The sequence below is a fragment of the Pseudomonas cedrina subsp. cedrina genome (assembly GCF_001983175.1).
Lineage (GTDB): Bacteria > Pseudomonadota > Gammaproteobacteria > Pseudomonadales > Pseudomonadaceae > Aquipseudomonas > Aquipseudomonas cedrina.
Window position 1 is genome coordinate 1 of the sequence record NZ_MNPW01000008.1, and the last position, 56,098, is coordinate 56,098.

Sequence of the window (56,098 nt, forward strand, 5' to 3'; positions counted from 1 at the left end):
TTCTTGACGACCATAGAGCATTGGAACCACCTGATCCCATCCCGAACTCAGTAGTGAAACGATGCATCGCCGATGGTAGTGTGGGGTTTCCCCATGTGAGAGTAGGTCATCGTCAAGATTAAATTCCAGAACCCCATTTGCGAAAGCAGATGGGGTTTTGTTTTGGGCGATCGGAAAACATGAGTGAATTCATCGCAGTCGTCTTGAGGTTAACCTTCGGCCTTTCTATGCAATGCCCCTGCGCATGGCTATCATGCGTGCCTCATTGTGAGGCGATACTTGCATGCTGACGTTGTTAAAGCTTTTGAAAGATGGCCGATTCCATTCCGGAGAAGCACTTGGCGCCGCCTTGGGCGTCAGTCGCAGTGCTGTCTGGAAGCAGCTCCAGCATCTCGAGGCTGAATTGAATTTGCCCATCCATAAAGTTCGTGGCAAGGGGTATCAATTGGCATCGCCGCTGGTGTTTTTGAATGCCGAGAACATAGCGCTGAATGCGCCCTCCTTGGAATGGCCTATACATATCTCTGACTCGATTGACTCCACGAATACCGAAGGCTTGCGCCTGGCGGATTCAGGATGTCCAGCGCCATTTCTAGTACTTGCGGAGCAGCAAACAGCAGGGCGAGGCAGGAGAGGACGGAAGTGGGTTAGTCCTTACGCACAGAATGTCTACTACAGCCTCGTCTTGCGTATCGAATCGGGTCTTAGCCAGTTGGAAGGCCTGAGCCTTGTCGTGGGCTTGGCCGTCATGCGGGCATTGCGCGAATCGGGCGTGCAGGGAGCAGCACTGAAGTGGCCAAATGATGTGTTGGTGGGGCAGAAAAAAATTGCCGGTATTTTGCTGGAATTGGTAGGAGACCCTGCTGACATCTGTCACGTTGTCCTCGGAATAGGTATTAACGTGAATATGCGCAGGGCTGACGAGGTGGACCAGCAATGGACCTCGGTACAGCTTGAAACGGGCTCTCCCGTTGACCGGAATGCTTTAGTGGCACAACTGAGCATGCAGCTGCAGGCCTATCTAGAACGCCATAAGACGGATGGTTTTGTCTCGCTCCAGGAAGAGTGGGAGCAAAACCACGCATGGCAGGGACGATCGGTATCCCTCATTGCGGGTGTCAACCAGATTGATGGAGATGTGCTGGGCGTAGATCATCAGGGTGCACTGCGGTTGAGCGTGAATGGTGTTGAGAAAATATACAGTGGTGGTGAGTTAAGCCTGAGGTTGCGTGATGATTCTTGAGCTCGACTGTGGGAATAGCTTTATCAAATGGCGTGTACTGGATTCGGAAAAGGCTACTGCCTCGGCAGAGGGCATCGTAGGTTCCGATCTGGCATTGATTGAAAGCCTGGTCGCGCTTCCCGGATTGCTGCTGACACGCTGCCGGTTGGTAAGCGTTCGTGCGCTGGAAGAAACAAGCAAACTGGTGGCGGCGCTGCATGAGGCATTCGGCGTGACCGTCTCCTGCGCGGCTCCGGCGCGACAGGTGGCTGGAGTGCGTAACGGCTACGAAGACTTCGAGCGCTTGGGTCTTGATCGCTGGTTAGCGATGCTGGGTGGATTCAAGCTGGCGCAAGGTGCTTGTCTGGTGCTCGATTTTGGTACGGCGGCAACTGCAGACTTTATTGCGGCAGATGGTGAGCACTTGGGCGGCTTCATTTGTCCGGGTATGCCTCTCATGCGCAACCAGCTGCGAACGCACACGCGTAAGATACGCTACGACGACGCGTCTGCGGAAAGAGCCCTGGAGCGCCTCTCTCCGGGTCGCACGACGGTAGAGGCGGTAGAGCGGGGCTGTACGCTGATGCTCAGGGGGTTTGTGCTGACGCAGTTGGAGTTGGCCCGAGGTTACTGGGGTGATGACTTCACCGTATTCCTTACCGGCGGAGATGCTGAATTGGTGTCGGATGCAGTGCCCCAGGCACGACTCGTTCCTGACCTGGTGTTCGTCGGTTTGGCGATGGCGTGCCCTTTATCCTGAGGTGATTATGCGTTGGCTGTTTCTGCTTTTACTGGTCCTTAACGCCTTCTATTACATTTGGCATCAGCAAGAAGCACCACTGCGCGCCAAGGATGTCACGCCTTTGAGCCTTTACAAGGGTTCCCAGCAAGATATTCGCCTGCTGAGCGAGTCATCTGATGCTGTGGTGCGTCGAGATCGCGCGCGCGGGGCTGATGCGCAAAATACCTGCCTGTACATCGGCGGCTTTGCAGATGAGCGTCAAGCGCAGGTCCTTGAGCAACGGCTCACCAGCCTGGATATAAAGGTCAAGGTTCAGTTGCTGAATACTGCTGACGCTTCCGGCTATTGGCTTCGCATAGCCCCTGAAAGCAGGCGCCTGGCTGACGATCTGTCCTTTGAAAACCTTGCTAAGGAATTCAATGAGTTAAAACACAAAATAATGTTGTGCGAAGGCGTTGCAACTCTCGGATAGTTTGCATAGAATGGCGCCCGCTTCGCAGTGAAGACCTTTAAGGTCTAAGGTGCAAAGCGTAGGTCAACGCAGCTAACCTCATATTTTTTATGAGAAAATGCTTGACAGAAGGTCGGCGTGATGTAGAATGCCGGCTCGCTTAGGAGGGGTTCCCGAGCGGCCAAAGGGATCAGACTGTAAATCTGACGTCTACGACTTCGAAGGTTCGAATCCTTCCCCCTCCACCATTTTAGCGTGAGCTGCAAGCTCCGCGGGTATAGTTTAGTGGTAGAACCTCAGCCTTCCAAGCTGATGATGCGGGTTCGATTCCCGCTACCCGCTCCAAGTTTGCAGGTTGTGCAGTGTGTTTTGCTCTTGTAGCTCAGTTGGTAGAGCACACCCTTGGTAAGGGTGAGGTCAGCGGTTCAAATCCGCTCAAGAGCTCCATATAACAAGGCAGATATGAAAATATCTGCCTTTGTTTTAACGGTCGCCTTGGCTTGATTGTGTTGTGCCTGATATTGCTGGGCGATCAAGTCTCTTGGGGTTGGCTGTTGTAAAGTCTTTTTCAGGCCTGCATAATGGTCGGCCTGATTTTGTTTTAGGTCAGTAGCTCAATTGGCAGAGCGACGGTCTCCAAAACCGTAGGTTGGGGGTTCGATTCCCTCCTGACCTGCCAGATTCACGTGGTGTGTCTGGCTTTCTTTTCACAGGATCTTCATAGATGACTCCTAAGGCTGAAGCTCAAAGCTCTCGTTTCGATCTGGTCAAGTGGCTCGCAGTAGTCGCCTTGGTGGTCGTAGGCGTTGTCGGCAATCAGTACTATTCTGCTTCGCCGATCCTGTACCGTGTCCTCGCTTTGCTCGCCCTCGCTGCTGTAGCTGCCTTTATTGGCCTGCAGACTGCCAAAGGCAAGTCTTTTGCGGTCCTGGTGAAGGAAGCTCGCACCGAAATACGTAAAGTCGTTTGGCCGACTCGCCAAGAAACCACGCAGACCACGTTGATCGTTGTGGCTGTTGTTCTGGTTATGGCGTTGCTGTTGTGGGGGCTTGATTCCCTGCTCGGCTGGCTTGTTTCCTTGATTGTTGGCTAAGGGTGTCCCGTGGCTAAGCGTTGGTACGTTGTGCATGCTTACTCGGGTTACGAGAAGCATGTTATGCGCTCTTTGCTGGAGCGCGTAAAGCTCGCAGGCATGGAAGATGGCTTCGGCGAAATTCTGGTTCCCACTGAAGAAGTGGTTGAAATGCGCAATGGCCAGAAGCGCAAAAGCGAACGCAAGTTCTTTCCTGGCTACGTGCTGGTACAGATGGACATGAACGAAGGTACTTGGCACTTGGTCAAGGACACTCCTCGTGTCATGGGTTTCATTGGCGGTACCGCTGATAAGCCTGCTCCTATCACCGACAAAGAGGCGGAAGCGATTCTGCGTCGTGTTGCTGATGGTAGCGACAAGCCTAAGCCGAAGACGCTTTTCGAGCCGGGTGAGGTTGTTCGTGTCACAGATGGTCCGTTTGCTGATTTCAACGGCACTGTCGAAGAAGTTAACTACGAAAAGAGCCGGATCCAAGTGGCGGTGCTCATTTTCGGTCGCTCTACTCCGGTAGAGTTGGAGTTCAGCCAGGTCGAGAAGGTCTAGCTGAGAAAGCATCCCAACCCCGCAGCCCTAGGCTGTGGGGTTTTGTCGTCACTGGGATAAATGCGCAAGTAACCGGGGAGCCTTTCGAGGCGTTCGAACCCGTAATTGGAGTGCCTCATGGCCAAGAAGATTACCGCTTACATCAAACTGCAAGTGAAGGCCGCACAGGCCAACCCTAGCCCACCCGTCGGCCCAGCTCTGGGTCAGCACGGCGTGAACATCATGGAATTCTGCAAGGCCTTCAACGCCCGCACCCAGGGTATTGAGCCAGGTCTGCCGACGCCAGTGATCATCACTGTATACAGCGACCGTAGCTTCACTTTCGAAACCAAGTCGACTCCGGCCTCGGTTTTGCTGAAGAAAGCTGCCGGTCTGACCAGCGGTTCAGCTCGTCCGAACACCGTTAAGGTTGGCACCGTAACCCGTGCTCAGCTGGAAGAAATCGCGAAAACCAAAAACGCGGATCTGACTGCAGCTGATATGGATGCAGCCGTGCGTACCATCGCCGGTTCTGCTCGTAGCATGGGCCTTAACGTGGAGGGTGTGTAATGGCTAAGCTGACCAAGCGCCAAAAGGCTATCGCCGGCAAAATCGAAGCAGGCAAGGCCTACAACTTTGTAGACGCTGCTGCCCTGCTGACCGAGCTGTCGACTGTAAAGTTCAGCGAGTCCGTTGACGTTGCTGTAAACCTGGGTGTAGACCCACGTAAATCCGACCAGGTCGTTCGTAGCGCAACTGTGCTGCCACACGGTACTGGCAAGACTGTACGTGTAGCTGTCTTCACCCAAGGCCCTGCAGCTGAAGCTGCTCTGGCCGCTGGCGCCGATCGCGTTGGCATGGATGATCTGGCTGCCGAAATGAAAGGCGGCGACCTGAACTATGACGTCGTTATTGCTTCCCCGGATGCAATGCGCGTTGTAGGTCAATTGGGTCAGATCCTCGGTCCTCGTGGCCTGATGCCTAACCCTAAAGTCGGCACCGTAACGCCAGACGTAGCCACCGCGGTTAAAAACGCCAAGGCTGGTCAGGTTCGTTATCGCACCGACAAAAACGGCATCATTCACACCTCCGTTGGCAAAGTCGGTTTTGATGCCGTCAAGCTGAAGGAAAACGTTGAAGCCCTGATCGCTGATCTCAAGCGTATCAAGCCTGCTTCCTCGAAAGGTATCTACGTCAAGCGCGTTACCCTGAGCACCACTATGGGCCCAGGTCTGGTCATCGACCAAGGCTCGCTGGACGTATAAGACACAGATTGGCGCAAGAGATTGCGCCAATCAAAAAATTGGGGTCCCTGCCTGGCGGGGGCTATCCAAGACCGTAGGCGACGCAAGTCTTAAACCACAAGCCTACGCAGATGGTGCTCCCGGTTCCTTACCGAATCAGACACCAAAACGACATCAGGCCTAGGCCAGATGAAACGGTAACAAGCAGGAGTTAAACCCGTGGCAATTAATCTCGAAGACAAGAAGGCCATCGTCGCTGAAGTCAACGAGGCTGCCAAAGCTGCTCTGTCCGCTGTCGTGGCTGATGCCCGTGGTGTGACAGTAAGCGCTATGACCGGACTCCGTAAAGAGGCTCGTGAAGCTGGCGTATACGTACGTGTTGTACGTAACACCCTGCTCAAGCGCGCTGTTGCTGACACTGAATACAGTGTCCTCAATGACGTGTTCACCGGCCCGACCCTGATTGCCTTCTCCACCGACCATCCAGGCGCTGCTGCCCGTTTGTTCAAAGAGTTCGCAAAGGGTCAGGACAAGTTCGAGATCAAGGCAGCTGCGTTCGAGGGCAAGTTCCTCGCAGCTAACCAAATCGACGTACTGGCAACACTGCCGACCCGTAACGAAGCTATTTCGCAGCTGATGAGCGTGATTCAAGGCGCTACCAGCAAGCTGGCTCGTACTCTGGCTGCAGTTCGTGAGCAAAAAGAAGCTGCCGCAGCCTAAGGCTGAGCAAATTCTCTCGCGTATTTTTGTTTATTTCGATGGCCGCGTAGGCCGTCCCCCAATTCAGGAAATACAGCAATGTCTATCTCCCAAGACGATATCCTCAACGCCGTAGCTGAAATGTCGGTTCTGCAGGTTGTTGAGCTGATCAAAGCTTTCGAAGAAAAATTCGGCGTTTCCGCTGCCGCTGCTTCCGCTGGCCCAGCCGCTGTTGCTGCTGTTGCTGAAGAGCAAACCGAATTCAACGTCATGCTGCTGGAAGCTGGCGAGAAGAAAGTAAACGTGATCAAGGCAGTACGTGAACTGACCGGTCTGGGCCTGAAAGAAGCCAAGGCTGTAGTTGACGGCGCTCCTGCCCAGGTTCTGGAAGCTGTGTCGAAAGACGCCGCTGACAAAGCCAAAGCTACTCTGGAAGAAGCAGGCGCTAAAGTCGAGCTGAAGTAAGCATCGACCTTGCGTCTCCAGCCCAAGCTTTAAGCTGAAGGCTGATGGCTGGTGGCTCTTGCCACCGGCCTTTTTCCGTTCTTGGCTGTCGACTCGGTCGCCGCCATTAACGCGCTGTAGCCACCCGATGCGGTGGTGCAAACCATGGGGTTTGCAAGATTTTCTGGCTGCTCCCGTCGGGAGGGCCAAACAAGCAGGTGACCAAGCTGGGGAACGCTGATGGCTTACTCATATACTGAGAAAAAACGTATCCGCAAGGACTTTAGCAAGTTGCCGGACGTCATGGATGTCCCGTACCTTCTGGCTATCCAGCTGGATTCGTATCGTGAATTCTTGCAGGCGGGAGCGACCAAAGATCAGTTCCGCGACGTGGGCCTGCATGCGGCCTTCAAATCCGTTTTCCCGATCATCAGCTACTCCGGCAATGCTGCGCTGGAGTACGTCGGTTATCGCCTGGGCGAACCGGCATTTGATGTCAAAGAATGCGTGTTGCGCGGTGTTACGTACGCCGTACCTTTGCGGGTAAAAGTCCGCCTGATCATTTTCGACAAAGAATCGTCGAACAAAGCGATCAAGGACATCAAAGAGCAAGAAGTCTACATGGGCGAAATCCCACTGATGACTGAAAACGGTACCTTCGTTATCAACGGTACCGAGCGTGTAATCGTTTCCCAGCTGCACCGTTCCCCGGGCGTGTTCTTCGACCACGACCGCGGCAAGACGCACAGCTCCGGTAAGCTCCTGTACTCCGCGCGGATCATTCCGTACCGCGGTTCGTGGTTGGACTTCGAGTTCGATCCGAAAGACTGCGTGTTCGTGCGTATCGACCGTCGTCGCAAGCTGCCGGCCTCGGTACTGCTGCGCGCGCTCGGCTATACCACCGAGCAAGTGCTGGATGCGTTCTACACCACCAACGTATTCAGCCTGAAGGATGAAACCCTCAAGCTGGAGCTGATCGCTTCGCGTCTGCGTGGTGAAATTGCCGTCCTGGACATCCAGGATGAGAAGGGCAAGGTCATTGTTGAAGCCGGCCGCCGTATCACCGCGCGCCATATCAACCAGATCGAAAAAGCCGGTCTCAAAGAGCTGGAAGTGCCGCTGGACTACGTCCTGGGTCGCACTACCGCCAAGGTCATCGTTCACCCGGCGACAGGCGAAATCCTGGCCGAGTGCAACACCGAGCTGAACACCGAGATCCTGGCCAAGATCGCCAAGGCTCAGGTCGTTCGCATCGAGACCCTGTACACCAACGACATCGACTGCGGCCCGTTCATCTCCGACACATTGAAGATCGACTCCACCAGCAACCAATTGGAAGCGCTGGTCGAGATCTATCGCATGATGCGTCCTGGTGAGCCACCAACCAAAGACGCTGCCGAGACCCTGTTCAACAACCTGTTCTTCAGCCCTGAACGCTATGACCTGTCTGCGGTCGGCCGGATGAAGTTCAACCGTCGTATCGGTCGTACCGAGATCGAAGGTTCGGGCGTGCTGTGCAAGGAAGATATCGTTGCCGTCCTGAAGACTCTGGTCGACATCCGTAACGGCAAGGGCATTGTCGATGACATTGACCACCTGGGTAACCGTCGTGTTCGCTGCGTAGGCGAAATGGCCGAGAACCAGTTCCGCGTTGGCCTGGTACGTGTTGAGCGTGCGGTCAAAGAGCGTCTGTCGATGGCTGAAAGCGAAGGCCTGATGCCGCAAGACCTGATCAACGCCAAGCCAGTGGCTGCCGCGGTGAAAGAGTTCTTCGGTTCCAGCCAGCTCTCGCAGTTCATGGACCAGAACAACCCGCTCTCCGAGATCACCCACAAGCGCCGTGTTTCCGCGCTGGGCCCGGGCGGTCTGACCCGTGAGCGTGCAGGCTTTGAAGTTCGTGACGTACACCCGACGCACTACGGTCGTGTTTGCCCGATCGAAACGCCGGAAGGTCCGAACATCGGCCTGATCAACTCCCTGGCCGCTTATGCGCGCACCAACCAGTACGGTTTCCTTGAGAGCCCGTACCGTGTGGTGAAGGAAGGTCTGGTTACCGACGAGATCGTGTTCCTGTCCGCCATCGAAGAAGCTGATCACGTGATCGCCCAGGCTTCGGCCACGATGAACGACAAGAAAGTCCTGATCGACGAACTGGTAGCGGTTCGTCACTTGAACGAGTTCACCGTCAAGGCGCCGGAAGACGTCACCCTGATGGATGTATCGCCCAAGCAGGTAGTTTCGGTTGCAGCATCGCTGATCCCGTTCCTGGAACACGATGACGCCAACCGTGCGTTGATGGGTTCCAACATGCAGCGTCAAGCTGTACCAACCCTGCGCGCTGACAAGCCGCTGGTAGGTACCGGCATGGAGCGTAACGTAGCCCGTGACTCCGGCGTTTGCGTCGTGGCTCGTCGTGGCGGCGTGATCGACTCCGTTGATGCAAGCCGTATCGTGGTTCGTGTTGCCGATGACGAAGTCGAAACCGGCGAAGCCGGCGTCGACATCTACAACCTGACCAAATACACCCGTTCGAACCAGAACACCTGCATCAACCAGCGTCCGCTGGTGCGTAAGGGTGACCGCGTTCAGCGTAGCGATATCATGGCCGACGGCCCGTCCACCGACATGGGTGAACTGGCACTGGGTCAGAACATGCGCATCGCGTTCATGGCCTGGAACGGTTACAACTTCGAAGACTCCATCTGCCTGTCGGAACGCGTTGTTCAAGAAGATCGCTTTACCACGATCCACATCCAGGAACTGACCTGTGTGGCACGTGACACCAAGCTTGGGCCAGAGGAAATCACTGCAGACATCCCGAACGTGGGTGAAGCTGCACTGAACAAGCTGGACGAAGCCGGTATCGTTTACGTAGGTGCTGAAGTTGGCGCAGGCGACATCCTGGTCGGTAAGGTCACTCCGAAAGGCGAGACCCAACTGACTCCGGAAGAAAAACTGCTGCGTGCCATCTTTGGTGAAAAAGCCAGCGACGTTAAAGACACCTCCCTGCGTGTACCAACCGGTACCAAGGGTACTGTCATCGACGTACAGGTCTTCACCCGTGACGGCGTTGAGCGTGATGCTCGTGCACTGTCCATCGAGAAGACCCAGCTCGACGAGATCCGCAAGGACCTGAACGAAGAGTTCCGCATCGTTGAAGGCGCGACCTTCGAACGTCTGCGTTCCGCTCTGGTAGGCCACAAGGCTGAAGGCGGCGCAGGTCTGAAGAAAGGTCAGGACATCACCGACGAAGTCCTCGACGGTCTTGAGCACGGCCAGTGGTTCAAGCTGCGCATGGCTGAGGATGCTCTGAACGAGCAGCTCGAGAAGGCCCAGGCCTACATCGTTGATCGCCGCCGTCTGCTGGACGACAAGTTCGAAGACAAGAAGCGCAAACTGCAGCAGGGCGATGACCTGGCTCCAGGCGTGCTGAAAATCGTCAAGGTTTACCTGGCAATCCGTCGTCGCATCCAGCCGGGCGACAAGATGGCCGGTCGTCACGGTAACAAGGGTGTGGTCTCCGTGATCATGCCGGTTGAAGACATGCCGCACGATGCCAATGGCACCCCGGTCGACGTTGTCCTCAACCCGTTGGGCGTACCTTCGCGTATGAACGTTGGTCAGATCCTCGAAACCCACCTGGGCCTCGCGGCCAAAGGCCTGGGCGAGAAGATCAACCGTATGATCGAAGAGCAGCGCAAGGTCGCAGACCTGCGTAAGTTCCTGCACGAGATCTACAATGAGATCGGCGGTCGCAACGAAGAGCTCGATACCTTCACCGACCAGGAAATCCTGGATCTGGCGAAGAACCTGCGCGGCGGCGTTCCAATGGCTACCCCGGTGTTCGACGGTGCCAAGGAAAGCGAAATCAAGGCCATGCTGAAACTGGCAGACCTGCCGGAAAGCGGCCAGATGCAGCTGTTCGACGGCCGTACCGGCAACAAGTTCGAGCGCCCGGTTACCGTTGGCTACATGTACATGCTGAAGCTGAACCACTTGGTAGACGACAAGATGCACGCTCGTTCTACCGGTTCGTACAGCCTGGTTACCCAGCAGCCGCTGGGTGGTAAGGCTCAGTTCGGTGGTCAGCGTTTCGGGGAGATGGAGGTCTGGGCACTGGAAGCATACGGTGCTGCTTACACTCTGCAAGAAATGCTCACAGTGAAGTCGGACGATGTGAACGGTCGGACCAAGATGTACAAAAACATCGTGGACGGCGATCACCGTATGGAGCCGGGCATGCCCGAGTCTTTCAACGTGTTGATCAAAGAAATTCGTTCCCTCGGCATCGATATCGATCTGGAAACCGAATAACACGTGACGCGAATCGAGAGCGGGGCCGTTTGGCCCGCTCTCTGCTCCGCCAGGAGGAAAGGCCTTGAAAGACCTACTGAATTTGCTGAAAAACCAGGGTCAAGTCGAAGAGTTCGACGCCATCCGTATTGGATTGGCATCGCCTGAGATGATCCGTTCGTGGTCGTTCGGTGAAGTTAAAAAGCCGGAAACCATCAACTACCGTACGTTCAAACCCGAGCGTGACGGCCTGTTCTGCGCCAAGATCTTTGGCCCGGTCAAGGATTACGAGTGCCTGTGCGGTAAGTACAAGCGCTTGAAGCACCGTGGTGTGATCTGCGAGAAGTGCGGCGTTGAAGTTGCACTGGCCAAGGTTCGTCGTGAGCGCATGGCGCACATCGAGCTGGCTTCGCCGGTTGCCCACATCTGGTTTCTGAAATCGCTGCCGTCCCGTATCGGCTTGCTGATGGACATGACCCTGCGTGATATCGAACGCGTTCTCTATTTCGAGAGCTATGTCGTTATCGATCCAGGCATGACCACCCTTGAAAAAGGTCAGCTGCTCAATGACGAGCAGTACTTCGAAGCGCTGGAAGAGTTTGGCGACGATTTCGATGCCCGCATGGGTGCCGAGGCTGTCCGCGAGCTGCTGCACGCTATCGACCTGGAGCACGAGATTGGCCGTCTGCGTGAAGAAATTCCGCAAACCAACTCCGAAACCAAAATCAAGAAGCTGTCCAAGCGTCTGAAGTTGATGGAAGCCTTCCAGGGTTCCGGCAACTTGCCAGAGTGGATGGTGCTGACCGTTCTGCCGGTTCTGCCGCCAGACCTGCGTCCGCTGGTACCGTTGGATGGTGGTCGTTTCGCGACGTCCGACCTCAACGACCTATACCGCCGCGTGATCAACCGTAACAACCGCTTGAAGCGCCTGCTCGATCTGTCCGCTCCGGACATCATCGTGCGCAACGAAAAGCGTATGTTGCAGGAAGCGGTCGATGCCTTGCTCGACAACGGCCGTCGCGGCCGCGCGATCACAGGTTCCAACAAGCGCCCTCTGAAATCCCTGGCTGACATGATCAAGGGTAAGCAGGGTCGTTTCCGTCAGAACTTGCTCGGTAAGCGTGTTGACTACTCCGGTCGTTCGGTAATTACCGTAGGCCCGACCCTGCGTCTGCACCAGTGCGGTCTGCCCAAGAAGATGGCACTTGAGCTGTTCAAGCCCTTCATCTTCGGCAAGCTGGAAATGCGCGGTCTCGCGACCACCATCAAAGCGGCCAAGAAAATGGTCGAGCGCGAACTGCCAGAGGTTTGGGACGTTCTCGCTGAAGTGATCCGTGAACACCCGGTTCTCCTCAACCGTGCACCGACCCTTCACCGTCTGGGTATCCAGGCGTTTGAACCGGTACTGATCGAAGGCAAGGCTATCCAGCTGCACCCTCTGGTCTGTGCTGCGTACAACGCCGACTTCGACGGCGACCAAATGGCCGTGCACGTACCGCTCACACTGGAAGCCCAGTTGGAAGCGCGTGCGTTGATGATGTCGACCAACAACATTCTGTCGCCAGCCAACGGTGAGCCAATCATCGTTCCGTCGCAGGACGTTGTATTGGGTCTGTACTACATGACCCGTGAAGCGATCAACGCCAAAGGCGAAGGTCGTGTGTTCGCTGACCTGCAGGAAGTTGACCGTGTGTTCCGTGCCGGTGAAGCCGCCTTGCACGCCAAGGTCAAAGTGCGGATCCACGAAACCGTGAACGACCGTGATGGCGGCAGCGTGAGCAACGTTCGTATCGTCGACACTACTGTTGGCCGTGCGCTGTTGTATCAAGTTGTGCCGAAAGGTCTGTCGTACGATGTCGTCAACCTGCCGATGAAGAAAAAGGCTATCTCCAAGCTGATCAACCAATGCTACCGCGTGGTTGGTCTGAAAGAGACCGTGATCTTCGCTGACCAGTTGATGTACACAGGTTTTGCCTATTCGACCATTTCCGGCGTTTCCATCGGTGTTAACGACTTCGTTATCCCGGATGAAAAAGCCCAGATCATCGCCGCCGCTACCGATGAAGTGAAAGAGATCGAAAGCCAGTATGCCTCCGGCCTGGTAACCCAGGGCGAGAAGTACAACAAGGTGATCGACCTTTGGTCCAAGGCCAACGACGAAGTGTCGAAGGCGATGATGGCTAACCTCTCGAAAGAGAAGGTTATCGACCGTCATGGCGTGGAAGTCGATCAAGAATCGTTCAACTCGATGTACATGATGGCCGACTCGGGCGCACGGGGTTCTGCTGCGCAGATCCGTCAGCTCGCCGGTATGCGTGGCCTGATGGCCAAGCCGGACGGTTCCATCATCGAAACGCCGATTACCGCGAACTTCCGTGAAGGTTTGAGCGTACTCCAGTACTTCATCTCCACTCACGGTGCTCGTAAGGGTCTGGCGGATACCGCGTTGAAGACCGCCAACTCCGGTTACCTGACGCGTCGTCTGGTAGACGTTGCGCAAGACTTGGTTGTGACTGAAGTCGACTGCGGTACCGAACACGGTCTGCTGATGACTCCGCACATCGAAGGCGGCGACGTTGTAGAGCCGTTGGGTGAGCGCGTACTGGGTCGAGTGATCGCCCGTGACGTATTCAAGCCAGGTACCGAGGAAATCATCGTTCCTGCCGGCACTCTGGTAGATGAGAAGTGGGTCGAGTTCATCGAACTCAACAGCATCGACGAAGTGATCGTTCGCTCGCCGATCAGCTGCGAAACCCGCTACGGCATCTGCGCCAAGTGCTATGGCCGTGACTTGGCTCGCGGTCACCAGGTGAACATCGGTGAAGCGGTCGGCGTTATCGCTGCCCAGTCCATCGGTGAGCCGGGTACCCAGCTGACCATGCGTACGTTCCACATCGGTGGTGCGGCAAGCCGGACCTCCGCAGCCGACAGCGTTCAGGTGAAGAATGGCGGTACCGTCCGTCTGCACAACCTGAAACACGTTGAGCGAGTGGATGGTCACCTGGTTGCCGTGTCCCGTTCCGGTGAGCTGGCAATCGCTGATGACTACGGTCGTGAGCGTGAGCGTTACAAGCTGCCGTACGGTGCTGTGATTTCGGTCAAGGAAGGTGACAAGGTCGACGCTGGCGCAATCGTGGCCAAGTGGGATCCGCACACTCACCCAATCGTTACCGAAATGAAAGGTACCGTGACCTACGTGGGCATGGAAGAAGGCATTACGATCAAGCGTCAGACTGACGAATTGACCGGTATGACCAACATTGAAGTACTCGACGCGAAAGATCGTCCAGCTGCCGGTAAAGACATCCGTCCTGCCGTGAAGATGGTCGACGACAACGGCAAGGACTTGTTGCTGCCAGGCACTGACGTAATCGCTCAGTACTTCCTGCCAGCCAACGCCCTGGTCGGTGTAGCGGATGGTGCGAAGATCGCGATCGGTGATGTTATCGCGCGTATCCCGCAAGAAACTTCGAAGACACGTGACATCACCGGTGGTCTGCCGCGTGTTGCCGACTTGTTCGAAGCGCGTCGTCCGAAAGAAGCGTCGATTCTGGCTGAAGTCAGCGGCACCATCGCGTTCGGTAAAGAAACCAAAGGCAAGCGCCGCCTGGTGATCACCCCGAACGACGGTACCGATCCGTACGAAGAGCTGATTCCGAAGTGGCGTCACCTGAACGTCTTCGAAGGCGAACAGGTAAACCGCGGCGAAGTTATCTCCGACGGTCCGAGCGATCCACACGACATCCTGCGTCTGCTGGGTGTGAGTGCGCTGGCCAAGTACATCGTTAACGAGATCCAGGACGTTTACCGCCTGCAAGGCGTGAAGATCAACGATAAGCACATCGAGACCATCCTGCGTCAGATGCTGCGTAAAGTTGAAATCGCTGAATCCGGCGATTCCAGTTTCATCAAGGGCGACCAGATGGAACTGACTCACGTACTGGTAGAGAACGAGCGTCTGGGCGCGGAAGACAAGTTTGTCTCCAAGTTCACTCGCGTGCTGCTGGGTATCACCAAGGCGTCGTTGTCCACTGAGTCGTTCATCTCGGCGGCCTCCTTCCAGGAGACCACCCGCGTACTGACCGAAGCAGCGGTAACCGGCAAGCGCGATTACCTGCGCGGCCTGAAAGAAAACGTAGTCGTGGGTCGTCTGATCCCGGCGGGTACCGGTTTGGCTTACCACAGCGAGCGCAAGCGCCGCCGTGATGCTGACAAGCCGCTGCGCGTAAGCGCCAGTGAAGTGGAAGCTGCACTGACCGAAGCACTGAACTCAAGCGGTAACTGAGTTCTGCAGTAGATGAGTCCGGGCCCTGGCAGCCCCATTCGTCGGATCGAGGCAAATTTGCCCCGATTCGATGAGTGGGGATGTCGGGGCCTTGCCTTGACTGGGGACAAGATCCTCTTTAGACTCTTGTACCCCTAAATTTGGCGGGAATTCGTTCCTGCCATTTTGCTTTTCTTGTAAGACAATAGCGTCGCAAGACAACAGTGGAGCTAGTAGATGGCAACTATCAACCAGCTGGTACGTCAGCCGCGTAAGCGTATCGTCGAGAAATCCGACGTGCCTGCGCTGCAGAACTGCCCGCAACGTCGTGGCGTATGCACCCGTGTGTATACCACCACGCCGAAAAAACCTAACTCGGCACTGCGTAAAGTATGCCGTGTGCGCCTGACCAACGGTTTCGAGGTTTCCTCGTACATCGGTGGTGAAGGTCACAACCTGCAAGAGCACAGCGTGGTACTGATCCGCGGCGGTCGTGTAAAAGACTTGCCAGGTGTTCGTTACCACACCGTACGCGGCTCCTTGGACACTTCCGGCGTTAAAGGTCGTAACCAGGGTCGTTCGAAGTACGGTACCAAGAAGCCTAAGTAGTAGCGGCTTTTTGTAAAAACTGAATCATCTTATTTTCTGAGTCGATAAGAGTAAGGTCGGAGCCGTCCCGCAAGGGCGCTAATTCCGAACGAACCTGAAGACCGTTTGAGGGCTTATCCATGCCAAGAAGACGCGTAGCAGCCAAGCGCGAAGTGCTTGACGATCCAAAATACGGAAGCCAAATCCTGGCCAAGTTCATGAACCACGTGATGGAAAGCGGCAAGAAAGCCGTTGCCGAGCGTATCGTTTATGGCGCGCTGGAAAAGGTTAAAGAACGCAAGAACAGCGACCCCCTGGAAATCTTCGAGAAAGCTCTCGACGCCATCGCTCCGCTGGTCGAAGTGAAGTCGCGCCGTGTAGGCGGTGCTACTTACCAGGTTCCGGTCGAAGTTCGTCCGTCCCGTCGTAACGCTCTGGCAATGCGCTGGTTGGTAGACTTCGCCCGTAAGCGCGGCGAGAAGTCTATGGCCCTGCGTTTGGCTGGCGAACTGTTGGACGCTGCTGAAGGTAAAGGTGCTGCTGTTAAGAAGCGTGAAGACGTGCACCGTATGGCTGAAGCTAACAAAGCTTTCTCGCACTACCGCTTCTAATCTTAGCTTCACTAATTTTGCGAGGGCTTTATGGCTCGTACTACTCCGATTAGCCGCTACCGTAACATCGGTATCGTTGCTCACGTGGATGCTGGTAAAACCACCACCACCGAGCGCGTACTGTTTTACACCGGCAAAAGTCACAAGATGGGCGAGGTGCATGACGGCGCCGCGACCACAGACTGGATGGTTCAGGAGCAGGAGCGTGGTATTACCATTACTTCTGCTGCTATTACCGCCTTCTGGAAAGGTTCCGAGAAGCAGTACAAAGATGAGCATCGCTTCAACGTAATCGATACCCCGGGTCACGTAGACTTCACCATTGAAGTTGAGCGTTCCCTGCGCGTACTCGACGGCGCTGTCGTTGTGTTCTGTGGTACCTCGGGTGTTGAGCCTCAGTCGGAAACCGTATGGCGTCAAGCCAACAAATACGGCGTTCCACGTCTTGTTTACGTCAACAAGATGGACCGTGCCGGTGCGAACTTCCTGCGCGTGATCGCTCAGATCAAGCAGCGCTTGGGTCACACTCCGGTGCCAATCCAGTTGGCTATCGGTTCCGAAGATAATTTCCAGGGTCAGATCGATCTGCTGACCATGGAAGCTGTCTACTGGAACGATGCCGACAAGGGTATGGTTCCTGTTCGCAAGCCTATCCCTGCTGAACTGCAGGAACTGGCTGACGAGTGGCGCAACAACATGGTTGAAGCCGCGGCCGAAGCCAACGAAGAACTGATGAACAAGTACCTCGAAGGTGAAGAGCTCACCAACGTGGAAATCAAGGCCGCTCTGCGTCAGCGTACTATCGCTGGTGAAATCGTCCTGGCTGTTTGTGGTTCCTCGTTCAAGAACAAGGGCGTTCCCCTGGTTCTCGATGCTGTGATCGACTACCTGCCGGCACCGGTTGATATTCCAGCCATCAAGGGTACCGACCCGGATGACGAGACTATCGAGCTGGAGCGTCATGCAGACGACGCAGAACCGTTCTCCGCTCTGGCATTTAAAATTGCCACTGACCCATTCGTGGGTACCTTGACCTTCGTCCGCGTTTACTCGGGCGTGTTGAACTCCGGCGACGGCGTGATCAACTCGGTTAAAGGCAAGAAAGAGCGCGTGGGCCGTATGGTGCAAATGCACGCAAACGCCCGCGAAGAGATCAAGGAAGTACGCGCTGGTGACATCGCGGCCTTGATCGGCATGAAGGACGTCACCACCGGTGAAACCTTGTGCAACGCTGACAAGCCAATCATCCTGGTTCGCATGGACTTCCCGGAGCCGGTTATTTCGGTTGCCGTAGAGCCTAAGACCAAGGATGACCAGGAAAAAATGGGTATCGCTCTGGGCAAGCTTGCTCAGGAAGATCCATCTTTCCGCGTCAAGACTGATGAAGAGACTGGTCAAACGATCATCTCCGGCATGGGCGAGCTTCACCTGGACATCCTGGTTGACCGGATGCGCCGTGAGTTCAACGTCGAAGCCAACATCGGTAAGCCTCAGGTTTCCTATCGTGAGCGCATCACGAAGAACTGTGAAATCGAAGGCAAGTTCGTTCGTCAGTCCGGCGGTCGTGGTCAGTTCGGTCACTGCTGGATCCGTTTTGCTCCTGCTGACGAAGGTCAGGAAGGTCTGCAATTCGTGAACGAAGTAGTAGGTGGTGTGGTTCCTAAGGAATACATCCCTGCTATCCAGAAGGGTATCGAAGAGCAGATGAAGAACGGTGTTGTTGCCGGCTATCCGCTGATCGGCCTGAAAGCAACCGTTTTTGACGGTTCTTACCACGACGTCGACTCCAACGAGATGGCGTTTAAGGTGGCTGCCTCCATGGCAACCAAGCAACTGGCCCAGAAGGGCGGTGGTGAGTTGCTTGAGCCAATCATGGCGGTAGAAGTTGTTACACCTGAAGACTATATGGGTGATGTCATGGGCGACCTTAACCGTCGTCGCGGCATGATTCTGGGTATGGAAGACACGGTTTCCGGCAAAGTGATTCGCGCCGAGGTTCCGTTGGGTGAGATGTTCGGTTATGCGACCGACGTTCGTTCCATGTCTCAGGGTCGCGCAAGCTACTCTATGGAATTCAAAAAATACAACACAGCTCCGGCGCACATCGCTGAAACTGTATCCAAAAAACAAGGCTGATTCAGTCCTTTAGGCAAGGAGTTAATTGTCGTGGCTAAAGAAAAATTTGATCGTTCCCTACCGCACGTCAACGTTGGCACCATCGGTCACGTTGACCACGGTAAAACCACTCTGACTGCTGCTCTGACTCGCGTTTGCTCCGAAGTTTTCGGTTCCGCAATCGTTGATTTCGATAAAATCGACAGCGCACCAGAAGAAAAAGCTCGTGGTATCACCATCAACACCGCGCACGTTGAATACAACTCGCTGATCCGTCACTACGCTCACGTTGACTGCCCAGGTCACGCTGACTATGTGAAGAACATGATCACCGGTGCTGCCCAGATGGACGGCGCAATCCTGGTTTGCTCGGCCGCTGATGGTCCGATGCCACAAACCCGTGAGCACATCCTGCTGTCCCGTCAGGTTGGCGTTCCGTACATCGTGGTTTACCTGAACAAGGCCGACCTGGTAGACGACGCTGAGCTGCTGGAACTGGTTGAGATGGAAGTGCGCGATCTGCTGAGCACTTACGACTTCCCAGGCGACGACACTCCGATCATCATCGGTTCTGCTCGTATGGCTCTGGAAGGCAAAGACGATAACGAAATGGGCACCACGTCCGTTCGTAAACTGGTTGAGACTCTGGACAGCTACATCCCAGATCCAGTCCGTGTTATCGACAAGCCATTCCTGATGCCAATCGAAGACGTATTCTCGATCTCCGGTCGCGGTACTGTTGTGACTGGCCGTATCGAGCGCGGTATCGTCAAGGTTCAAGATCCACTGGAAATCGTTGGTCTGCGTGACACTACCGTCACCACCTGCACCGGTGTTGAAATGTTCCGTAAACTGCTCGACGAAGGTCGTGCTGGCGAGAACTGCGGCGTTCTGCTGCGTGGTACCAAGCGTGACGACGTTGAGCGTGGCCAGGTTCTGGTTAAGCCAGGTTCGGTTAAGCCGCACACCAAGTTCGAAGCTGAAGTGTACGTGCTGAGCAAAGAAGAAGGCGGTCGTCACACTCCGTTCTTCAAAGGCTACCGTCCACAGTTCTACTTCCGTACTACTGACGTGACTGGTAACTGCGAACTGCCGGAAGGCGTTGAGATGGTAATGCCGGGCGACAACATCAAAATGGTTGTTACCCTGATCAAAACCATCGCAATGGAAGACGGTCTGCGTTTCGCAATTCGCGAAGGCGGCCGTACTGTTGGTGCTGGCGTTGTAGCTAAAATCATCGAGTAATTATCTCTTCTGAGATAGTTCTGATGTTTTGAAAAGGCCCCCGCTCAGCGGGGGCCTTTTTTATTGGGTTGACACCTATCAGGGCCGTCTATAGAATTGCGCCTCCTTTTAACGGGCGTATTGCGCTCGCTGGGAATAGCAGCCGGAGTCTGAAATCCAATGCAAAATCAGCAAATCCGTATCAGGTTGAAGGCTTTTGACCATCGCCTGATCGACCAATCCACCCAGGAAATCGTGGAAACCGCGAAACGTACTGGTGCTCAAGTGCGTGGTCCAATTCCACTGCCTACCCGTAAAGAGCGGTTCACCGTTCTGGTCTCCCCGCACGTCAACAAAGACGCGCGTGACCAGTACGAGATCCGTACTCATAAGCGCGTACTGGACATCGTCCAGCCAACGGATAAAACCGTTGATGCACTTATGAAGCTCGATCTGGCGGCCGGTGTGGAAGTACAGATCAGCCTCGGCTAAGACTTGGGTCTTAGTCGTGTAACGCTCTGAAATGGGCGGCCATAGCGGGTGAAAGCCCCGTACACTCATGAGGTTTACAACATGACTATTGGTGTAGTCGGTCGTAAATGCGGTATGACCCGTATTTTCACCGAAGAAGGTGTCTCCATTCCGGTCACGGTCATTGAGATCGAGCCGAATCGCGTCACCCAGTTCAAAACTGAAGAAACCGATGGCTATCGTGCAGTGCAAGTCACTGTCGGCGAGCGTCGTGCTTCGCGCGTGACTGCTGCTCAAGCAGGTCACTTCGCTAAAGCAAACGTTGCAGCTGGTCGCACCGTCATGGAGTTCCGTCTTGAAGACGGTGACTACCAGGCTGGCGATCTGATCAACGCTGAAATCTTCGCCGCTGGTCAACTGGTTGATGTAACCGGTCAGTCCAAGGGTAAAGGCTTCCAGGGTACGATCAAGCGTTGGAATTTCCGTGGCCAAGACAACACTCACGGTAACTCCGTTTCCCACCGCGTCCCGGGCTCTATTGGCCAGTGCCAGACTCCTGGTCGTGTATTCAAGGGCAAAAAAATGTCCGGTCATATGGGCGCTGAGCGCGTGACCGTGCAGTCCCTCGAAGTAGTGCGCGTCGACGCTGAACGCAATCTGTTGTTGGTCAAGGGTGCTGTTCCTGGCGCTACTGGCGGCAACCTGGTTGTACGTCCAGCGGCCAAGGCTCGCGGTTAAGGGGAAGCTGACATGCAATTAAATGTAAATGACGCTCAAGCGATCGAAGTTTCCGAACTGACATTTGGCGGCGAATTCAACGAGACGCTGGTTCACCAAGCAGTCGTGGCCTACATGGCCGGCGGCCGTCAAGGTAGCAAGCAGCAAAAGACCCGTTCCGACGTACGTGGTGGCGGTAAGCGCCCTTGGCGTCAGAAAGGCACTGGCCGTGCTCGTGCCGGTACTATCCGTAGCCCAATCTGGCGTGGCGGCGGTACCACTTTCGCAGCTCGTCCACAGGATCACTCGCAGAAACTCAACAAGAAGATGTACCGCGCAGCTCTGCGCTCCATCCTTGCTGAACTCGTGCGTACTGATCGTCTGGTCGTGGTTCAGGACTTCGCTGTTGAAAGTCCAAAAACCAAAGAACTGCTGGGCAAACTGACCAACATGAGCCTGACCGACGTTTTGATCGTGTCCGAAGCTGTTGATCAGAACCTGTACCTGGCTGCTCGCAACCTGCCACACGTTGATGTACGTGACGTGCAAGGTTCCGATCCAGTTAGTCTGATCGCATACGACAAGGTGTTGATCACCGTGTCGGCCGTGAAGAAATTCGAGGAGCTGCTGGGATGAACCAGGAACGCGTATTTAAAGTTCTGCTTGGCCCGCACGTTTCCGAAAAGGCTACGGTTCTGGCTGACAAGAAAGGCCAGTTCGTTTTCAAGGTTGCAACTGACGCAACCAAGCTGGAAATCAAGAAGGCCGTCGAAAGCCTGTTCAGCGTGAAAGTAGAGCGTGTTACTACCCTGAATGTTCTGGGTAAGAGCAAGCGCACTGCTCGCGGTCTGGGCAAGCGTAATGACTGGAAGAAGGCAGTTATCTCCCTTCAGCCAGGCCAAGATCTCGATTTCAGCAGCAGTGCTGAGTAAGGAAGGGGTGCATCATGGCAATCGTTAAATGCAAACCGACTTCCCCTGGCCGCCGTTTTGTGGTCAAGGTGGTCAACCAGGAGCTGCATAAAGGCGCTCCTCACGCACCGCTGCTCGAGAAAAAATCGAAGACTGGTGGTCGTAACAACAATGGTCGTATTACCACTCGTCACATCGGTGGTGGCCATAAGCAGCATTATCGTCTGGTCGATTTCCGTCGCAACGACAAAGATGGCATCTCTGCCACTGTCGAGCGTATTGAATACGATCCAAACCGTACTGCTCACATCGCTCTGCTGCTGTACGCAGATGGCGAGCGTCGCTACATCATCGCCCCTAAAGGCGTGAGTGCTGGCGACCAGCTGATCGCAGGTGCCTTGGCGCCGATCAAGCCGGGCAACGCTCTGCAACTGCGCAACATTCCAGTTGGTAGCACCGTACACGGCATCGAATTGAAGCCAGGTAAAGGCGCGCAAATCGCTCGTTCCGCTGGTGCTTCGGCTCAGCTGATCGCTCGTGAAGGTGTCTACGTGACCCTGCGTCTGCGTTCTGGTGAGATGCGTAAAGTGCTGGCTGAATGCCGCGCGACCCTGGGCGAAGTCTCGAACTCCGAGCACAGCCTGCGTTCGCTGGGTAAAGCTGGTGCCAAACGCTGGCGTGGCGTTCGCCCAACCGTTCGTGGTGTTGCCATGAACCCGGTTGACCACCCACACGGTGGTGGTGAAGGTCGTACCTCTGGTGGTCGTCATCCGGTATCGCCATGGGGCTTCCCGACTAAGGGCGCGAAGACTCGTGGTAATAAGCGTACCGACAAAATGATCGTCCGTCGTCGCAAGTAAATAGAGGGATACGACAGTGCCACGTTCTCTGAAAAAAGGTCCTTTTATTGATCTTCACCTACTGAAGAAGATCGAAGTGGCGGCGGAAAAGAACGATCGCAAACCAGTTAAGACCTGGTCGCGTCGTTCGATGATCCTGCCACAAATGGTCGGTTTGACCATCGCTGTACACAACGGTCGCTTGCACGTCCCAGTTCTCGTGAACGAAGACATGGTCGGCCACAAACTAGGCGAGTTTGCCGGTACCCGCACTTATCGTGGGCACGTGGCAGACAAGAAAGCCAAGCGTTAAGGGGTTAGGAAATGGAAGTAGCCGCTAAGTTGTCGGGCGCTCGAATCTCCGCCCAGAAAGCCCGCTTGGTCGCCGACCAGATCCGCGGGAAGAAGGTGGGCGAAGCGCTCAACCTGTTGGCTTTCAGCAGTAAGAAAGCCGCCGAGATCATGAAGAAAGTGCTGGAGTCGGCCGTAGCCAACGCCGAGCATAACGAAGGCGCAGACGTTGATGACCTTAAGGTCAGCACCGTTTTCGTCAACGAAGGGCGTTCGCTGAAGCGAATCATGCCACGTGCCAAAGGCCGTGCTGATCGCATCGTCAAGCGGTCTTGCCATATCACTGTCAAGGTTGCTGACAAGTAACGGAGTCGAAGAGATGGGTCAGAAAGTACATCCCATTGGCATTCGCCTGGGAATCGTCAAGGAACACACCTCCGTCTGGTATGCAGACGGCCGGACTTATGCGGACTATTTGTTCGCTGATCTGAAGGTGCGTGAGTATCTCCAAGACAAACTAAAAAGCGCGTCCGTAAGCCGTATCGATATCCATCGCCCGGCGCAAACCGCACGTATCACCATCCACACTGCTCGTCCAGGTATTGTTATCGGGAAGAAAGGTGAAGATGTTGAGAAACTGCGTCAGGACCTGACCAAGCAAATGGGTGTGCCTGTGCACATCAATATCGAAGAGATCCGCAAGCCGGAGCTCGACGGTATGCTGGTTGCGCAGAGCGTAGCTCAGCAGCTGGAGCGTCGTGTCATGTTCCGTCGCGCTATGAAGCGCGCCGTACAGAACGCCATGCGCATTGGTGCCAAAGGCATCAAAATCCAAGTGAGCGGTCGTCTCGGCGGTGCTGAAATCGCACGTACTGAATGGTATCGCGAAGGTCGTGTGCCACTGCACACCCTGCGTGCCGACATCGACTATGCCAACTACGAAGCTCACACCACTTACGGTGTGATCGGTGTAAAGGTTTGGATCTTCAAAGGCGAAGTAATTGGTGGTCGCCAAGAAGAACTGAAACCACAAGCACCAGCGCCTCGTAAAAAAGCTGCTAAGTAAGGGGTACGCCAAATGTTGCAACCAAAGCGTACGAAGTTCCGCAAGCAGATGACAGGCCACAACCGTGGTCTGGCTCAGCGCGGTAGCAAAGTCAGCTTCGGCGAGTTCGCGCTGAAGTCTGTAGCTCGTGGTCGTCTCACCGCTCGTCAGATCGAGTCAGCGCGTCGTGCACTGACCCGTCACGTAAAACGTGGTGGCAAGATCTGGATCCGTGTATTCCCGGACAAGCCGATCTCCAAAAAACCTCTCGAGGTTCGTATGGGTAAAGGTAAGGGTAACGTGGAATACTGGGTAGCCCAGATTCAGCCAGGCAAAGTCCTGTATGAAATCGAGGGCGTAACTGAAGAGCTGGCGCGTGAGGCTTTTGCCCTGGCTGCTGCAAAGCTGCCGCTCGCCACCGCCTTTGTTAAACGGACGGTGATGTGATGAAAGCGAATGAACTTCGTGAAAAATCCGCACAGCAGCTGAACGAGCAACTGCTCGGCCTGCTGCGCGACCAGTTCAATCTGCGTATGCAGAAAGCAACTGGCCAGTTGGGGCAGTCTCATCTGCTCTCGCAAGTTAAGCGTGACATTGCTCGCGTGAAGACTGTGCTCAACCAGCAGGCAGGTAAGTGATCATGGCTGAAGCCGAAAAGACTGTCCGTACGCTGACTGGCCGTGTTGTCAGCGACAAGATGGACAAAACCATCACCGTTTTGATCGAGCGTCGCGTTAAGCACCCGATCTACGGTAAATATGTTAAGCGTTCGACTAAGCTGCACGCGCACGACGAAACCAATCAGTGCCACATCGGCGACAAAGTCACTATTCGTGAAACTCGTCCGCTGGCCAAGACCAAGTCTTGGGCACTGGTTGATGTTCTCGAACGCGCTGTGGAAGTCTAAGGACTAGGGGTCGGAGAAATTATATGATTCAGACTCAATCCATGCTCGATGTGGCCGATAACAGCGGCGCTCGCCGCGTTATGTGCATCAAGGTGCTGGGTGGCTCCCATCGTCGTTACGCTGGTATCGGTGACATCATCAAGGTTACTGTCAAGGAAGCAATTCCTCGCGGTAAAGTGAAAAAAGGCCAAGTGATGACTGCTGTTGTAGTCCGCACTCGTCACGGCGTACGTCGTGCTGATGGCTCCATTATCCGCTTTGATGGCAACGCTGCTGTTCTTCTGAACAACAAGCAAGAGCCTATCGGCACCCGTATCTTTGGGCCAGTGACCCGTGAACTTCGTACTGAGAAGTTCATGAAGATCGTCTCGCTCGCCCCAGAAGTGCTGTAAGGAGATCCGACATGCAAAAGATTCGTCGTGACGACGAGATCATCGTGATCGCCGGCAAAGACAAAGGTAAGCGCGGTAAGGTGCTTAAGGTTCTCGCTAATAACCGTCTGGTTATCGGTGGTCTGAACCTGGTCAAGCGTCATACCAAGCCTAACCCGATGTCGGGCGTGCAAGGCGGTATCGTCGAAAAAGAAGCTCCACTGGACGCTTCTAACGTCGCCATTTTCAACGGCGAAACCAACAAGGCTGACCGCGTTGGTTTCAAAGTAGAAGATGGCAAGAAAATTCGTGTCTTCAAGTCGACCCAAAAAGCGGTTGATGCTTGAACACTGCTAGGTAGAAGACCATGGCACGACTAAAAGAGATTTACTGGAAAGAAATCGCACCGAAGCTTAAGGAAGAACTTAAGCTTTCGAACGTGATGGAAGTTCCACGCGTTACCAAAATCACCCTGAACATGGGTTTGGGCGAAGCGGTCGGTGACAAAAAAGTCATCGAGCACGCTGTTGCTGACCTGGAAAAGATCACCGGTCAAAAAGTCGTTGTGACTTACGCTCGGAAATCCATCGCTGGCTTTAAAGTCCGCGAAGGCTGGCCGATCGGCGTCAAAGTGACTCTGCGCCGTGAGCGTATGTACGAATTCCTGGATCGTCTGCTGTCGATCTCCCTGCCTCGGGTTCGCGACTTCCGCGGCCTGAATGCCAAGTCCTTCGATGGTCGTGGTAACTACAGCATGGGCGTGAAAGAGCAGATCATCTTCCCGGAAATCGACTACGACAAGATCGATGCTCTCCGCGGTCTGGACATCACCCTGACCACCACTGCCAAGAACGATGATGAAGGTCGCGCCCTGTTGCGTGCTTTCAAATTCCCGTTCCGCAACTGATTGGAGTAGGACCATGGCCAAGATGAGCATGAAAAATCGCGAGCTGAAGCGTCAGCTCACGGTTGCCAAGTACGCCAAGAAGCGTGCAGCACTGAAAGCAATCATCGTTGATCTGAACGCAAGTCCAGAAGCGCGTTGGGAAGCTACAGTTGCCCTGCAGAAGCAGCCACGTGACGCAAGCGCCTCGCGCATGCGTAACCGCTGCCGCCTGACCGGTCGTCCACACGGCGTTTACCGCAAGTTCGGCCTCGGCCGTAACAAACTGCGTGAAGCGGCAATGCGTGGTGACGTACCAGGTCTGGTTAAAGCCAGCTGGTAAGTACTTTCAGCGTCAAGGCGGTTGGTATCGCAAGATACTGACCGCCGGTGACCTTGAATCTGGAACAAGCCCCTTTTGGGGCTTGTTTCATTTCCGCAGTGTGTCTAAAATACGCGGCTCGCCTGAGCCCGTGTGTTTTATGCTCGGAGATTCTCGGCGACATATGTAGCCGCAAGGCTAATTTTTTTGTATTAGGAGCGTCTAGCCATGAGTATGCAGGACCCGTTAGCGGACATGCTAACTCGTATCCGTAATGCCCAGATGGCTGAAAAGTCCGTCGTAAGCATGCCATCTTCCAAATTGAAGGTAGCTGTTGCCAAAGTCCTTAAAGACGAAGGCTACATTGCGGGTTATCAGATCAGCAGCGAAATCAAACCTCTGCTGTCCATCGAGCTGAAATACTTCGAAGGCCGTTCGGTCATCGAAGAAGTGAAGCGCGTTAGCCGTCCAGGCCTGCGTCAGTACAAGTCCGCTGAAGATCTGCCGAAAGTTCGTGGCGGTCTGGGCGTGTCTATCGTCTCCACCAACAAAGGTGTGATGACGGATCGTGCTGCGCGCGCTGCCGGTGTCGGCGGCGAAGTTCTTTGCACTGTGTTCTAAGGGGGGATAAGCATGTCACGCGTCGCTAAGAACCCCGTTAAGCTGCCAGCCGGTGTCGAAGTCAAATTCGCAGGCCAACAGCTTTCGGTGAAGGGTGCCAAGGGCACTCTTGAACTGAACATCCATTCGTCCGTTGAGATCGTTGAAGAAGCTGGTGAGCTGCGTTTCGCTGCTCGCAATGGCGATCAACAAACTCGCGCAATGGCCGGTACCACGCGTGCGTTGGTAAACAACATGGTCCAAGGCGTAAGCCAAGGCTTCGAGCGCAAGCTCCAGCTGGTCGGTGTTGGTTACAAAGCGCAAGCAAAAGGCACGGTTCTGAACCTTGCCCTTGGCTTCTCGCACCCAGTGGATTACGAACTGCCGAAAGGCATCACCGCTGAGACCCCTAGCCAAACCGATATCCTGATCAAGGGCATCGACAAGCAGCTGGTAGGTCAGGTGGCCGCTGAGATCCGCGACTTCCGTCCACCAGAGCCGTACAAAGGCAAAGGTGTGCGCTACGCGGACGAAGTCGTCCGTCGTAAAGAAGCCAAGAAGAAGTAGGGCATAGCAAATGACCGACAAAAAAGTTACTCGACTGCGTCGCGCTCGCAAAGCACGCCTGAAAATGCACGAACTCGAAGTCGTGCGTCTCTGCGTGTACCGCTCGTCGCAGCACATCTACGCCCAGGTCATCTCGGCCGACGGCAACCAGGTCCTGGCAAGCGCCTCGACTTTGGATAAAGAACTGCGTGATGGTGCCACCGGCAACATCGACGCGGCCACTAAGGTTGGCCAGCTGGTCGCTACGCGTGCTAAGGCCGCTGGCGTCTCGCAAGTGGCTTTCGACCGCTCTGGCTTCAAGTACCACGGCCGCGTTAAAGCGCTGGCTGATGCTGCTCGTGAAGCTGGGCTGGAGTTCTAAGTTATGTCAAATAACGACCAAAAGCGCGACGAAGGCTACATTGAGAAGCTGGTTCAAGTTAACCGCGTAGCCAAAACCGTTAAAGGCGGCCGTATCTTCACTTTCACCGCGTTGACCGTGGTGGGTGATGGTAAGGGGCGTGTTGGCTTCGGCCGTGGCAAGTCACGTGAAGTGCCTGCCGCGATCCAGAAGGCAATGGAAGCTGCTCGCCGCAACATGATCCAAGTTGATCTGAACGGCACCACGCTGCAGTACGCAATGAAGTCCGCCCATGGCGCTTCGAAGGTGTACATGCAGCCTGCTTCTGAAGGTACCGGTATCATCGCTGGCGGCGCTATGCGTGCTGTCCTCGAAGTTGCTGGCGTCCAGAACGTTCTGGCCAAGTGCTACGGCTCGACTAACCCTGTAAACGTGGTTCACGCCACTTTCAAGGGTCTGAAAGCTATGCAATCTCCTGAGTCCATTGCTGCCAAGCGCGGCTTGACTGTCAAGGAGATCTTCTGATCATGGCTACCGTTAAAGTAACGCTGATCAAAAGCATGACCGGCCGCATCCCTAACCACAAATTGTGCGTTAAAGGTCTGGGTCTGCGTCGCATCGGTCACACTGTAGAAGTCCAGGATACTCCCGAGAATCGCGGGATGATCAACAAGGCTTACTACATGCTGCGTGTAGAGGGTTAATCGATGAAACTCAATGATCTGAGTCCAGCGCCGGGTTCCCGCCGCGAAAAGCATCGTCCGGGCCGTGGTATCGGTAGCGGTTTGGGTAAGACTGGTGGCCGTGGCCACAAAGGTCAAACCTCCCGCTCCGGTGGCACCATCGCTCCAGGCTTTGAAGGCGGTCAACAGCCGCTGCATCGTCGCCTGCCTAAGTTCGGTTTCGTATCCCTGAAGGCCATGGACCGCGCAGAAGTGCGTCTGTCCGAGCTGGCTAAAGTGGAAGGCGACATCGTTACTGTGCAGACCCTGAAAGATGCCAACGTGATCAACGTCAACGTACAGCGTGTGAAAATCATGCTGTCCGGTGAAGTGACTCGCGCTGTCACTATCGGCAAGGGAATCGGCGCCACCAAAGGTGCGCGTTCGGCTATCGAAGCAGCTGGCGGCAAGTTCGAGGAATAAATGGCTAAGCAAGGTGCTCTCTCAGCGCTCGGCAAAGGCGGTATGTCTGAACTTTGGGCTCGTCTGCGTTTTCTGTTCCTGGCGATTATCGTCTACCGAATAGGCGCACACATCCCGGTTCCAGGTATCAACCCGGACCGACTCGCAGACCTGTTTCGACAGAATGAGGGGACCATTCTTAGCTTGTTCAACATGTTTTCCGGCGGCGCGCTGGAACGGATGAGCATCTTTGCACTGGGGATCATGCCGTACATTTCGGCATCGATCATCATGCAATTGATGACCGCCGTCAGCCCGCAGTTGGAGCAGTTGAAGAAGGAAGGTGAAGCTGGTCGTCGCAAGATTAGCCAGTACACCCGCTACGGCACTGTCGTTCTCGCCCTGGTTCAAGCTATCGGCATGTCCGTTGGCCTGGCCGGGCAGGGCGTTGCGTTCACTGGTGACTTTGGCTTCCATTTCGTCGCGGTATCCACTTTTGTGGCTGGTGCGATGTTCATGATGTGGCTGGGTGAGCAGATTACTGAGCGTGGTGTTGGCAACGGTATCTCGATGTTGATTTTCGCAGGTATCGTCGCCGGTCTTCCGAGAGCAATCGGGCAGTCTTTCGAGTCTGCACGACAGGGTGATATCAATATCTTCGCCCTGGTTGCCATCGGTTTGCTGGCAGTAGCGATTATCGGTTTTGTGGTGTTCATTGAGCGTGGTCAGCGTCGTATTGCTGTTCACTACGCCAAGCGTCAGCAGGGCCGTAAGGTCTTTGCTGCGCAGACCAGCCACTTGCCGCTGAAAGTGAATATGGCCGGCGTTATTCCGGCAATTTTCGCGAGCAGCATTTTGCTGTTTCCGGCTTCGTTGGGTACCTGGTTTGGTCAGTCCGAAAATATGGGCTGGCTGCAGGACCTCTCTCAGTCGATCGCTCCTGGTCAGCCGTTGAATATTCTGCTGTTTAGTGCAGGGATTATTTTCTTCTGCTTCTTCTATACGGCGTTGATGTTCAATCCGAAAGACGTAGCGGAAAACCTGAAGAAGTCCGGTGCCTTTATTCCGGGTATTCGTCCAGGTGAGCAGTCTGCGCGCTACATTGATGGCGTTCTGACTCGTTTGACCCTGTTCGGTGCTCTATATATGACGGCCGTGTGTCTGCTTCCCCAGTTCCTGGTGGTTGCAGCAAACGTTCCGTTCTACCTTGGCGGGACCTCGTTGCTGATCGTGGTCGTGGTTGTGATGGACTTCATGTCCCAAGTACAATCGCACCTCGTTTCGCACCAGTACGAATCCCTGATGAAGAAAGCCAACCTGAAGGGCTACGGCAGCGGCATGTTGCGCTGAGTACCCCATAAGGTTCGAGGAGTTGGTGATGAAAGTTCGTGCATCGGTGAAAAAGCTGTGCCGTAACTGCAAGATTATTCGCCGCGAAGGTGTTGTTCGAGTAATTTGCAGCGCGGAACCGCGTCACAAACAGCGCCAAGGCTGAATGTGATCCGCTTGAAGCCCGGCAGCTAGTGCGCTGCCGGGTTGATTATTTGTTATTACAGCGATATTATCTCGCGCCCTATTTCTTGGCTTCCGGGGCGTAGGTAGCTGTCAATTGGAGTCCCACTGAATGGCCCGTATTGCAGGCGTTAACATTCCAGATAACAAGCACACTGTTATCTCGCTGACCTACATCTATGGTGTTGGTCGCACTACTGCGCAGAAAATTTGCGCAGATACTGGGGTAAACCCAGCCGCAAAGATCAAGGATCTGAGCGACGAGCAGATCGAGCTGTTGCGTGGCGAAGTGGCGAAGTTCACCACTGAAGGTGACCTGCGTCGCGAAATCAACATGAAAATCAAGCGTTTGATGGACCTCGGTTGCTACCGCGGTCTGCGTCATCGTCGTGGTCTTCCAGTACGCGGTCAGCGTACCAAGACTAACGCGCGTACCCGTAAAGGTCCGCGTAAGCCGATCCGCAAGTAATCGCCCACGCGAATCGACAGGAAAATTATCATGGCAAAACCTGCTGCTCGTCCTCGTAAAAAAGTTAAAAAGACAGTGGTTGATGGCATCGCCCACATCCATGCATCTTTTAACAACACCATCGTGACCATCACCGACCGTCAAGGTAACGCGCTTTCTTGGGCTACCTCCGGTGGTTCGGGTTTCCGCGGTTCCCGCAAGTCCACCCCGTTTGCTGCTCAAGTAGCTGCTGAACGTGCTGGCCAAGCTGCGCTGGAATACGGCCTGAAAAACCTCGACGTTAACGTCAAAGGTCCAGGTCCAGGTCGTGAGTCTGCTGTCCGTGCTTTGAACGGCTGTGGCTATAAGATCGCCAGCATCACCGACGTGACGCCAATCCCGCACAACGGGTGCCGTCCGCCGAAGAAGCGCCGCGTGTAATCCAGGAGATTGTAAAGAATGGCTCGTTACATTGGTCCAAAATGCAAACTCGCTCGTCGCGAAGGCACCGATCTCTTCTTGAAGAGCGGCGTGCGCGCGATCGAATCGAAGTGCAACATCGAAGCAGCACCTGGTATCCACGGCCAACGCCGCGGTCGCCAGTCCGATTACGGCACCCAACTGCGTGAAAAGCAGAAGGTCCGTCGTATCTACGGCGTTCTCGAGCGTCAATTCAGCGGCTACTACAAAGAAGCTGCTGGCAAGAAAGGTGCAACCGGTGAAAACCTGCTGCAACTGCTCGAATGCCGTCTGGACAACGTTGTATACCGTATGGGCTTTGGTTCGACTCGTGCCGAATCCCGTCAGTTGGTATCGCACAAGTCGATCAGCGTTAACGGGCAGACCGTAAACGTTCCGTCCTACCAGGTTCGTGCTGGTGACGTGGTCGCAGTTCGCGAGAAAGCTAAAAACCAACTTCGCATTGTCCAAGCTCTCGATCTGTGTGCCCAACGTGGCCGCGTAGAATGGGTAGAAGTAGACACTGAGAAGAAGTCGGGCGTTTTCAAGAACGTTCCTGCTCGCAGTGATCTGTCCGCCGACATCAACGAAAGCCTGATTGTCGAGCTCTACTCCAAGTAAGGGCTAGAAAATAGGTGCATCCATGCAGATTTCGGTAAATGAGTTCCTGACACCCCGCCACATTGATGTGCAGGTTGTCAGTCCAACCCGCGCCAAGATCACTCTCGAGCCTCTCGAGCGTGGTTTTGGCCACACCCTGGGCAACGCGCTGCGCCGCATCCTGTTGTCCTCAATGCCCGGCTGTGCAGTAGTCGAGGCCGAGATTGACGGTGTGCTCCACGAGTACAGCGCCATCGAAGGTGTACAGGAAGACGTAATTGAAATCCTGTTGAACCTTAAAGGTCTGGCTATCAAGCTGCACGGCCGTGACGAAGTTACGCTGACCTTGTCGAAGAAGGGTTCGGGGGTGGTTACCGCTGCCGATATTCAGCTGGATCATGATGTCGAGATCGTTAACCCCGATCACGTAATCGCTAACCTGGCGTCTAACGGCGCCCTGAACATGAAGCTCACCGTAGCTCGTGGTCGTGGTTATGAACCGGCCGACTCGCGTCAGAGCGATGAAGACGAAAGCCGCAGCATTGGTCGCTTGCAGCTTGACTCTTCGTTCAGCCCGGTTCGCCGTATCGCATACGTGGTGGAAAACGCCCGTGTCGAACAGCGTACTAACCTGGACAAGCTGGTTATTGATCTGGAAACCAACGGTACTCTGGATCCTGAAGAGGCTATCCGCCGCGCTGCAACCATTCTGCAACAGCAGTTGGCTGCGTTCGTCGACCTCAAAGGTGACAGCGAACCAGTGGTAATCGAGCAGGAAGACGAGATCGATCCGATCCTGCTTCGCCCGGTTGACGATCTGGAACTGACTGTACGTTCGGCTAACTGCCTTAAGGCGGAAAACATCTACTACATCGGTGACCTGATTCAGCGTACCGAAGTAGAGCTGTTGAAGACTCCGAACCTGGGCAAGAAATCCTTGACTGAAATCAAGGACGTTCTGGCCTCCCGCGGTCTGTCCCTCGGCATGCGCCTCGACAACTGGCCGCCTGCAAGTCTTAAGAAGGACGACAAGGCGACTGCCTGATCGTCGTAATCACCGAACGTGAGTTTGGTAAGGAATGAACCATGCGTCATCGTAAAAGTGGTCGTCACCTGAGCCGTACCAGCTCGCACCGCAAGGCCATGTTTCAAAACATGGCGGTGTCGCTGTTCGAGCACGAGCTGATCAAAACTACACTGCCGAAAGCTAAAGAACTGCGTCGCGTTGCTGAGCCGCTGATCACTTTGGCCAAGACAGACAGCCTGGCTAACCGCCGTCTGGCTTTCGACCGTACTCGTTCGAAAGCTATCGTTGGTAAGCTCTTCAACGACCTGGGCAAGCGTTACGCTACCCGTGAGGGTGGCTACCTGCGCATCCTCAAGTGCGGTTTCCGCACTGGCGACAACGCGCCTATGGCGTACGTCGAGTTGGTTGATCGTGCTACTGCCGGTGAAGCTGTAAGCGCCGAGTAAGCCGATAAGCTGTATCGAAGAACCGGGCCTAGCGCCCGGTTTTTTGTGCGCGTAATAAAAGCGCGATTTGTACAAGCTTCCCTGGGTAGCGCTCGGCACTATAAGGGGCCTGTTGGTAGTTATTTTCTATTGATGCCGACAATTTAATAAATTTGTAGCCGTCATGCTGATGATCAATACTCCTCCCAAGCCGATTAGCCGGCAGTTCGAAGCCCGACCTAAGGAAATTGCGCATGAGCCAGAATAAAGTCCTTACCACCGCCAGCGGTGCACCCGTTGCGGATAACCAGAATTCCCGTTCTGCGGGCCCGCGCGGCCCATTGCTGCTCGATGACTTCCACCTGATCGAGAAGCTCGCGCACTTCAACCGCGAGAACATCCCCGAGCGTCGTGTGCACGCCAAGGGGTCGGGCGCTTACGGCACCTTCACCGTCACCCAAGACATCACTCGATACACCAGCGCCAAGCTGTTTGAAGCTATTGGCAAGCAAACCCCGACCTTCCTGCGGTTTTCAACCGTAGGTGGCGAACGCGGTTCGGCCGACACCGAGCGTGATCCACGTGGCTTTGCGTTGAAGTTCTACACCGAAGAAGGCAACTGGGACATCGTGGGTAACAACACCCCAGTGTTCTTCATCCGCGACCCATTAAAGTTCCCGGATTTCATCCACACCCAGAAGCGCCTGCCGCAAAGCAACCTGAAAAGCGCGCAGATGATGTGGGACTTCTGGTCGCATTCCCCGGAGGCGCTGCACCAGGTCACCATTCTGTTTTCGGACCGTGGCATTCCCGACGGCTATCGTCACATGCACGGCTTTGGTAGCCACACCTACAGCCTGATCAACGCCAGTGGCGAGCGTCATTGGGTCAAGTGGCACTACAAGACCCAGCAAGGCATCAAGAACCTGGCGCCGGCTGAAGCTGCACGCCTGGCCGGCACCGACCCTGATTACGCCCAGCGCGATCTGTTCGGCGCGATCGAGCGCGGTGATTTCCCGAAATGGCGCGTCTGCATCCAGATCATGACCGAAGCCCAGGCGAACGCTCATTATGAGAACCCCTTCGATGTGACCAAAACTTGGTCGCAGAAAGAATTCCCTTTGATCGAGGTTGGTGAACTGGAGCTCAACCGCAATCCGCAAAACTACTTCGCTGAAGTTGAGCAGGCTGCTTTCGGCCCGAGCAACATGGTTCCAGGTGTGGGCCTGTCGCCGGACCGCATGCTGCAAGGTCGTGTGTTCGCGTACGCCGATGCCCACCGCTACCGCGTGGGCACCAATCACCAGCATCTGCCGGTGAACGCCCCGCGCAATCAAGTGAACAGCTACCAGCGCGACGGCTCGATGGCATTCGGCAGCAACGGTGGTGCAGCGCCCAACTATGAGCCGAACAGCTACGCCGATGCGCCGAAGCAGGCACCTCAGTATGCAGAGCCGGCTTTGGCCTTGAGCGGTGCCGCAGACCGTTATGATCACCGTGAAGACACCGATTACTACAGTCACGCCGGTGCGCTGTTCCGCCTGATGAATGATGAGCAAAAAGTCTTGCTCACCAGCAACATCGCGGGCGCAATGGGGGGCGTTTCCAGTGATGTGGTCCAGCGTCAGTTGCAGCACTTCTACAAGGCAGATCCTGCTTATGGAGAAGCAATCGCAAAAGCACTGGGCGTATCGCTTAACTAACTCTAAACGATAAGCAGAACCGCCCTCATTTGGGCGGTTTTTGCGTTATTTCAGCTACTTTTCTCCGAAAACCTTCACTTTTCTGCCGTTGGTCCCGTGACCTTCGAGTCAGCTTGGTTCAAACTACAGCCTTTAAAGCAGGGAGATGTAGGGCGATGCAAGGTCACCCCGACGTAATCGATTACCTCAACACGTTGCTGACGGGCGAACTGGCGGCTCGTGACCAATATTTCATCCACTCGCGCATGTACGAAGACTGGGGCTTTACCGAGCTCTACGAACGTATCAACCACGAGATGGAAGAAGAGGCACAGCACGCCGACGCACTGATGCGCCGTATCCTCATGCTTGAAGGCACGCCGCGTATGCGTCCGGATGACTTGGATGTGGGCACCATGGTACCTGACATGCTCGCTGCCGACCTGCGCCTGGAGTACAAGGTGCGTGCCGCGCTCTGTAAGGGCATCGAGCTCTGCGAGCAGCACAACGACTACGTCACGCGGGAAATCCTGCGAGTGCAGTTGAATGACACTGAAGAAGATCACACCTACTGGCTGGAAAAGCAGTTGGGCCTGATCAAGCTGATCGGCCTGGAGAATTACCTGCAATCGCAGTTCTGATTCCCGGCTACGAAAAAGCCCCTGTCACTGCAAAGTGACAGGGGCTTTTCATTGGGCCCGAAAAAGTCAGGCCCGGTCGCGCTCCAACAGCGGCTTCAAGTAGTAGCCGGTATGTGACTGCGGCATCTCGGCAACTTGCTCCGGCGTGCCCACCGCGATGATCTGGCCACCCTTGGAACCGCCTTCCGGCCCCAGGTCCACCAGCCAGTCGGCGGTCTTGATCACATCCAGGTTGTGCTCGATGACCACCACGGTATTGCCGTGGTCACGCAAGCGGTGCAGCACGTCCAGCAGTTGCTGGATATCCGCGAAGTGCAGACCGGTGGTCGGCTCATCGAGGATATACAAGGTCTTACCGGTATCGCGCTTGGACAGCTCGCGGGACAGCTTCACCCGCTGCGCCTCACCACCGGACAGCGTGGTCGCCGACTGGCCCAGTTTGATATACGACAGGCCCACATCCATCAACGTCTGCAGCTTGCGCGCCAATGCTGGAACCGCGTCGAAAAACACCCGCGCTTCCTCGATGGTCATTTCCAAGGTTTCGTGAATATTCTTGCCCTTGTATTTGATCTCCAGGGTCTCGCGGTTATAGCGTTTGCTCTTGCACACATCGCACGGCACGTAGATATCCGGCAGAAAGTGCATCTCCACCTTGATCAAGCCATCGCCCTGGCACGCTTCGCAGCGCCCGCCCTTGACGTTGAACGAGAAACGGCCTGGCCCGTAACCCCGCGAACGGGATTCCGGAACACCCGCAAACAGCTCGCGAATGGGCGTGAACAACCCGGTGTAGGTCGCCGGGTTGGAACGCGGCGTACGGCCGATCGGGCTCTGGTCGATATCAACGACTTTATCGAGCAGTTCCAGGCCTTTGATGCTGTCGTGGGGCGCCGCTTCAAGGGTGGTCGCGCCGTTCAAGGCGGTGGCACTCAAGGGGAACAACGTGTTGTTGATCAGCGTCGATTTGCCCGAGCCGGAAACACCGGTCACACAGGTCAGCAGGCCCAGCGGAATCTCCAGGTCGACATTGCGCAGGTTGTTGCCACGCGCGCCCTTGAGGTGCAGCGCCATCTTCTTGTTACGCGGCGTGCGCTTGGCCGGCACCGCAATTTTCACGCGGCCCGACAGGTACTTGCCGGTCAGCGAATCCGGATGCGCCATGACTTCGGCAGGCGTGCCCTGGGCGACAATATGTCCGCCATGCACGCCCGCGCCCGGGCCGATGTCGACTACGTAATCCGCCAGGCGAATTGCGTCTTCATCGTGCTCGACCACGATCACCGTGTTGCCGATATCGCGCAGGTGTTTCAACGTACCCAGCAAGCGATCGTTGTCCCGTTGATGCAAGCCAATCGACGGTTCATCGAGGATATACAACACACCCACAAGGCCGGCACCGATCTGGCTGGCCAGGCGAATCCGCTGGGCCTCGCCGCCCGACAACGTGTCGGCACTGCGATCCAGCGACAGGTAATCCAGGCCGACGTTGACCAGGAACTGCAGTCGCTCGCGAATTTCCTTGAGAATCTTGTCGGCGATTTCGCCGCGGCGGCCAGTCAGCTTGAGTACACCAAAGTACTCACAGGCATCGCCGATCGGCAGGTTGGTGACCGCAGGCAGTGTCTTTTCGCCCACCCACACATGCCGCGCTTCGCGACGCAGGCGTGTACCGCGGCAATCCGGGCAAGGCTGGGTGCTGAGGAATTTCGCCAGCTCTTCACGCACGCTGGCCGATTCGGTCTCGCGGTAGCGGCGCTCAAGGTTCGGCACGATGCCTTCGAACGGGTGGGAGCGCTTGACGATATCGCCACGGTCGTTCAGGTACTTGAAATCGACATTCTGCGAACCGCTGCCGTTGAGGATGACCTTCTGCTGGTCCGCCGGCAACTGGTTGAACGGTAGTTCGAGGCTGAACTTATAGTGCGACGCCAACGACCCCAGCATCTGGAAGTAGTAGACGTTGCGCCTGTCCCAGCCACGAATCGCCCCCTCCGCCAGCGTCAGGTCGCCGTTGACCAGCCGCTTGATGTCGAAGAACTGCTTGACCCCGAGGCCGTCACAGGTCGGGCAGGCGCCGGCCGGGTTGTTGAAGGAAAACAGCTTGGGTTCCAGCTCGCTGATGGCGTGGCCGCAGATCGGGCAGGCAAAGCGCGCGGAGAAGATGATCTCTTCGCCCGGCTCGTCGTCCATCGGCGCCACCAGGGCGATGCCATCGGCCAGTTTCAGCGCGGTTTCGAACGATTCGGCCAGGCGCTGCTGCAGGTCGGCGCGTACCTTGAAGCGGTCGACCACCACATCAATCGAGTGCTTCTTCTGCTTGTCGAGCTTGGGGGCTTCGTCCAGCTCATAGAGCTTGCCGTTGATCCGCGCGCGCACAAAACCTTGCGCACGCAGCTCTTCGAAGACGGAAAGGTGTTCACCCTTGCGCTCACGAATCACCGGGGCCAGCAGCATCAGCTTGGCGCCTTCCGGCTGGGCCAGCACTAGGTCGACCATCTGGCTGACGGTCTGGGCTTCCAGGGGAATATCGTGGTCCGGGCAACGCGGAATACCCACGCGTGCATACAGCAGACGCAGGTAGTCGTAGATTTCAGTAATGGTGCCCACGGTGGAGCGTGGGTTATGGGACGTCGACTTCTGTTCGATGGAAATTGCCGGCGACAGGCCTTCAATGGTGTCGACGTCGGGCTTTTCCATCATCGACAGGAACTGGCGGGCATAGGCCGACAGGGATTCCACATAGCGACGCTGGCCTTCGGCATACAGCGTGTCGAACGCCAGCGATGACTTGCCAGACCCGGACAGGCCGGTGATGACGATCAGTTTGTCCCGGGGCAGGGTCAGGTCGATGTTCTTCAGGTTGTGGGTTCTAGCCCCACGAATCAGGATCTTGTCCAAGATGGCCTCGCACGGCGGGCTTAAATAATGCCGGAGTATACGGCTAAAGACTGGATGAATATACACTGTCAAAAGGCCACTTGCAGCCTTGGATGAAAGCTGCGCGGCAAAGCGCCGCATATACCCTCTCAATCGATGGGACTGGTAGAATCGCCGCCGGTTCACACGAGGTTTTTCCATGCACGATCCCCACAGCGAACGCATGAGTAGCGGCGAGACCCGAGCGGCAAGCGGTCTGGCCCTGGTGTTTGCCTTCCGTATGCTTGGCATGTTCATGGTGTTGCCGGTGCTGGCGACCTATGGAATGGATCTCGCAGGCGCGACCCCCGCATTGATCGGCCTGGCAATTGGCGCCTATGGGCTGACCCAGGCGATTTTCCAGATTCCATTCGGGATCATTTCCGACCGCATCGGCCGCCGTCCGGTGATTTACCTCGGATTGATCGTCTTCGCCCTGGGCAGCGTGCTCGCGGCTCAATCCGATTCCATCTGGGGCGTGATCGCCGGACGCATCCTGCAAGGCGCCGGTGCGATTTCCGCCGCGGTCATGGCGTTGCTCTCCGACCTGACCCGCGAACAGCATCGCACCAAAGCCATGGCCATGATCGGCATGACCATCGGCCTGTCGTTTGCCGTGGCCATGGTGGTCGGCCCCTTGCTGACCCGCGCGTTCGGCCTGCACGGGCTGTTCCTGGCCACTGGCGGCATGGCGTTGTTCGGCATCGTGATAGTGGCCTTCATGGTGCCGCGCTCCACCGGTACGCTGCAGCATCGCGAGTCGGGCGTCGCGCGCCAGGCGCTCTTGCCGACGCTCAAGCACCCCGACCTGCTGCGCCTGGATTTAGGTATCTTCGTATTACATGCAATGCTGATGTGCAGCTTCGTCGCCTTGCCCCTGGCGCTGGTGGAAAAAGCCGGGCTGCCCAAGGAACAGCACTGGTGGGTGTACCTGACCGCGCTGCTGATTTCGTTCTTCGCCATGATCCCGTTCATCATCTATGGCGAGAAAAAACGCAAAATGAAACGAGTTTTGCTCGGCGCCGTCGCGACGCTGATGCTCACTGAGCTATTCTTCTGGCAGTTCGGCGACAGCCTGCGGGCGCTGGTAACCGGCACGGTGGTGTTTTTCACCGCGTTCAACCTGCTGGAGGCTTCATTGCCTTCGCTGATCAGTAAAGTTTCACCGGCCGGTGGCAAGGGCACGGCAATGGGGGTGTATTCCACCAGCCAGTTCCTGGGTTCCGCACTGGGCGGCATCATGGGTGGCTGGATGTTCCAGCATGGCGGTTTGTCGGTTGTTTTCCTGGGATGCGCCGGGCTGGCTGCACTTTGGCTGGCCTTTGCTGTTACCATGCGCGAACCTCCCTATGTGACGAGTCTGCGCTTGCCGTTATCGCCCGACGCGATGCGCGAAGCTGGCCTGGCCGAGCGCCTGAAGACCGTTACCGGGGTTACCGATGCCGTGGTTGTCGCTGAAGAAGCCGCCATCTACATCAAACTAGACACCGAATTATTGGATCGCGCGACGCTCGAGCAACTGGTCAACCCAGTGCCGACAGCGCGCCCAGCTTAGGAGAACGTTATGGCCCGTGGGGTTAACAAAGTCATATTGGTCGGTACGTGCGGCCAGGATCCCGAAGTTCGCTACTTGCCTAACGGTAACGCCGTGACCAACCTGAGTCTGGCGACCAGCGAGCAATGGACCGACAAGCAGACCGGCCAGAAGGTCGAGAAAACCGAATGGCACCGCGTGTCGATGTTCGGCAAGGTGGCGGAGATTGCCGGTGAGTACCTGCGCAAAGGTTCGCAGGTGTACATCGAAGGCAAGCTGCAAACCCGCGAGTGGGAAAAAGACGGCATCAAGCGTTACACCACTGAAATCGTGGTCGACATGCAAGGCACCATGCAACTGCTGGGCGGCCGTCCACAGCAGGGCGACCAACAAGGCGCAGGCAATAACTACCAGCAGTCCGCACCGGCCCCACGCCAGCAGGCTCCACGTCCGCAGCAGTCGGCACCGCAACAGTCGCGCCAGGCGCCGCCTCCACAACAGGCCGCCCCGCAACCGGCTCCGGATTTCGACAGCTTTGATGACGATATTCCGTTTTAGGGATAATTTCGAATCTAAGTTGTAGAGCGTCACCTGAAAGCCCCTGAGCCACGCTCCAGGGGCTTTTTATTGACCTGGCAAGAGCACGCGACTGGCACAAACAGGGATGAACATCATGTCTAGCAACGTTTTCTTATGCGTATTGAGCGCCATTTTAATCAGCGGTTGCGCTGCGCGGCCGGCCGACACTAAGCCCCCGGTTTCCCTGGCCGATGACAAGAACCTGATTGTGGGGCTCTGGGCCATGCAGGCATTGAACGAAGGTCAAACGAATGTGGCTGAATTCAGAGCCGACGGCCAATTGTTGCTGCACTCGTTCAACTGCGTGAAGTCCATCCGGGAACCCACGGACGTGATGAGCTATTCCGTCGCCGATGATGGCCAAGTAATTAACATGATATTGCCGGGCAACACCGTCGAGCTGAAGGTATTGTCCTTTTCACCCCAATTCATGCAATTCACCAGTTGGAGTGGGGGAATACAGGTCAGATACGACTACGAAAAAGTCGACAAGGTTGATTCGGTGTGTGATCGCTACCCTGACCTAAAGGCGGAGCGGGCCCGCAACACCCCCTATAAAGAGAGTGATTTCGTGGCGGCCCCGAGCATTCCCGACCATCCGGGCATGGATCGCTACATCGGTACATGGGGTTCTGACAACGTAGTGACGGTCAAGATCGCCCGGGATGCACACGGGGGTTTTTACCTGAGTATGCCCAGTGACAAAAACTGGCATTACCTCTACAACAACGTCCACTGGGTGGGCGATGTGTTGCACTTTCAACGTTATACCTATTCGGACAATGAAGCGTCATTTCCCCATCCCAGGCACAAGCTACAAACCCCGACCAGTCTTGAACCGATTCCCGGCGGTAGCTTGCGCGAGGACTTCATCCTCAATGGCGACCCGTACATGAGTATTCTGAGGCGAATGAAATAACGCTGTGTACTCTGCCGAACAGCCGTCCTGCATGGCCGCCGCGCCATCTCCTCGAACCGGCGCAGCACTGCCAAGTCGCGCCGAGTCCTGGCATTTGTTCTCATGGCTCGCAAGAATTAGGCTGTAGCCCACCTCAAAAAAGAAGGAGCGCCGCGATGACCTGGTCAGCTCAGCAATACACCCTGTTCGAACAGCAGCGCACCCGTCCTGTCCGCGACCTGGTCGCGGCCATTGCGAACACCGAGGTGCGTAACGCCGTCGACCTGGGTTGCGGCCCCGGCAATTCAACCGAGGTATTGGCCGAACGCTTCCCGCACGCGCACATCATAGGCCTGGACAGCTCCGACGACATGCTGGCCGACGCGCGCAAACGCCTGCCGGCGCTCAGCTTCGAGCTGGCGGATATCGGTGCCTGGAAACCTGCGCAAACCTTCGATGTGATCCTGGCCAACGCGTCCCTGCAATGGCTGCCGGATCACGCCACGCTTTACCCGCACCTCGTCCATCAGTTGACGCCCGGCGGCACACTGGCGGTGCAGACGCCTGACAACCTCGATGAGCCCGCCCACCGGCTTGCCCGCGAAGTCGCGGGCGATGGGCCATGGTCTTCCAAAATCGGCGCGGTCAAACACAATGAGCGCCACACGGCGAGCTACTACTACGGGTTGCTGGCTAAACACTGCGGCACCGTCGATGTGTGGCGCACCACTTACCTGCACCCGCTGGCGGATCACGCCGCCGTGGTGGAATGGTTCAAGGCTTCGGCATTGCGGCCCTTTCTCGCGCCGTTGAGCGACGCTGAAAAAACCGCTTTCCTGCATGACTATCAAGCGCGGATTACCCAGGCTTACCCCGCCCTGAAAGATGGCACCGTGCTGCTGCCTTTTCCACGCCTGTTCATCATCGCTACACGCTGATATCGCCAAGTGGCGGTCACGCGGCCGCCGCTTGCGCCTTCAGGTATTCATCTGCCGACACCACGCTTGCGTAACCAAACGCCAGCGACGCCATGTAAGCCCCGTGCACCTGCGCCGCTGGAATCACCTGCCCATTAAATTCCTGATCGCGCGTCGCGCACGCGTCATGAATCACAGTCACTGTGTAGCCCAGGTCCGCCGCCGCTCGCACCACGGCATCAATGCACATATGGCTCATGCTGCCGACCACTACCAGTTCCGTGATGCTGTGTTGTTCCAGTACCGCACGCAGGTTGGTCTCGCGAAACGCATTCACGAAATGTTTGAGCACCACCGGTTCATGGGCTTCGTTCAGCACTTTGGTGTGCAGATGCGCGCCCTCGGAGCCCGGCGTGAAGAACGGCGCGTCCTCGGAAGTGAACTCGTGACGCACGTGAATCACCGCATCGCCCGCCTGGCGAAACGCTTGCAATACGTGCGCAGCCTTGTCTGCCGCGGCCTTCACACCGTCAAGTGGCCACTTGCCCTGGGGGAAGTAGTCGTTCTGGATATCGATTAGGATGAGCGCTTGCTTGGCCATGTGTGTTGCCTCGTGATGGGGTGATGGGCCCAGTATGTTAGCTGGCGCCTGACTCCGGGATTGGCTGCACCGACAATAACAGGGGGAAAACTGACAATGGTCGTTGTTGAGTTGGGCGTGTTGATCTACCAGGGCGCGCAATTGGCGGCTGTGCATGGCTTGACCGATCTGTTCGGCGTGGCCAATCGCATTGCCGCCGAGCATCAATCGGCACAATTGCCGTTGCTGCGCGTCAGCCATTGGCAGGTGGATGCGACCGGCCAGCCGGTGCGCGTATTCAGCAGTCATCCCGGTCCTGCTCAACCGATGATGGCCGTTCTGGTGCCGCCGTCAATGGGTGAGTTCACCGAAGAGCAAGCACCCCCTGCGTTGCTGGAGTGGCTTCGCCAGCAACACGTCGCAGGCACCGTGCTCGGCGGCGTGTGCATCGGTTCGATCATGCTGGCGCGCAGTGGATTGCTCGACGGGCGTAGCGCCACCACGCACTGGTCTTCCGCCGAATCCTTCGCCGCCCGTTACCCGGCCGTACGCCTGGAGGCGGACAAGCCCATCGTCGATGACGGCGACCTGATCACCACCGCCGGCTTGATGGCCTGGTCCGAACTCGGCCTGCGCCTGGTCGACCGCCTGATGGGCCCAAGCCTTGCGGCTGATACTGCACGTTTCCTGGTGATTGAGCACAGTGACAGCGCCAGCCAATGCGGCAGCAATTTCGCGCCGATCCTCGGCCACGGTGACGCTGCGATCCTCAAGGTCCAGCACTGGTTGCAGGCGAGCGGTGCGGTGGATGTTTCCCTGGCGGCGATGGCGCAGGAAGCAGGCCTGGAAGAGCGCACCTTCCTGCGGCGGTTTCGCAATGCCACTGGCTTGAAACCCACCGAATATTGCCAACACCTGCGAGTGGGCAAAGCGCGGCAGATGCTGGAGTTTACTAATGGCACTATCGACCATATTGCCTGGACCGTGGGTTACCAGGACCCCAGCGCGTTTCGCGCCCTCTTCAAGAGAATTACCGGCTTGGCGCCGAGTGACTATCGCAGCCGCTTTGGGGTTTGAATCGTGCAGAACGCCGCAACGTCAACGCGGTGTCGTGCAGAATAAAACGGGCCAACTGCCATCTCTTCTTCGTCAACCGGCGGATTTGTAAAACCCTCCGTGCTGAAGAAGTCTTGGCCTGATCCCTGCAACCTTCTTGCCTCACCACAGCGGGATGGCCAAGGAGGATGCATGACCCCGACTCAGCGCAAGAAGCTGGTAGTCGCTCACTCCACGCGAGTCGGCGCGCCAACGCATGAGATCGAAACCAACCGAGCCTTGGCGCGCTGGCTGGCGCAGATACTGGGGCTCGAATTCGGCGGCAGCTACGACCCCGATCTGCACGCGGGACGAGCGTTGTACCTGTTGCCCACGCAGACCCTGATTGGCCCGGATCAGGCGCAGGCGCTCAGTGTCCGAGGGCCGGAGGATCTGTGGGGCGGCTACGTCGACCACGACTTCATCTGCACCAAAGCCATCACTCATGGCGTGATCGGCCCGCAGGCCAAAGCGCCTGAGGGCTGGTCGACATTGTTCTGCGAGCGTGTGCGAGACGTCGTACTGGATGGCCTGAGCGTTTTCGCCCTGGAGGACGCACGACCCGCCGCCACACGCTTGCTCTACAGCGGGCCTATCCGCCTGAAGCCGGTGCACGCCTGCGCGGGCCGCGGTCAGGAAGTTATCCACAGCCTCGACGAGCTCGATGCCGTGCTGGCTCGGCCCGATGCCGCCACACTCTTCAACGAAGGCGTGGTGCTGGAACAAGACCTGAAGGATGTGGTGACTCACAGTGTCGGCCAGAGCTTTATCGGCGCTCATGTGTTCAGCTATTGCGGCGAGCAATACCTGACTGAAGACGGGCAGGGCGCTGAGGTCTACGGCGGTTCCAGCCTGTTGGTCGTGCCTGGGGGCTACGCTGATCTGTTGAAGCTCGAACTGCCCGACGATATTCGCGAAGCTATTGGGCAAGCCCAGGTCTTCGACAGCGCCGCTGATGAAGCCTACCCCGGTTTCTATGCGTCGCGACGCAACTACGACATCGCCCAGGGCCTGGACAGCGACGGTCAACGTCGCAGCGGCGTGCTCGAACAATCCTGGCGCATGGGCGGGGCCAGCAGCGCGGAAGTCGCGGCGCTGCAGAGCTTTGTCAACGACCCGGGCCTCAAAGCCATTCGCGTGTCTTCGGTGGAAACCTACCAGGACCAGGCGTTGCCGGCCGATGCCATCGAGGTGTACCGCGGCCCGGCGGAAAGCAGCGACTTTCTTCTCAAGTACGTGACGGTTGAATCTTATGACGGCTAGAAGCGAAAGCATTGCGATCGACATCGACGACGAACAGATGAGCGGCACATTCCTGAGCCCCAAATCCAAAGTGCCGGGCGTGTTGTTCGTGCATGGCTGGGGCGGCAGCCAGGAGCGCGACCTCGAGCGAGCCAAAGGCATCGCGGGGTTGGGCTGTGTGTGCCTGACCTTCGATCTGCGCGGCCACGCGGGCGCCGGTATTCCGTTATCCCGCGTCACCCGTGAAGACAACCTGCGCGACCTGCTGGCGGCCTACGACCGCTTGCTTGCGCACCCGGCCATCGACACCTCGGCGGTGGCGGTGGTGGGCACCAGTTACGGCGGCTACCTGGCGGCGATTCTCACCTCATTGCGCCCGGTGCGCTGGCTGGCGCTGCGCGTGCCTGCGCTGTACCGCGATGAAGAGTGGCTCAAGCCCAAGCGCGACCTGGACAAGATGGACCTGATGGATTACCGCAGCACCTTGGTGCATGCCGAAACCAATCGTGCCTTGCACGCGTGTTCGGCGTTTACCGGTGATGTGCTGATCGTGGAGTCGGAGACGGACGATCACGTGCCCCACGCCACCATCATGAGTTACCGCGCGGCGTGCCAGCAGACGCATTCGCTGACCCATCGCATCATTGACGGCGCCGACCATTCTCTCAGCGATCCGGTGTCCCAGCAGGCCTACACCTCGATCCTGGTGGACTGGATTACCGAGATGGTGGTGGGGGAGCGGTTGAGCATCATCCAGTCCAGATAATTCAGCGCTCTTTCGACCGCCATCGCAGGCAAGCCAGCTCCCACATTGAAATGCGTACTCCTGTGGGAGCTGGCTTGCCTGCGATAGCAATGTACCTGTCAACACACCCTCAAGCCGGTGTCTTCTTCACCCGCAACGCCTTCGCCTTCGCCTCCACCCCCAGGTACATCACCAGCGCAATCAGCAGCGGCAAAATAAAGTAGATCGCCCGGTACGCAATCAACCCGGCCAGCAAACTGCCCCGCGACGCTTCGTGCTGCAACAACGCAATAAACACCGCTTCCAACACGCCGAGCCCGGCCGGGATATGCGTGAGCACCCCGGCAATCGCGCTGATCAGCAACACCCCCAGCACCAGTGGGTAGTCCAGTTTGGACGGCAGCAGGGTGAAGATCACCGCCGCCATCAGCGACCAGTTCAACGCGCCCAACATTAACTGCAAACATGCCATGCGTAGCGACGGCAGGTTGATTTCCATGCCGCGAATGGTCCACGCACGCTTTCTCGAAAACTGGCACGCCGCCAGGTAACCCAGGCTGGCCAGCACCAGCAACGCGCCGATGCCTTGCAAGGCCGTGGTGCTGACCTTCCAGCCCGGCGGCATGGTGACCAGGCCGCTGCTGAAAATCACCCCCGAGATGGCCATGTAGCCGAACCAATTGGTGGCCAGGCTCAGGCCGAGGATCTTGGCGATATTGCCGGTGCTCACCCCCAGCCGCGAATACAGCCGATAGCGCATGGCAATACCGCCGACCCACGCACTCAGGTTGAGGTTGAACGCATAGCTGATGATCCCCACCGGCAGGATCTGTTTCCACCTCAGGTTCTGGCGAATGTAGGTGCGGCCGATCAAGTCGAAGCTGGCGTACACCAGAAAGCTGCACAGCGTCAGAGCACCCGCGATCAGAAGGGTGCGCACCTTGAATTCGCCCAGGGTCTGCAGCACTTCGCTCCAATCGATGCGCCGCGCGAGCATCGTGAACAGTACGATCAGCAGCAGGAAGAAGACGACAGTCAGCGGTTTCTTCCAGCGCTGGAACCGCGAGCCTTTGGTTTCAGACGTCATGGGGCTGGGCCTCAAAGGGTTTCAATCGTGGCTTGTGCGCAGGCAGCCAGCCGGTCAGCACAGGGAAGTGACGCATCACATGGAACACCAGAAAACCTACGGTCAGACGCCACAGCCACAGGCGTGGCTTGCGCTTTTCCGGCATGGTCTGGCAATGATTCCTGGCCAGGGCTTCCAGGCTGTCATAAAGCTGTTGATTGAAGCCACGGTCACGAATCAACACGTTAGCTTCCAGGTTCAGCGCCAGGCTCAGTGGGTCGAGATTGCTCGAACCCACGGTGCTCCAGTCGTCATCCACCAGCGCCACTTTGCCGTGCAGCGGGCGTTGGCAGTATTCATGAATCACCACGCCATCCTTGAGCAAATAGTCGTAGAGCATGCGTGCCGCCAGTTTGGCCAGCAGCACGTCGGGCTGGCCCTGCATGATCAGTTGCACGTGCACGCCACGGCGCGCGGCGTTGCGGATCTCGCGCAACAGGCGGTAGCCGGGGAAGAAGTAGGCATTGGCAATCACCGCGCGCTTTCGCGCCTTGCTCAATGCGTGGATATACGCCTCTTCGATGTCGTCGCGATGCTGCAGGTTGTCGCGATAGATCAGGCGCACCAGGCCGTCGCCTTGCTCGCTCGACCAAGCCGAAGGCCGTTGCTGGCGCCGCCGCCAGCCGCGTCGCGTGCGCACCTGGCGCCCGCTTTGCGCCAAGGCGAAATGATGCAGGTCGGCCACCACCGGCCCCGTCACTTGCACGGCGTAATCCTGCTTGGCTTCGGGGCCAAAATCGCCCAGGTGATCGGCGGAAAAATTGATCCCGCCGATAAACCCCACGCTGGCGTCCACCACCACGATCTTGCGGTGCAGGCGACGAAACCAGTTGGTGCGAATGCCCAGGGTCTTGGACGCGGGGTCAAACATCTGCACCATCACGCCGGCTTCGGCCAGCTCACGCAGGAACGACGGGCTCAGCTCGCCGCAGCCAAAACCGTCAAGGCTTGCCACCACCTTCACGCCCCGCTGCGCCGCCTCGATCAGGATGCCTTTGAGCTCGTAGCCAACCTTGTCTTCAAAGAGGATGAAGGTTTCCAGCAGAATCTCGCGCTGGGCCTGGCGCATGGCCTCGAACACCCTGGGAAAGTACGCCTCGCCGTTCTCCAGCAACTCGATCTGGTTGCCGCTCTGCCAGCCGTAATCCACGTCACGGGCCTTGGTTTCATCCGGCGGCTGGTCGGTGGAAATGTGTTCTACCGCGACGTTCATAGCTCGACCTCCACCGACAGCGGCACATGATCGGATAAATGGGACCAGGGGCGCGTGTTCAAGACCCTGGGGTTATGGGCTGTCAGGTTGCGTACGTAAATGCGATCCAGCGCCAGCAATGGCAAGCGCGCCGGAAAGGTGCGCGCGAGTTTGCCGTCGGCTTCGAAAAACACTTCCCTCAGGCCGCTCTGGCTCAGGTCGGCGCGCTGGCGCCAGTCGTTGAAATCGCCAGCCACCACCAGTGGCGCATCGGCCGGAATCTCGCTGATACGTTGCTCCAGCAGGCGCAATTGTTGCTGGCGATGCACCTCGCGCAAGCCCAGGTGCATGCAGATCGCGTGCACTTCCTGGCCGGTGCTCGGCAGGCGCAGCACGCAATGCAGCAGGCCACGGTTTTCGTGGCCGCTTTGGGAAATGTCGAGGTTGTCGTAGCTCACAATCTGGAATTTTGACATCAGCGCATTGCCGTGGTCGCCGTGGGGGTAGACGGCATTGCGCCCATAGGCGAATTGCGGCCAGATACTGTCAGCGAGGAACTCGTACTGCGGCATTTTCGGCCAGTCGCTGTAGCGCTGCGGATGGCGTTCGTGGGTACCGTGGATTTCCTGCAGGAACACGATATCGGCGCCCACGCTGCGCACCGCTTCGCGTAACTCAGGCAGGATGAAACGTCGGTTCAGCGCGGTGAAGCCTTTATGGATATTCACCGTCAGCACCGTAAAGCGCTTGATGGCGGTGGTGGGCGCGGTGGGCGCCAATTCCGGATGGGTCATGGCAATACCCCCGGCGCAGGCAGTTTTCCGGGCTCGGTGGCGAGGTGTTTATCCAGCTCGAAACGCTGTAGCAATTGGCGTGCATCAAACGGCGCACGCACCTTGATGTCATTGTCGAAAAAGCAGAACACGTCCCGCTGTTTGCGGGCGCGGGGCTTGTGCTGCGGGTCGGCCAGCTTGGCGTCCGCAGGTTGCTTGCCCTGGCTCCAACGCTCGATGCGATCGCCCCAGCGCTTGAGGGCTTCGTCACTATAGCCACTGGCGTACAGCTCCTTGTCGCCGTGCAGGCGCAGGTACATGAAGTTGGCGGTGACATCTTCCAGGTACGGCCATTTGCTGGCGGTATCTGCCACCACGAGTGCCACTCCATACTTGTCCAGCATCTGCACGAATTCCGGGACGGAAAAACTCTGATGGCGGATCTCCACCGCGTGGCGCAGCGCGCGCTTGCCATGGGCTTGCATGCTCGCCTTGCCGTTCAGACGCGGTTCATGCTGACGGGCGAGGGCGGCGGCCTGTTGGGTGTCGGTGGGCAGTTCCTGCAGAAAGGCTTCGAACAGCGGCGGGTCGAACTTGAAGCTGGGCGGGAACTGCCAAAGGATCGGGCCGAGCTTTTCCTTCAGCTCCAGTACCCCGGAAGCGAAAAAATTGGCCATCGGCGCATGCACGTCCCTTAAGCGCAGGATGTGGGTGATGTAGCGCGGCGCCTTGACGCTGAACACAAAACCTTCGGGCGTGTCGGCGTACCACTCGGCGTAGCGCTTGGGGGTTTGCAGCGCATAGAACGAGCCATTGATCTCGATGCTGTTGACGGCGCGTGACGCAAACTGCAACTCGCGTTTCTGGGTCAGCCCTTCGGGGTAGAAGTCCCCGCGCCAGGGCGTGTAGCGCCAGCCGGAAATGCCGATGTGAATCGCCGCCATGAATGCTCCCGTCAAAAAGGGTCGGTTGACCTCCGTTTTTGGATGACTGCGGTAGGCGTCTGAAAGTTTCGCGCTTCCTACAGACGGCACTTTCTCGGGAACGATCAGGCATCAAACCCGTCAGTTCCTTACAGAACCTTTTGCGGGAGCTCGGTGTGTTGCTGAATCTAAAGACTGCATTACTGCTGGGTGCGCTGCTGTTTTGCGGCAGTGGCGCCCTGCAAGCGGCGGCGACCGCGCCAGAGCCTGACGCGCCGGCCAAGCCGGAATTGCTGGTGGAAGGCGGATTGCTGGGGGCCATCAGTTCCAGCATTGATGACGTGCAGCAAAAGCTGGACCTCAATCAGGGCCTTGTTGATCAATGGCGCCTGCGCGCGGATCGGGCGGCGGATGAGGTGGGGCGCCTGGTCGACCAGACCGCTGCGCGTTCGCCCTGGAGCGTGGCGGGCGACTTCCTGCTGCTGTCGGGCGTGTGGGTTGGCGCTTTTGTGGGGTTGACCTTGCTCGGGCGATTTATCGTACAGCGCCTGGGGCGTCGAACCTTCTTTGAAAAACGCGAACGCTTGCTGGCGGTGCTCGGGTATGTGGTGCCCTACACGATCCCTGCGCTGGTGTGCCTGCCGCTGACGCTTTACGTCAGCCACTTTCTTCCGACCTCCGTGGGCCGCGCGCTGGCGCTGTGTTTTGCCTACGCCACCAGCAGCGGCATCTTTTCCACCTCGATGCTGCTCTGCGTGATTGTCATGTTCAACGTCGGCCACAAGCGCCCGGCGGTGCAGATCATTCGCAGCTACTGCCCCAAACCGCTGTTCCTGATCGGCTTTCTCGCGGCCTTAAGCGATGCCCTGACCAGCCCGCAGATCGCCCGCCAGTTGGGCGGCAATATCACCAGTAGCATCGCGGTGTTCACCGGGCTGTTTGCCGCGGTGATCTTCGGCGTGCTGGTGGTGCGCCTGCGCCGCCCGGTGGCCCATCTGATCCGTAACCGGCCATTGGCCCAACGCCTCAAACACCCGGCGTTGCAGCAATCGCTGCGTGTGTTTTCCGGGCTGTGGTACTGGCCGATTCTGTTGATGGTGCTGGTCTCGGCGATCAACCTGATCGGCGCCGGTGACGATAACCAGAAAGCGCTGCGCTGCGCGTTGTTCACCACCATCCTGCTGATCGGCACCGTGTTCCTGAGCACTGTGCTGCAGCACCTGTTCAAGTCGCGCAGCCAGGTGGCGATCCAACGCAGCAGTGCCTACAAGGAACGCTTCCTCAGCCTGTTGCATGCGATCCTGCGCATTGTCATGGCCGTTGCGTTCATTGAAGTGCTCGGACGGATCTGGGGCGTGTCGCTGTTCGAGTTCGCCGAGCGCAACTCCATTGGCCGGGCGATCAGCGACTCTCTCAGCAGCATCGGCCTGATCCTGCTGATGACCTGGTTGTTCTGGGTGGTGCTCGACACCGCGATCCAGGAAGCGCTGAAGCCGCCCGTGAACAAACGCTCCAGCCGCCAGCCCAGCACGCGAATCAAGACCATCCTGCCGCTGCTGCGCAATGCGGTGAAGATCATCCTGGTGGTGATCTGCGCAATCACCACCATGGCCAACCTCGGCATCAACGTCGCACCGCTGCTGGCCGGCGCCGGGGTGGTGGGCCTGGCGATTGGTTTCGGTTCCCAGCAGTTGGTGCAGGACGTGATCACCGGCCTGTTCATCATCATCGAAGACACGCTGTCGATCGGCGACTGGGTGGTGCTCGACTCCGGCCACGCCGGCACCGTCGAAGGCCTGACCATCCGCACCCTGCGCCTGCGCGACGGCAAGGGCTTTGTGCACTCGGTGCCGTTCGGGCAGATCAAGGCCGTCACCAACCAATCGCGGCAGTTTGCCTATGCGTTTTTCTCAGTGCAGTTCACCTATGACACCGACGTGGACAAGGCTGTGGAACTGATCCAGGAGGCCGGGCAGTCGATCCGTGATGACGTGTTCCTCAAGTACAACCTGCAAGGCCCGCTGGAGGTGTTTGGCGTCGACAAGATGGATTTGAACGGCGTGGTGCTGACGGCGCAGTTCCGTACGGTGTCGGGCGGGCAATACGCGGTGAGTCGTGCGTTTAACCAGCGGTTGAAGAAGCTTGTGGATAACTGTGACGAGGTGCACTTTGCGCAGACTTATCCACAGCAGGTGCTGTTGCCCAAGCGGATGGCGCAGGTTGATGAACCGGATGCTGAGATACCGGCTTCGGTGGTACTGACTGAGCAGCCCAGGCCGCAATAGTTGTGCCGACAGTACCGGCCTCATCGCAGGCAAGCCAGCTCCCACATTTGGAATGCAATCTCCTGTGGGAGCCGGGCTTGCCCGCGATTGGGCCAGCAAGGTCAATACAGGTTTCAATGCCTGATCAGCTTCTCCTGCACCGCCAACTGATCCGCCTCCAGTAACACCTGCTGCTTGCCGGCCACCATCACCGCCGCAGGCACTCCATCCCTGTACACGATCCGGTTGCCACTCAGTGCAGGTACCTTGGTCCCTGGCAACAAGGTGCCCACCAGATTCAACGGATCAGCCCCACACACCGCAATCAAACTCCCATCATGGGGCCGACGCCGCACTTCTCGCAGCAACGCAATCGCCTCCGGCAGCGCAAACTGTTCCCCCGCCAAGCCGCTGACAAAGCGCCCGCCGCGGATGTCCCCGCGCGCTTCCAGGCGATGGAAGGTGCGCAACAACTCGCGCCAGCTCGGCAACCAATCCGCCTCGCGCTCCAGCAAGCGCCAGAACACCACGCCATAACGGCGCAGCAGCGTCATCGCCACATGCTCCAGGGTTTCGGCCGAATGCGGGCCGGCGGCGGTTGCTGAACGCCGCACCAGGGCCCAGCGCCCGGCGTCGTCCATGCCGCCGATAAACGCACCGCGCCCGCGCCGACTGCTGCGCGCCTGGCGTTTGCTCGCTGGGGTGGTCAGCGCGCGCAGCCCGGCGAAGCTGTCAGCGTTTACCAGCCCGGCGCCCACCAATTCCTGCAGGGCGGTTTCCAGCTCGCTGCGCAGCAAGTGGGCTTCGTGCACCAGCTCATCGAAAAACAAGGCGCCTTGATCGCGCAGGGCTTGATGCACCTTCTGCGCCTTGGGCGACAGCGTTGCGATGTCGGTGAGTTCGGTCAATCCGCTCCACAATCCCACCTGGCTACGTGGCAGCAACACCACCGGCGTGCTGCGCAAGGCCATGGCGCCGGCCTTGTTGCTCAAGCGCGTCCACACCAGCTTGCCGCTGCGGCACAGTTCATCCAGCCAGGTGGACGAATAATCCTTGAGCCGCGCACTGAGCAGGTCACTGTCCCAGGCGGAGGTGGCGGCGGCATAACCTTCGAACTGGCCGACGATCTGCGCCAACATCACGCTGCCCTGGCCGCGGGTGCCGTCGGACAGGTGCTGCCAATCGAACAAAAAACGCATGAAATCCTGCAACGCCACCGGCTCGATTTCGCGGCGCAGACGCTTGATCGTGTACCGGTGGATGCGCGCCAGCAGGTGACGTTCGCACCATTGCGCTTCGGTGGCGTCGGGGCTGAAATGGCCGCGCAGCACGTAGCCTTCCTGTTCCAGGCGGGCCAGCGCTTGAGTGATAACCGCCGCTGGCAACGCGAGCGGTGTGGCGATTTCGGTCAACGTCACCGGGCCGAACCCACCGAGGCGCGCGCGCAGCACTTCCACCACGGCCTCATCAAAGGTCCAGGGTTCATCGAAACCGGGCAGCAGTGGCAAGTTGTCGGGGTAGATCGCCTGCAAACAGCCCAGGCGCTCGACCGCGACCCACACGCCGCTGTGCAACTGATAGGCGCGGCCACCCTTGGCCAGGGCGTCGAGCCACTCGCGCCACTGCGCGGTGACTTCGGCGTCGGCGATGCACGCCAGGCTCATCAGCGCCTCATGCATTTCATCCACGCCGTTGGGCGCCGGCCACGCTTCTTCGCGCACTCCTGCGATGGCATCGACATCCAGGGCGCCGAGGTCGTCGGTGCTCTGCGGGTCGCTCCAGCGTCGGTTGAACACCGCCTGGGTGCGGCGTTCTTCCAGTGGCGCGTCGTCGAGAAAGGTATAGGGCCGCGCGCTGAGAATTTCCGCAGCCATGGGCGAGGGCGCCGGCAGGTCGCGGCTGATCAGGCGCACCTCGCCGCGCTCCATGCGCCGCAGCAGGGCCAACCAGGCGTCGCTGTCCATGGCTTCGTGCAGGCAATCGTCGAGGGTCTGCTCGATCAACGGATGGTCCGGGACTTCGCGTTCGCCGGCGAGGTTTTCCAGGCAGGCGATCTGGTCGGGAAACACACTGGCGATCAGATCTTCGCTTTTCATGCGCTGGATCTGCGGCGCCACCTTGCGCCCGCCGGTATAACGCGGCAGTGCCAGGGCCACACCGGCATTCCAGCGCCAGCGCACGCCGAACAGCGGCGCATCCAGCACCGCCTGGATCAGGATGTGCTCGGCGCTGTTGCTGTTGAGGTAACGCCACACCTCGTCCAGCTCGAAACTGTGGCTGGTGGACAGCGACAGCACGATGGCATTTTCGCTGGCCGCCGCCTGCAATTCGAAATTGAAGGTGCGGCAAAACCGCTTGCGCAGCGCCAGGCCCCAGGCGCGGTTGACGCGGCTGCCGAACGGCGTGTGGATGATCAATTGGGTGCCGCCGGACGCGTCGAAGAAGCGTTCCATGATCAACGTGTCCTGGGACGGCAACGCGCTCAGGGCCAGGCGAGTGCGCGCCAGGTAATCGAGGATTTGTTCGGCGCTGGCGTGGTTCAGGCGCAGGGTGTCGGTGAGCCAGTCCAATGCGGGTTGCAAGTCGCCGGGCGTGGCGCTGAGCAGCGCGTCCAGCAGGCCCTGCAGACGCGCCACCGCCGCCGACAATTCGTTGCTGCGCCCCGGCGCTTCACCGAGCCAGAACGGGATGGTCGGGGGCTGGCCATGGGCGTCTTCGACCCGCACTTTGCCGGCTTCGACCCGCAGGATCCGGTACGACGTGTTGCCCAGCTGGAAGATATCCCCGGCGATGCTTTCCACCGCGAAGTCTTCGTTGACGCTGCCGATGTTCAGGCTCTGGGGTTCGAGCAACACGCTGTAGTCGGCGTTATCGGGAATGGTGCCGCCGCTGGTCACGGCGGTGAGTTTGGCGCCTCGGCGGCCGCGCAGCGTGCGGGTGAGGGCGTCACGGTGCAGGTAGGCGCTGCGGATGCCCTGGCGCCCGTTGTAGCCGTCGGCGAGCATCTGCAACAACGCCTGGTAGTGATGCTCATCCAGCTCGGCATAGGGCGCGGCGCGGTGGATCAGCGCCAGCAACGCCTGTTCCGACCATTCCTGGGCGCTGACTTCGGCAATGATCTGCTGGGCCAGTACGTCCAGCGGCGCGACTGGTATGTGCAGGGTGTCCAATTCGCCCCGGCGCACGCAGTCGAGCAGCGCGGCGCATTCGATCAAGTCGTCGCGGGTGGTGGCGAACAGCCTACCCTTGGGCGTGCCGCCGACCTGGTGCCCGGAACGTCCGACTCTTTGCAAAAAACCATTGATCGAGCCGGGCGAGCCGATCTGGCAGACCAGGTCCACATCGCCGATATCAATCCCCAGCTCCAGGGATGCGGTGGCGATCAGCACCTGCAGCTCGCCAGCCTTGAGGCGCTGTTCGGCATCCAGGCGCATCTCCTTGGCCAGGCTGCCATGGTGGGCGGCCACCGCAGTTTTACCCAGACGCTCGCTCAAATGCCGGGCCAGGCGTTCGGCCAGGCGGCGGGTGTTGACGAACACCAATGTGGTGCGGTGTTCGCGGGCCAAGTCGGCGAGGCGGTCATAGACCAGCGCCCACACATCGTTGGCCATGACCGC

At 57.5% G+C, this 56,098-nt stretch carries 60 protein-coding genes, 4 tRNA genes and 1 rRNA gene (1 of these 65 cut by a window edge); 58 read left to right on the forward strand and 7 right to left on the reverse strand.

The genetic code is table 11. The annotated features are described in order from the left end of the window. Positions 1–2: 2 nt before the first annotated feature. From rrf to bfr, 50 genes are all read left to right on the forward strand, one after another. Positions 3–118 (forward strand): 5S ribosomal RNA (gene rrf, locus BLL36_RS17215). 165 nt (positions 119–283) lie between these two features. Beyond that, positions 284–1,243, forward strand: coding sequence for a bifunctional biotin--[acetyl-CoA-carboxylase] ligase/biotin operon repressor BirA (birA, locus tag BLL36_RS17220; RefSeq protein WP_076952593.1), 960 nt, complete (start codon positions 284–286; stop codon positions 1,241–1,243). Beyond that, positions 1,233–1,982: a pantothenate kinase gene (locus BLL36_RS17225; protein WP_076952594.1), complete on the forward strand. Its 750-nt coding sequence runs from the start codon at positions 1,233–1,235 to the stop codon at positions 1,980–1,982. Before birA ends, BLL36_RS17225 begins: the two co-directional genes overlap by 11 nt. A gap of 7 nt (positions 1,983–1,989) precedes the next feature. After that, the gene (locus BLL36_RS17230; protein ID WP_076952595.1) at positions 1,990–2,436 is read left to right on the forward strand and encodes a hypothetical protein; all 447 of its coding nucleotides are present in this window, start codon (positions 1,990–1,992) and stop codon (positions 2,434–2,436) included. A 142-nt stretch (positions 2,437–2,578) separates the two neighbouring features. Further along, positions 2,579–2,663 (forward strand) — tRNA-Tyr (locus tag BLL36_RS17235). A 23-nt stretch (positions 2,664–2,686) separates the two neighbouring features. Then, positions 2,687–2,760, forward strand: a tRNA-Gly gene (locus tag BLL36_RS17240). Between the two features lie 26 nt (positions 2,761–2,786). Beyond that, positions 2,787–2,862: transfer RNA gene (locus tag BLL36_RS17245), tRNA-Thr, on the forward strand. Between the two features lie 156 nt (positions 2,863–3,018). After that, positions 3,019–3,094: transfer RNA gene (locus BLL36_RS17250), tRNA-Trp, on the forward strand. Between the two features lie 45 nt (positions 3,095–3,139). After that, positions 3,140–3,508 carry a preprotein translocase subunit SecE gene (gene secE, locus BLL36_RS17255; protein WP_076952596.1) on the forward strand — a complete coding sequence of 123 codons (369 nt, stop codon included), beginning with the start codon at positions 3,140–3,142 and terminating at the stop codon, positions 3,506–3,508. A gap of 9 nt (positions 3,509–3,517) precedes the next feature. Beyond that, entirely contained in the window at positions 3,518–4,051 is a 534-nt protein-coding gene (gene nusG, locus BLL36_RS17260) for a transcription termination/antitermination protein NusG (protein ID WP_003176436.1), read from the forward strand. 117 nt (positions 4,052–4,168) lie between these two features. Further along, complete coding sequence (gene rplK, locus BLL36_RS17265) at positions 4,169–4,600, forward strand: 50S ribosomal protein L11 (RefSeq protein ID WP_003210097.1); 432 nt, start codon at positions 4,169–4,171, stop codon at positions 4,598–4,600. Further along, positions 4,600–5,295 carry a 50S ribosomal protein L1 gene (gene rplA, locus BLL36_RS17270; protein WP_003232403.1) on the forward strand — a complete coding sequence of 232 codons (696 nt, stop codon included), beginning with the start codon at positions 4,600–4,602 and terminating at the stop codon, positions 5,293–5,295. The genes rplK and rplA overlap by 1 nt, the downstream gene beginning before the upstream one ends. Before the next feature lie 198 nt (positions 5,296–5,493). After that, a complete protein-coding gene (gene rplJ / locus BLL36_RS17275) occupies positions 5,494–5,994 on the forward strand; it encodes a 50S ribosomal protein L10 (protein ID WP_015886139.1) in 501 nt (166 codons plus the stop codon). Positions 5,995–6,072: 78 nt separating this feature from the next. Next, a complete protein-coding gene (gene rplL, locus BLL36_RS17280; RefSeq protein ID WP_076952597.1) occupies positions 6,073–6,438 on the forward strand; it encodes a 50S ribosomal protein L7/L12 in 366 nt (121 codons plus the stop codon). Between the two features lie 219 nt (positions 6,439–6,657). Further along, on the forward strand, positions 6,658–10,731 hold the full coding sequence (rpoB, locus tag BLL36_RS17285) for a DNA-directed RNA polymerase subunit beta (protein WP_076952598.1): 4,074 nt from the start codon (positions 6,658–6,660) through the stop codon (positions 10,729–10,731). A gap of 64 nt (positions 10,732–10,795) precedes the next feature. After that, a complete protein-coding gene (gene rpoC / locus BLL36_RS17290; RefSeq protein WP_076952599.1) occupies positions 10,796–14,995 on the forward strand; it encodes a DNA-directed RNA polymerase subunit beta' in 4,200 nt (1,399 codons plus the stop codon). Between the two features lie 216 nt (positions 14,996–15,211). Next, complete coding sequence (rpsL, locus tag BLL36_RS17295; protein WP_002555494.1) at positions 15,212–15,583, forward strand: 30S ribosomal protein S12; 372 nt, start codon at positions 15,212–15,214, stop codon at positions 15,581–15,583. Between the two features lie 119 nt (positions 15,584–15,702). Continuing rightward, positions 15,703–16,173, forward strand: coding sequence for a 30S ribosomal protein S7 (rpsG, locus tag BLL36_RS17300; RefSeq protein WP_002555493.1), 471 nt, complete (start codon positions 15,703–15,705; stop codon positions 16,171–16,173). Positions 16,174–16,203: 30 nt separating this feature from the next. Continuing rightward, positions 16,204–18,309, forward strand: a complete 2,106-nt coding sequence (gene fusA, locus BLL36_RS17305) for an elongation factor G (protein WP_076952600.1) — start codon at positions 16,204–16,206, stop codon at positions 18,307–18,309. Between the two features lie 30 nt (positions 18,310–18,339). After that, positions 18,340–19,533: an elongation factor Tu gene (tuf, locus tag BLL36_RS17310; RefSeq protein ID WP_003176426.1), complete on the forward strand. Its 1,194-nt coding sequence runs from the start codon at positions 18,340–18,342 to the stop codon at positions 19,531–19,533. 159 nt (positions 19,534–19,692) lie between these two features. Continuing rightward, complete coding sequence (gene rpsJ / locus BLL36_RS17315; RefSeq protein ID WP_003186070.1) at positions 19,693–20,004, forward strand: 30S ribosomal protein S10; 312 nt, start codon at positions 19,693–19,695, stop codon at positions 20,002–20,004. Between the two features lie 81 nt (positions 20,005–20,085). Then, complete coding sequence (gene rplC, locus BLL36_RS17320; protein WP_003194649.1) at positions 20,086–20,721, forward strand: 50S ribosomal protein L3; 636 nt, start codon at positions 20,086–20,088, stop codon at positions 20,719–20,721. A 12-nt stretch (positions 20,722–20,733) separates the two neighbouring features. Beyond that, the gene (gene rplD / locus BLL36_RS17325; RefSeq protein ID WP_057014518.1) at positions 20,734–21,336 is read left to right on the forward strand and encodes a 50S ribosomal protein L4; all 603 of its coding nucleotides are present in this window, start codon (positions 20,734–20,736) and stop codon (positions 21,334–21,336) included. Next, positions 21,333–21,632 carry a 50S ribosomal protein L23 gene (gene rplW, locus BLL36_RS17330; RefSeq protein WP_002555488.1) on the forward strand — a complete coding sequence of 100 codons (300 nt, stop codon included), beginning with the start codon at positions 21,333–21,335 and terminating at the stop codon, positions 21,630–21,632. Before rplD ends, rplW begins: the two co-directional genes overlap by 4 nt. Positions 21,633–21,646: 14 nt before the next feature. Next, positions 21,647–22,471: a 50S ribosomal protein L2 gene (gene rplB, locus BLL36_RS17335; RefSeq protein WP_003176423.1), complete on the forward strand. Its 825-nt coding sequence runs from the start codon at positions 21,647–21,649 to the stop codon at positions 22,469–22,471. Between the two features lie 16 nt (positions 22,472–22,487). Further along, positions 22,488–22,763: a 30S ribosomal protein S19 gene (gene rpsS / locus BLL36_RS17340; RefSeq protein ID WP_003232420.1), complete on the forward strand. Its 276-nt coding sequence runs from the start codon at positions 22,488–22,490 to the stop codon at positions 22,761–22,763. Between the two features lie 11 nt (positions 22,764–22,774). After that, entirely contained in the window at positions 22,775–23,107 is a 333-nt protein-coding gene (gene rplV, locus BLL36_RS17345; RefSeq protein ID WP_003103908.1) for a 50S ribosomal protein L22, read from the forward strand. Positions 23,108–23,120: 13 nt separating this feature from the next. Beyond that, entirely contained in the window at positions 23,121–23,807 is a 687-nt protein-coding gene (gene rpsC, locus BLL36_RS17350) for a 30S ribosomal protein S3 (protein WP_003176422.1), read from the forward strand. Between the two features lie 12 nt (positions 23,808–23,819). Next, entirely contained in the window at positions 23,820–24,233 is a 414-nt protein-coding gene (rplP, locus tag BLL36_RS17355; protein WP_003232424.1) for a 50S ribosomal protein L16, read from the forward strand. After that, positions 24,233–24,424 carry a 50S ribosomal protein L29 gene (rpmC, locus tag BLL36_RS17360; RefSeq protein ID WP_002555481.1) on the forward strand — a complete coding sequence of 64 codons (192 nt, stop codon included), beginning with the start codon at positions 24,233–24,235 and terminating at the stop codon, positions 24,422–24,424. The genes rplP and rpmC overlap by 1 nt, the downstream gene beginning before the upstream one ends. A gap of 2 nt (positions 24,425–24,426) precedes the next feature. After that, positions 24,427–24,693, forward strand: coding sequence for a 30S ribosomal protein S17 (gene rpsQ / locus BLL36_RS17365; protein WP_003176419.1), 267 nt, complete (start codon positions 24,427–24,429; stop codon positions 24,691–24,693). Positions 24,694–24,716: 23 nt separating this feature from the next. Continuing rightward, positions 24,717–25,085, forward strand: a complete 369-nt coding sequence (gene rplN, locus BLL36_RS17370) for a 50S ribosomal protein L14 (protein ID WP_002555479.1) — start codon at positions 24,717–24,719, stop codon at positions 25,083–25,085. Between the two features lie 11 nt (positions 25,086–25,096). Beyond that, entirely contained in the window at positions 25,097–25,411 is a 315-nt protein-coding gene (gene rplX / locus BLL36_RS17375) for a 50S ribosomal protein L24 (protein WP_003176416.1), read from the forward strand. Positions 25,412–25,431: 20 nt separating this feature from the next. Next, positions 25,432–25,971, forward strand: coding sequence for a 50S ribosomal protein L5 (gene rplE / locus BLL36_RS17380; protein ID WP_003176415.1), 540 nt, complete (start codon positions 25,432–25,434; stop codon positions 25,969–25,971). 13 nt (positions 25,972–25,984) lie between these two features. Next, positions 25,985–26,290 carry a 30S ribosomal protein S14 gene (rpsN, locus tag BLL36_RS17385; protein ID WP_003176414.1) on the forward strand — a complete coding sequence of 102 codons (306 nt, stop codon included), beginning with the start codon at positions 25,985–25,987 and terminating at the stop codon, positions 26,288–26,290. A gap of 207 nt (positions 26,291–26,497) precedes the next feature. Further along, positions 26,498–26,890, forward strand: coding sequence for a 30S ribosomal protein S8 (rpsH, locus tag BLL36_RS17390; protein WP_003176413.1), 393 nt, complete (start codon positions 26,498–26,500; stop codon positions 26,888–26,890). Positions 26,891–26,902: 12 nt separating this feature from the next. Next, positions 26,903–27,436: a 50S ribosomal protein L6 gene (gene rplF / locus BLL36_RS17395; protein WP_076952601.1), complete on the forward strand. Its 534-nt coding sequence runs from the start codon at positions 26,903–26,905 to the stop codon at positions 27,434–27,436. Positions 27,437–27,446: 10 nt separating this feature from the next. Further along, positions 27,447–27,797, forward strand: coding sequence for a 50S ribosomal protein L18 (gene rplR / locus BLL36_RS17400; RefSeq protein ID WP_003176410.1), 351 nt, complete (start codon positions 27,447–27,449; stop codon positions 27,795–27,797). Between the two features lie 3 nt (positions 27,798–27,800). Continuing rightward, on the forward strand, positions 27,801–28,301 hold the full coding sequence (gene rpsE, locus BLL36_RS17405; protein ID WP_003176409.1) for a 30S ribosomal protein S5: 501 nt from the start codon (positions 27,801–27,803) through the stop codon (positions 28,299–28,301). Positions 28,302–28,303: 2 nt separating this feature from the next. Then, positions 28,304–28,480, forward strand: coding sequence for a 50S ribosomal protein L30 (gene rpmD, locus BLL36_RS17410; RefSeq protein WP_003176408.1), 177 nt, complete (start codon positions 28,304–28,306; stop codon positions 28,478–28,480). Between the two features lie 3 nt (positions 28,481–28,483). Next, positions 28,484–28,921, forward strand: coding sequence for a 50S ribosomal protein L15 (gene rplO / locus BLL36_RS17415; protein ID WP_003176407.1), 438 nt, complete (start codon positions 28,484–28,486; stop codon positions 28,919–28,921). Then, complete coding sequence (gene secY, locus BLL36_RS17420) at positions 28,922–30,250, forward strand: preprotein translocase subunit SecY (RefSeq protein WP_003194637.1); 1,329 nt, start codon at positions 28,922–28,924, stop codon at positions 30,248–30,250. Between the two features lie 28 nt (positions 30,251–30,278). After that, the gene (rpmJ, locus tag BLL36_RS17425) at positions 30,279–30,395 is read left to right on the forward strand and encodes a 50S ribosomal protein L36 (RefSeq protein ID WP_002555468.1); all 117 of its coding nucleotides are present in this window, start codon (positions 30,279–30,281) and stop codon (positions 30,393–30,395) included. A 129-nt stretch (positions 30,396–30,524) separates the two neighbouring features. Then, on the forward strand, positions 30,525–30,881 hold the full coding sequence (rpsM, locus tag BLL36_RS17430; protein WP_003210063.1) for a 30S ribosomal protein S13: 357 nt from the start codon (positions 30,525–30,527) through the stop codon (positions 30,879–30,881). A gap of 30 nt (positions 30,882–30,911) precedes the next feature. Further along, positions 30,912–31,301 carry a 30S ribosomal protein S11 gene (gene rpsK, locus BLL36_RS17435; RefSeq protein ID WP_002555466.1) on the forward strand — a complete coding sequence of 130 codons (390 nt, stop codon included), beginning with the start codon at positions 30,912–30,914 and terminating at the stop codon, positions 31,299–31,301. Positions 31,302–31,319: 18 nt separating this feature from the next. Continuing rightward, a complete protein-coding gene (rpsD, locus tag BLL36_RS17440; RefSeq protein WP_003176404.1) occupies positions 31,320–31,940 on the forward strand; it encodes a 30S ribosomal protein S4 in 621 nt (206 codons plus the stop codon). Between the two features lie 22 nt (positions 31,941–31,962). After that, positions 31,963–32,964 (forward strand): DNA-directed RNA polymerase subunit alpha, encoded by a 1,002-nt coding sequence (locus BLL36_RS17445; RefSeq protein ID WP_003176403.1) that lies wholly within the window; start codon positions 31,963–31,965, stop codon positions 32,962–32,964. 41 nt (positions 32,965–33,005) lie between these two features. Then, the gene (rplQ, locus tag BLL36_RS17450; RefSeq protein ID WP_007918448.1) at positions 33,006–33,392 is read left to right on the forward strand and encodes a 50S ribosomal protein L17; all 387 of its coding nucleotides are present in this window, start codon (positions 33,006–33,008) and stop codon (positions 33,390–33,392) included. A 233-nt stretch (positions 33,393–33,625) separates the two neighbouring features. Continuing rightward, positions 33,626–35,074 carry a catalase gene (locus BLL36_RS17455; RefSeq protein WP_076952602.1) on the forward strand — a complete coding sequence of 483 codons (1,449 nt, stop codon included), beginning with the start codon at positions 33,626–33,628 and terminating at the stop codon, positions 35,072–35,074. Positions 35,075–35,229: 155 nt separating this feature from the next. After that, positions 35,230–35,694 carry a bacterioferritin gene (bfr, locus tag BLL36_RS17460; protein WP_076952603.1) on the forward strand — a complete coding sequence of 155 codons (465 nt, stop codon included), beginning with the start codon at positions 35,230–35,232 and terminating at the stop codon, positions 35,692–35,694. A 66-nt stretch (positions 35,695–35,760) separates the two neighbouring features. Here the strand turns inward: bfr and uvrA are convergent, their stop codons facing one another. After that, positions 35,761–38,595, reverse strand: a complete 2,835-nt coding sequence (gene uvrA / locus BLL36_RS17465) for an excinuclease ABC subunit UvrA (RefSeq protein ID WP_076952604.1) — start codon at positions 38,593–38,595, stop codon at positions 35,761–35,763. Positions 38,596–38,773: 178 nt separating this feature from the next. On the opposite strand from uvrA, the gene BLL36_RS17470 reads away from it, so the two are divergent. The 4 genes from BLL36_RS17470 to tam all read left to right on the forward strand — a co-directional run bounded on the left by BLL36_RS17470 (position 38,774) and on the right by tam (position 42,562). Next, positions 38,774–40,168 (forward strand): MFS transporter, encoded by a 1,395-nt coding sequence (locus BLL36_RS17470; protein WP_076952605.1) that lies wholly within the window; start codon positions 38,774–38,776, stop codon positions 40,166–40,168. 9 nt (positions 40,169–40,177) lie between these two features. Then, positions 40,178–40,705, forward strand: coding sequence for a single-stranded DNA-binding protein (locus BLL36_RS17475; RefSeq protein ID WP_076952606.1), 528 nt, complete (start codon positions 40,178–40,180; stop codon positions 40,703–40,705). A 115-nt stretch (positions 40,706–40,820) separates the two neighbouring features. After that, the gene (locus BLL36_RS17480) at positions 40,821–41,645 is read left to right on the forward strand and encodes a hypothetical protein (RefSeq protein WP_076952872.1); all 825 of its coding nucleotides are present in this window, start codon (positions 40,821–40,823) and stop codon (positions 41,643–41,645) included. A gap of 155 nt (positions 41,646–41,800) precedes the next feature. Further along, the gene (tam, locus tag BLL36_RS17485) at positions 41,801–42,562 is read left to right on the forward strand and encodes a trans-aconitate 2-methyltransferase (RefSeq protein ID WP_076952607.1); all 762 of its coding nucleotides are present in this window, start codon (positions 41,801–41,803) and stop codon (positions 42,560–42,562) included. A gap of 16 nt (positions 42,563–42,578) precedes the next feature. On the opposite strand, the gene BLL36_RS17490 is transcribed toward tam, so the two are convergent. After that, positions 42,579–43,142 carry a cysteine hydrolase family protein gene (locus BLL36_RS17490; protein ID WP_076952608.1) on the reverse strand — a complete coding sequence of 188 codons (564 nt, stop codon included), beginning with the start codon at positions 43,140–43,142 and terminating at the stop codon, positions 42,579–42,581. A gap of 96 nt (positions 43,143–43,238) precedes the next feature. Between BLL36_RS17490 and BLL36_RS17495 the strand changes: the two genes are divergently transcribed. The 3 genes from BLL36_RS17495 (at position 43,239) to BLL36_RS17505 (ending at position 46,224) form a co-directional block, all read left to right on the forward strand. Next, positions 43,239–44,198 (forward strand): GlxA family transcriptional regulator, encoded by a 960-nt coding sequence (locus tag BLL36_RS17495; protein ID WP_076952609.1) that lies wholly within the window; start codon positions 43,239–43,241, stop codon positions 44,196–44,198. Between the two features lie 171 nt (positions 44,199–44,369). Beyond that, entirely contained in the window at positions 44,370–45,479 is a 1,110-nt protein-coding gene (locus BLL36_RS17500; protein ID WP_076952610.1) for a DUF3182 family protein, read from the forward strand. Next, complete coding sequence (locus tag BLL36_RS17505) at positions 45,469–46,224, forward strand: alpha/beta hydrolase family protein (protein ID WP_076952611.1); 756 nt, start codon at positions 45,469–45,471, stop codon at positions 46,222–46,224. The genes BLL36_RS17500 and BLL36_RS17505 overlap by 11 nt, the downstream gene beginning before the upstream one ends. Before the next feature lie 109 nt (positions 46,225–46,333). Here the strand turns inward: BLL36_RS17505 and BLL36_RS17510 are convergent, their stop codons facing one another. The 4 genes from BLL36_RS17510 to BLL36_RS17525 are packed head-to-tail and all read right to left on the reverse strand — an operon-like array spanning position 46,334 to position 50,238. Then, positions 46,334–47,290 (reverse strand): lysylphosphatidylglycerol synthase domain-containing protein, encoded by a 957-nt coding sequence (locus BLL36_RS17510; protein ID WP_076952612.1) that lies wholly within the window; start codon positions 47,288–47,290, stop codon positions 46,334–46,336. After that, positions 47,280–48,542 carry a cardiolipin synthase ClsB gene (gene clsB / locus BLL36_RS17515; RefSeq protein ID WP_076952613.1) on the reverse strand — a complete coding sequence of 421 codons (1,263 nt, stop codon included), beginning with the start codon at positions 48,540–48,542 and terminating at the stop codon, positions 47,280–47,282. The genes BLL36_RS17510 and clsB overlap by 11 nt, the downstream gene beginning before the upstream one ends. Beyond that, positions 48,539–49,315, reverse strand: coding sequence for an endonuclease/exonuclease/phosphatase family protein (locus tag BLL36_RS17520; RefSeq protein WP_076952614.1), 777 nt, complete (start codon positions 49,313–49,315; stop codon positions 48,539–48,541). Before BLL36_RS17520 ends, clsB begins: the two co-directional genes overlap by 4 nt. Next, the gene (locus BLL36_RS17525) at positions 49,312–50,238 is read right to left on the reverse strand and encodes a DUF72 domain-containing protein (RefSeq protein ID WP_076952615.1); all 927 of its coding nucleotides are present in this window, start codon (positions 50,236–50,238) and stop codon (positions 49,312–49,314) included. Before BLL36_RS17525 ends, BLL36_RS17520 begins: the two co-directional genes overlap by 4 nt. 158 nt (positions 50,239–50,396) lie before the next feature. Between BLL36_RS17525 and BLL36_RS17530 the strand changes: the two genes are divergently transcribed. Beyond that, entirely contained in the window at positions 50,397–52,502 is a 2,106-nt protein-coding gene (locus BLL36_RS17530; RefSeq protein ID WP_076952873.1) for a mechanosensitive ion channel family protein, read from the forward strand. 113 nt (positions 52,503–52,615) lie between these two features. On the opposite strand, the gene BLL36_RS17535 is transcribed toward BLL36_RS17530, so the two are convergent. Then, positions 52,616–56,098: the 3' portion of a DEAD/DEAH box helicase gene (locus BLL36_RS17535; RefSeq protein WP_076952616.1), read on the reverse strand. Its footprint extends 765 nt past the window's final position; the window shows 3,483 of its 4,248 coding nt (coding positions 766–4,248); its start codon lies beyond the right edge, outside the window; it ends in the stop codon at positions 52,616–52,618.

Coding starts and splice junctions, on each gene's coding strand:
- birA (WP_076952593.1), top strand. CDS start 284: ATGCTGACGTTGTTAAAGCTTTTGAAAGATGGCCGATTCCATTCCGGA.
- BLL36_RS17225 (WP_076952594.1), top strand. CDS start 1,233: ATGATTCTTGAGCTCGACTGTGGGAATAGCTTTATCAAATGGCGTGTA.
- BLL36_RS17230 (WP_076952595.1), top strand. CDS start 1,990: ATGCGTTGGCTGTTTCTGCTTTTACTGGTCCTTAACGCCTTCTATTAC.
- secE (WP_076952596.1), top strand. CDS start 3,140: ATGACTCCTAAGGCTGAAGCTCAAAGCTCTCGTTTCGATCTGGTCAAG.
- rplK (WP_003210097.1), top strand. CDS start 4,169: ATGGCCAAGAAGATTACCGCTTACATCAAACTGCAAGTGAAGGCCGCA.
- rplA (WP_003232403.1), top strand. CDS start 4,600: ATGGCTAAGCTGACCAAGCGCCAAAAGGCTATCGCCGGCAAAATCGAA.
- rplL (WP_076952597.1), top strand. CDS start 6,073: ATGTCTATCTCCCAAGACGATATCCTCAACGCCGTAGCTGAAATGTCG.
- rpoB (WP_076952598.1), top strand. CDS start 6,658: ATGGCTTACTCATATACTGAGAAAAAACGTATCCGCAAGGACTTTAGC.
- rpsL (WP_002555494.1), top strand. CDS start 15,212: ATGGCAACTATCAACCAGCTGGTACGTCAGCCGCGTAAGCGTATCGTC.
- rpsG (WP_002555493.1), top strand. CDS start 15,703: ATGCCAAGAAGACGCGTAGCAGCCAAGCGCGAAGTGCTTGACGATCCA.
- fusA (WP_076952600.1), top strand. CDS start 16,204: ATGGCTCGTACTACTCCGATTAGCCGCTACCGTAACATCGGTATCGTT.
- rpsJ (WP_003186070.1), top strand. CDS start 19,693: ATGCAAAATCAGCAAATCCGTATCAGGTTGAAGGCTTTTGACCATCGC.
- rplC (WP_003194649.1), top strand. CDS start 20,086: ATGACTATTGGTGTAGTCGGTCGTAAATGCGGTATGACCCGTATTTTC.
- rplD (WP_057014518.1), top strand. CDS start 20,734: ATGCAATTAAATGTAAATGACGCTCAAGCGATCGAAGTTTCCGAACTG.
- rplW (WP_002555488.1), top strand. CDS start 21,333: ATGAACCAGGAACGCGTATTTAAAGTTCTGCTTGGCCCGCACGTTTCC.
- rplB (WP_003176423.1), top strand. CDS start 21,647: ATGGCAATCGTTAAATGCAAACCGACTTCCCCTGGCCGCCGTTTTGTG.
- rplV (WP_003103908.1), top strand. CDS start 22,775: ATGGAAGTAGCCGCTAAGTTGTCGGGCGCTCGAATCTCCGCCCAGAAA.
- rpsC (WP_003176422.1), top strand. CDS start 23,121: ATGGGTCAGAAAGTACATCCCATTGGCATTCGCCTGGGAATCGTCAAG.
- rplP (WP_003232424.1), top strand. CDS start 23,820: ATGTTGCAACCAAAGCGTACGAAGTTCCGCAAGCAGATGACAGGCCAC.
- rpmC (WP_002555481.1), top strand. CDS start 24,233: ATGAAAGCGAATGAACTTCGTGAAAAATCCGCACAGCAGCTGAACGAG.
- rpsQ (WP_003176419.1), top strand. CDS start 24,427: ATGGCTGAAGCCGAAAAGACTGTCCGTACGCTGACTGGCCGTGTTGTC.
- rplN (WP_002555479.1), top strand. CDS start 24,717: ATGATTCAGACTCAATCCATGCTCGATGTGGCCGATAACAGCGGCGCT.
- rplX (WP_003176416.1), top strand. CDS start 25,097: ATGCAAAAGATTCGTCGTGACGACGAGATCATCGTGATCGCCGGCAAA.
- rplE (WP_003176415.1), top strand. CDS start 25,432: ATGGCACGACTAAAAGAGATTTACTGGAAAGAAATCGCACCGAAGCTT.
- rpsN (WP_003176414.1), top strand. CDS start 25,985: ATGGCCAAGATGAGCATGAAAAATCGCGAGCTGAAGCGTCAGCTCACG.
- rpsH (WP_003176413.1), top strand. CDS start 26,498: ATGAGTATGCAGGACCCGTTAGCGGACATGCTAACTCGTATCCGTAAT.
- rplF (WP_076952601.1), top strand. CDS start 26,903: ATGTCACGCGTCGCTAAGAACCCCGTTAAGCTGCCAGCCGGTGTCGAA.
- rplR (WP_003176410.1), top strand. CDS start 27,447: ATGACCGACAAAAAAGTTACTCGACTGCGTCGCGCTCGCAAAGCACGC.
- rpsE (WP_003176409.1), top strand. CDS start 27,801: ATGTCAAATAACGACCAAAAGCGCGACGAAGGCTACATTGAGAAGCTG.
- rpmD (WP_003176408.1), top strand. CDS start 28,304: ATGGCTACCGTTAAAGTAACGCTGATCAAAAGCATGACCGGCCGCATC.
- rplO (WP_003176407.1), top strand. CDS start 28,484: ATGAAACTCAATGATCTGAGTCCAGCGCCGGGTTCCCGCCGCGAAAAG.
- secY (WP_003194637.1), top strand. CDS start 28,922: ATGGCTAAGCAAGGTGCTCTCTCAGCGCTCGGCAAAGGCGGTATGTCT.
- rpmJ (WP_002555468.1), top strand. CDS start 30,279: ATGAAAGTTCGTGCATCGGTGAAAAAGCTGTGCCGTAACTGCAAGATT.
- rpsM (WP_003210063.1), top strand. CDS start 30,525: ATGGCCCGTATTGCAGGCGTTAACATTCCAGATAACAAGCACACTGTT.
- rpsK (WP_002555466.1), top strand. CDS start 30,912: ATGGCAAAACCTGCTGCTCGTCCTCGTAAAAAAGTTAAAAAGACAGTG.
- rpsD (WP_003176404.1), top strand. CDS start 31,320: ATGGCTCGTTACATTGGTCCAAAATGCAAACTCGCTCGTCGCGAAGGC.
- BLL36_RS17445 (WP_003176403.1), top strand. CDS start 31,963: ATGCAGATTTCGGTAAATGAGTTCCTGACACCCCGCCACATTGATGTG.
- rplQ (WP_007918448.1), top strand. CDS start 33,006: ATGCGTCATCGTAAAAGTGGTCGTCACCTGAGCCGTACCAGCTCGCAC.
- BLL36_RS17455 (WP_076952602.1), top strand. CDS start 33,626: ATGAGCCAGAATAAAGTCCTTACCACCGCCAGCGGTGCACCCGTTGCG.
- bfr (WP_076952603.1), top strand. CDS start 35,230: ATGCAAGGTCACCCCGACGTAATCGATTACCTCAACACGTTGCTGACG.
- BLL36_RS17470 (WP_076952605.1), top strand. CDS start 38,774: ATGCACGATCCCCACAGCGAACGCATGAGTAGCGGCGAGACCCGAGCG.
- BLL36_RS17475 (WP_076952606.1), top strand. CDS start 40,178: ATGGCCCGTGGGGTTAACAAAGTCATATTGGTCGGTACGTGCGGCCAG.
- BLL36_RS17480 (WP_076952872.1), top strand. CDS start 40,821: ATGTCTAGCAACGTTTTCTTATGCGTATTGAGCGCCATTTTAATCAGC.
- tam (WP_076952607.1), top strand. CDS start 41,801: ATGACCTGGTCAGCTCAGCAATACACCCTGTTCGAACAGCAGCGCACC.
- BLL36_RS17490 (WP_076952608.1), bottom strand. CDS start 43,142: ATGGCCAAGCAAGCGCTCATCCTAATCGATATCCAGAACGACTACTTC.
- BLL36_RS17495 (WP_076952609.1), top strand. CDS start 43,239: ATGGTCGTTGTTGAGTTGGGCGTGTTGATCTACCAGGGCGCGCAATTG.
- BLL36_RS17500 (WP_076952610.1), top strand. CDS start 44,370: ATGACCCCGACTCAGCGCAAGAAGCTGGTAGTCGCTCACTCCACGCGA.
- BLL36_RS17505 (WP_076952611.1), top strand. CDS start 45,469: ATGACGGCTAGAAGCGAAAGCATTGCGATCGACATCGACGACGAACAG.
- BLL36_RS17510 (WP_076952612.1), bottom strand. CDS start 47,290: ATGACGTCTGAAACCAAAGGCTCGCGGTTCCAGCGCTGGAAGAAACCG.
- clsB (WP_076952613.1), bottom strand. CDS start 48,542: ATGAACGTCGCGGTAGAACACATTTCCACCGACCAGCCGCCGGATGAA.
- BLL36_RS17520 (WP_076952614.1), bottom strand. CDS start 49,315: ATGACCCATCCGGAATTGGCGCCCACCGCGCCCACCACCGCCATCAAG.
- BLL36_RS17525 (WP_076952615.1), bottom strand. CDS start 50,238: ATGGCGGCGATTCACATCGGCATTTCCGGCTGGCGCTACACGCCCTGG.